Genomic DNA, 57,671 nt, shown 5'->3' with positions numbered 1-57,671 from the left:
TAGTTGGATTCCAAAGGGCGAGTTTCTCTAACGAAGCTGGTGCTGGTTCAGCAGCTATTGCGCACTCTGCAGTGAAAACTAAGGAGCCCATTACCGAAGGTTTAGTTGCTTTATTAGAACCTTTTGTTGATACTGTAGTTATTTGTACCATGACAGCTTTGGTGATTATCTTCACTGGTTTTTATACCAATCCAGATAACCTTCAAGGAACTGAATTAACCTCTCAAGCTTTTGCTAGTGTTTTTACTTGGTTTCCTTATGTTTTAGTGGTAGCGATTTTTCTTTTCGCTTTTTCAACCATGATCAGCTGGTCTTATTATGGCTTAAAAGGTTTCGATTATCTTTTTGGTGGATTAAGCGAAAGATATTTAGGAAGTAGAAAATATTCTGACACCGTTTACCGTTTAATGTTTTTATCGTTCATCGTGATAGGCGCTTCTTCTACCCTTGGGGCAGTGGTCGATTTCTCCGATATGATGATTTTAAGTATGGGCTTTCCTAATATCATAGGTTTACTAATTTTGGCGCCTGAAGTAAAGAAGGATTTAAAAGACTATTTGAGGAGAGTGAAATCTGGAGAAATAAAAGCCTATAAATAGCTATCTGATTGTAAATTAATTAAATATGAATATGAAGTATCCCGTTTTTCTTACACTATTATTGAGTCTTTGCATTAATTTCACTGCTGTTTCTCAGGACTATTCAGCGCAAAAAAGTGAAGAAACCATGTCAGAGGATGGTAAGAAATTTTATATTCACCATGTGGTAAAAGGAAATACCCTCTATAATATTTCAAAAACCTATGGAGTGGCTACCAATGTTATTTTAAAAAATAACCCATTGCTTAATGATGGTTTAAGGATGGGATTGGAGCTAAGAATTCCAGTTCAGGCTAAAACGGCAACCATTGATTTTATTTATCATATTGTGAAAAAGAAGGAAACTCTCTATCATATTTCTAAAATATATAACGTCACCATAGCGGATATCAAGACTTTGAATGAGATCGAGGGAGAAGAAATTAGCCCTGGTCAGTATTTAAAAATTCCTTCTATGTTTGTTCAATCCAACGAAAGCTCTTTGCACACTGAAGCTCAGGAGGCTAAAACAGCAAAAATAGATGATGATAAATATAATATTTATAAAGTTCAACCTAAGGAAACCCTATTTACCATAAGCAAGCGTTTTGGCATTTCTGTGGATGCTTTAATGTATATAAATGACCTGACTGATTCTAATATTCAAGAAGGACAGGATTTGTTGATACCAAAAAAGCTTACTCAGCCTCAAAAGCAATCTGCAATTGACTCCGCACGATTTATTCAGCATAAGGTAAAACCTCAAGAAACTTTATTTGGTTTAGCTCGTCAATATGCTATTCCTGTTGCTGAAATCGAAAAGAATAACGAATTGGGAGATAGGCAAATACAAATTGGACAGAATCTTTTGATTCCTAGAAAGTTAAATGAAACTGGATATATCAAGCATAAAGTGGCTGAAAGAAAAGAGAAATTGACTCAAATTGCTGTGAGTTATGATGTGACAGTGGCCGATTTGAAAATGGCCAATCCGAATGTAAGCTCTAAATTAAAAAGAGGCGAAAGCTTGCTAATACCTCTAGATTTTATTGAAACTGATTTTGAGACTGAAGAGTTGGATGATATAGTGGTGAGTGGGGAAGAAATAGTGGATGATATTCCAGATGTTATTGAGGATTCTTTATGTTCGAAAATTGGGGAGCAAGATAAAAGATATAAAGTGGTTTTAATGCTTCCTCTTTATTTGAATGAAATAGATAGTTTGATGTTTGTGGATACTATGGTTCTGATGGACCGTAGATATGACAAGCCATTTAAGTTTATCGAGTTTTACGAGGGTGCTTTGTTGGCTGCACGAGAATTAAATGAATCCGGTCTGGAATTTGATCTTCATGTAATGGATATTCCAAGAGAAACTGAAGGAACTAGAGCTGCATTAAATTCCACGGATTTAAGCGATGTGGATTTAATAATTAGTTTGCTATATAGCTCAAGTTTTGAAGTGGTGAGTGAGTATTCCAACCGTCATCAAATTCCTTTAGTAAATGTATTGTCAAAGCGTAGAAAGGTAATTTACGACAATCCTAATGTGTTTAAAATAGAGCCTGACGAGGATGCTTTAATAGAGCAGGTTGGAAATTATATAGTAGACAGATATCAGAATCATAATATCATATTGGTAAGAAGTAATCCCTATCAATTAGCCAACGAATATAAAGAATTAAAACAAATTTTAGAAGAGGGTATACCCAATCAAATGGGGATTCCCAATGCCGATATTCTTTATAAAGTAAGCCAATACGAATTAGATTATCCAGAAACAGAAATCGATTACAGTATATTGGCAACTAAGGAAATTAGAAAGGTAATGCCTGGTTTTGACTATGAACTAACCCAGTCTTACCCCAACGATACAACCCTACTTCCCAATTCTTTAAGAACGGTAGTTTATAGTGTCGATAGCCTTTATGGTATTTCGGAGGCCTCCTCATTAATTAGAAATAATTTGGTGGTGGCTTTTGGAACAGAAGAGGTTTTTGCCATTGAGCTATTTACCAAGCTGAATTTTGTGAGAGATAGTTTCGATTATCAGGTAATAGGTTTGCCACACTGGAGCGATTATACAGAAATTGATGTGGCCTATACGCAGCCATTGGGTTTACAAGTAGCTTCTGCAAAGTATATTGATTATTCAAAACCAGAAGTGCAAGATTTTGTTTTAAGTTTTAGAGATGAATTTGGTATTGAGCCTCAGAAAAACCGCCATGCCTTCTTGGGTTATGATGTCACAAAATACTTCCTTACAGCTTTAGCTAATTACGGATTGAATTTTCAGGATTGCTTGGACGATATGGAAGTTGAGCTATTAGAAAATCATCTTGACTTCAAAAAAATCCCAGATGCTGGTTTTGAGAATAAAAACTGGAATATCTTAAGACAACGGAATTTTAATTATCATTTGGTGGACTAGGGTTTAAGGGTTCAAGGTTTAAAGTTTCAAGAGATGTGAACCTGGAGGTTTAGGTTTCTATTTTGAGTTGGAAAGCTGATGAAAGTACGAACTGGCTAAAGTATAGCCTACATGTGTTCTAGAAAATTATAATGGTTTTTAGAAATTGAAATTTGAAACGATGGGTTTTTCCATGTTTTACTTGAAATTTATACCCTTTATTATTCGATTATAAATCATTACCGCGTAGCGGTTTAAGTATTGTATAAGGTTCTAGTCAAGGTTTATTGATTCCCTGTAGGGGATTTGCTTTGCATTCAATTCTTTTATTGAAATGTTTATAACAGATGCTCTACGAGCAAATGAAATCTTTTACCTTTCTTCTGATACAAAAGCTAATGCCCTACGGGCAATTATTTTAAATATATAAACGGAGCTCAAAATCTTCACACATCAAGTCTGCCTCTTCCAGCATTGTCCATCTGTCCCCCAACTTCCATCTTCCAACTCCGGGCTTCCAACTCCAGGCTTTGCTCTTCCAACATCAGTCAGCCGACACCCAACTTCTATTCTTCCACCTACTTCAACATCCCCCTAACTTCTTCCAGATCTCCATCATTAGGAGCAGGAGTCAGGTTCAGAATTTCGCACATCAAAGGATACACATCCACATTCTTAAACATTTCTTGCTGATAATTTTCTTTAAAGGCTGGGCCATAAGCATAGAAAATAGCATTCATGTCTTTATTATGAATATCATAACCGTGAGTACCACCAAAGCCATAACCTTTTCTAGGTTCTCTTTTCAGAAGACTATAGGTACTATCAGCTACGATGGTAAAGTCCAAACAACGTTCATGAGTCCCATAGTTCAGATGGGCAGGCATTTCTTCATTTTTATAGATGCTAAGTCCTTTTAGGTTCTCTAAAGCCAAATAGATAGAATCCTCAAAACCTTCTTGGGCTTTAATATTATAAATGGGGTTTCCACCAACAAGATAGGTATACCATTCTTTCTTCAGATAATCGGTCAGAAGAATTGATTTATCTTTATAAATATTACCCATTCCATGATCAGATAAAACAATCACATTTACTTTATCAGCAAGTGGATGTTTCGATAGTTCCTTCATAAAATAACCCAATAGGGCATCTAAATCTCTAATGGTGGAATCTGCTGTTTCGCTATGAGGCCCGTAGTGATGCCCAACTCCATCCGGCTCGTGAACATACCAACTAATTAAATGAGGTCGTTTAGACTCCTCTAAGCTTAACCAGGCCATTACTGAATCCACACGTTGATAAAAATCAAAATCATGATCATATTCTTTCCAATAGGAGGGATGCATGCCTTGAATATCGGCTTCCGAACCCACCCAAAAGTAGGAGCCAGCTTTCATGCCTTGTTTTTCGGCCGTATTCCAAATGGGTTCCCCTTGGTAGAATTTCCCATTTTGCACCGCTTCTCTATTTCCAATAGAATAAACCTCATCAAATTTAGGAGCATAGAAAGTATTATTTACAATCCCATGATGATCAGGAACCAATCCTGTGACTAAAGTATAATGATTAGGGAAGGTTTTACTGGGGAATGAAACCTGCATAGATTCTGCTTTTACGCCCATTTTTTCCATCCTATCAAAGTTTGGCGTAGCAATAGAATCCGGGTAATCCCATCTAAATCCATCCATAGAGAGGAGGATTAAGTAGGGCTGTTCCTTTTCCATTTCTTTCGTGGAACAAGAGGAAATTAGTAAAGCGAGTAAGAGTAGGTATAATATATTGTTTTTCATAGGGATAATCATTTCATGCAAAGTTAAAATAAATGAATTAGAGGAGGATAAATGATTTGATAATTTTTTGTGGTATTAAGGTAAACATCAAAACAAAAAAAACGCTAGCGCGGAAATGTTTTCCGTGCGTATAACAGACAGTGTCCCAAAAACTGTGTAAACGTAATTTTGTTTAGTTAATATTTAATCTATCGTCAAAAATAATCAAAAACTGATTCAAAATTATGCCCCAGTCTCTAATTGGCATTGTCCATCTTTTGGTGGTCTCATTTACCGCTAAGAACACTGATTTCATAACAGCCTCGACCCGCTAGCGCGGAAATGTTTTCCGTGCGTATAACAACAAGATAGGCAGTCAATTTATTAAATTTTCTATCTTTGTTAGATGTCAGATAAGTATAAAATACACGAATCAGATAAAGCCTATTTTATTACAATGACCACAGTTGGCTGGGTAGATATTTTTACAAGGAAAAATCATAAGATGGCTATGGTTGATTCACTAAAATATTGTATAGAAAACAAAGGCTTGGAAATATACGGATGGGTATTGATGCATAGCCATCTACATTTAATGCCGATGAATTTAGGAGATAATATTATTTGGTTTGAAATGGGTGATTACAATTAAAAATTATCGGCATTTACCATTGTAATAATGAAATTGCATAAAGCATTTTCATTAACAATTGGTAGAATTTGTAGAGCAGCAGAAGGACATAGCTAACAGATATCCTCAGAGATTTAAAAAAAATGTTTCAAAGAAAATTGTAAAGCAAATAGAGGAGGAGCCAGAAAGCAGACGAGAATGGCTATTGCCATTATTGCAAAAATATTGCGAGCACTTAAAAAGAGAGCAAGAATACAAACTTTGGCAAAGAGGTAATTATGCTAAAGTTATATACACAACAAAGTTCTTTTATGAGAAATTGAATTATATTCACCAGAACCCAGTGCAAGATATGATTGTGGAAAAACCTGAGGAATATTTGTTTAGTTCTGCTCGGAATTATGCTGAATTGCCAAGTGTATTGGATGTGATTTTAGAAACACCTGAATTGAGGGTTTGTAATTGATATATACACTCGGATTGCAAATCCGAGCGAGCTGGAGTATAACATAAGTACGAAAAGCTAATTTCCAAAGTTTTCTATCTTTGTTGGATGTCAGATAAATACAACGTTCACGAACCAGATAAAGCCTATTTTACGACCATGTTCTCGCCTGAGATATGAATTGAATAGATACATTTAGAGTTTTCTTATGTTAAAATACATCTGAATTGAATACTTATGGTTGGTATTTGCACTCGGATTGCAAATCCGAGCGAGCTGGATTCTTAATTTTCATATTAAGCTCTAAAAGGATTTATTAGTGTGTATAGTAAATTCTTATTTTATTATCTTTGAATAATAATTCAATATAGTCCGATCTTGTGGGTACTTATGTTTATGAATTAAGAGATTAGTCTTGTAAAGCTCATAGTAACGATGGATAAAGATAAAACAGTTATGAATCAAGAAGCATTAATAGCTAGTAAGATAATAAAAATAAGAGAGGAAAGAGTTTTGCTTGATGTTCATCTTGCTGAGTTTTATGGTATTGAAACAAGAGCTTTAAAACAGGCTGTAAGAAGAAATAGGGAACGTTTTCCTGATGATTTTATGTATGAATTAACCGAAACTGATATTGAGGATGTGGTATCACAAAATGTGATACCTTCTAAAAGACATTTTGGTGGAGCGGTTCCTTTTGCTTTTACAGAGAATGGTGTTGCAATGTTGTCCAGTGTTTTAAATAGTAAAATGGCAATAGATATTAATATAGCAATTATGCGAACATTTACTATGCTTAGGAAAGCATGGTTACAAAATCAAGAAATACTAAAGGAAATATTAGAGATAAAGAAGAAACTTAAGAACCATGATAAAAATATAGAATTGGTGTTTAATTATTTGGATGAACTGTTGGAAGGAAAAGAAAAACAAGAGCCAAGAAGAAAGATAGGTTATAAACTTCCAGAGAAAGGGAAATAGATAGCTATACCAGTTCACTCGGGAATCTTCCTAAATCATAGTGAGCGGAGGGAACGTAACTTATGGTAAGAAAATTGTTTATTATGTCGATATGATAGAATCACCAAGAAATGCTTTAAGACTATTTTTACTAATATGTTTGATATTTGTAGTATCTGTAGTGGTTTATGTTTTTACCACGAGCTAGCAGGGTTTAATTTTTCTTGAAAGATGTAAAAAAAAAATCCCCACGACAAAAGCCATAGGGATTAATAATATTTTAAGCTAAAAGTTTAGATAGTAACTTTAACACCCAAATTGAAGTTAAAAGGAAGACCTAAGTATACTTCAGCAGCTGATCCTGTATGAGGATTTGCGATAACAGTTCTTTTTCTACCTGAATCTTCTGATAACATTCTATCAGTATCAATTCTTTGGAATGAATTATATGCACTATTATCTACTGCATCCTGCACATAAAATGTGTCAAATAAATTGAATGCATGGAAGAAGATATTTACACCTACTTTGCCTTTTAAAGGAAGTTGGTAGTTAGCATGTGCATCAAAAACAGTATATGAAGGAGTTTTCCAGACTTGTTCTGTATCTGTTTCATCATCTCTATTAGCTGGGTTAAAATCAGCATAATGATTAGAGTTATGACGCATGATAAACTGAAGTTTTAATCCTTCTACTGGGAAAATGTCAACCCAAGCAGCAAATTGAGTTTGAGGAGCATCACCAACTTTTAAATCTTTTGTATAAAGATTTAAGTCATAAGTATTATAATCACCATCATCATAAGTTTTAACTTGAGCAGAAACATTATTTAAATATTCCCATTTAGCGAAAGAAGCAATACCACCAATACCTACTAATTTAATAGGACGGTAATTCGCTTCTAATTCAAAACCTTGGTGTAATTGGTCTAAACCTTTAATAAAAGCAATGCCATTTAAATCTTCAGTAACTCTAATACTACGAGTTAAAGTACGGTCCTGCCACTTGGTATAGTAATAGTTAGCTTTAACAGTTAATTTGTCATCTAGTGTGCTATAAATTGCACCACCTTCAAAAGCAGTAAAGTTTTCGTTTTGTGGGTCTTCAGCAACAGTTCCATCACCATCATCAATAACAGCATCAAAAATAGGTACTTTAGATATTATACCTACATTGGCAAATACTGAGAATGTTTCGTTGATATTGTAATTAACACCACCTTTAATTTGATATCCACCAATCCAATCAGTATTGGCTTGTAAATTTCCACTATTTACATCAGGAATCATTATTGGATTGCCGTCATCATCAACGCCATCTTGTATTTCAGATGCGGTTTTGAAATGGTCGAGGAAGTTATACTTGATTACAGAGTAACCAGCAGTTCCGTAGAATGAGAATTTCTCAGTAGAATATTCAGCTTGGACATAACCACCAAACCAATCAACAGTATTGGTATTATTATAAGCGATTTTATCACCTAAACCTAAACCTAACTGAGAACCAAAATCATTTCTTGTATATTTATCATCATAAGATTGAAGACCTAATAAATCTCTAACTTCACGGTAATGGTCAATCTCAGCAGTTCTCCAATCTACACCAAATTGCATTTTGAATTTCTCAGTGAAATCAACTTTAACTTTAGAAATAGCACCTACAGTCCACTGATTGTTAACAGAGTTTCTTAAGATACCTTGATTTCCGTAGTTTTCATCTTCAGGGTTTGAGTTTTGGGAAATAGTAGAATTCCAGTCTGGAGTTCTTGAAGGACCAGCATAATCATACTGAATTTTACCATATGTACCAGTACCACCACCAGTACCACCAGAATAATATAAAGTAGTAAATTGAGATACTTTATCACTCCATTGAGCATACCAGTTTAAGTTAGCCAATGGCTTGTGGAAATAGTTTTCTCTTTCATTAATATAACCAGAATTATATCTGTCACGTGCAGATTTACCATTCCAACTTTGTTGGCCTGTATAGCTTTCGTTTACAGGACCCCAGTTTTCATTATATAATCTTCCTGCATCAGCCTGAGGAAATGCGTCTGTAGCATATTCTGTACCCGATTCGCTATAAACTCCCCAATCTTTTAGTTTTTGAATTTCTTCATCCGTATACTTGCTGTAATCATATGTATAGGAATTATCATCACCGTAAATATCTTTCGCATAATCGGTATCGTAAGCACCAGCATTTTGCTTATAAAGGTTTTGTCCGTGACGCTGAGTAGCACCAACAGCATAAATTTCTAAGCGATGATTTTTATTAATATTATAAGCTGCACCTAGATAATAAGTCCATGCATCGGTCCAAGTTTTGTCAATTACACCTTGTCCTGTTTTCTTACCAACAGCAGCACTAACAGCAAATTTATTATTGATTAAACCAGAGTGACCAGAAAGAGTAGTTTTGAAGAACTGTCCAGAACCAACTTCGAATTTAGCAGAACCACCTAATTTGTGAGCCGCAGGGTCAGTAAGGATATTCATAGTACCACCAACAGAAGGAGTAGCTAAGTTAATAGCAGATAAACCTCTTTGCATTTGGATAGAAGAGGTAGCATCAGCAACACCATCCCAGTTAGACCAATATACCCAACCGTTTTCCATATCATTAATTGGAACACCGTTCACCATAATGGCTACGTTTCTTTGGTTAAATCCACGAACGTTGATACGAGCATCTCCAGCTCCACCACCCTGAGGAGTAGCATATACCGAAGGAGTATTGTTCATAACCATAGGAAGGTCTCTAGAACCCAAGTTCTCTTCTAATTGTTTCTTAGAAACATTAGAAATAGCAACTGGAGTTTCTCTTTCCTTAGCACGGTCAGCGATAATCTCTAAACCAGCCATACCAATAGCTTTACCCTGAAGTAAAACTTTACCTAAATTTTTAGTTTCCCCATTAGCAACGTCAATGTCCATAACAACATCTTCGAAACCAACATAACTAATCACAACTTTTTGCATTCCTGAAGGAAGATCTAGAGTGAAAACTCCGTCCATATCAGTAGTAGCACCAGTAGTTGTACCTTCTAAAACAACAGAAGCACCAATTAATGGTTCGCCAGTCATGTCGTCTTTAATTTTTCCTGTTAGAGTACCTTGAGCGAATAATCCGCCAGTAAATAGCGCCATCACTGCAATCAAAGTAAACTTTTGTAACATTTTTCTCATAAACTTTTGATTTTAGAAATTTGATGTAAAATTATAAATTATTTTTAACATTTTTTAAGTGTTCATAAATATTCATAAGTTTGAATATCTATAAGGTTTTTGGTTTTACTTTAGAGCGGCAAATATGCCGGTTTATCTCATGTTCTATGTTAAATCAAGATTAATTTTCAAAGAAAAAAACCTATCAAAAATTTACATTTAGATAGGCTCTCCTTCTTATTATTTCTTAAATGAAGCAATCATTTCGTTTATCTTGGATATTTTATCGGCTGCATCGGCTCGTTTTTTCTTTTCTATCTCCACCACTTGAGCTGGAGCATTATTTACGAATCGTTCGTTGCCGAGTTTTTTATCAACCGATTTGATAAATCCTTCTTGATATTTCAAATCCTGTTCCAACTTGGCAATCTCAGCTTCCACATCAATATTTTCCGAAAGTGGAATGAAATACTCATCAGAACCTACCATAAAACTCAATGCAGCTCCAGGTTTCTCATCAACTTTTTCAAATGCTTCAATATTCCCCAGTTTATTGATAACAGCCGCAAAAGCATGTTGATTGAGCTCCCCTTGTGTATATTGTAATTGTAAAGCTTCCTTTTGAGGAATATTTTTCTCTTTTCTTACTTTTCTAATATTATTGACTACCTCAGCAGCTTCTTCATAAGCTTTGATAATATCAGTAGCAATATCTGTACTTTTTGGCATATCACTGATAATGATATCGTCACCTTCTTTTCTTTCTGCCAATAAATGCCATATCTCTTCTGTAAGGAAGGGCATAAATGGATGAAGAATCTTCATGAGTTTCTCAAAAATGAGGATGGTTTCATTATAAGTGCTTGCGTCAATGGCTTTTTGATAAGGTGGCTTGATGATTTCGAGGTAATTAGAACAGAAATCGTCCCAAACCAACCTGTATGCTGACATTAGAGCATCAGAAAGTCTGTATTTGCTAAAGTTATCCTCCATGGATTCTAAGCTCTGATTGATACGAGCATGCATCCAATCGATTCCTACTTTTGCAGCTTCGGCTTGTTCTTTCTCTTCCACTTCCCAGCCTTTCACTAATCTGAGGGCATTCCATATCTTATTAGAGAAATTTCTTCCTTGCTCACAAAGCGACTCGTCAAATGGTAAGTCGTTACCCGCTGGAGAGGTGAGTAGCATTCCAACTCTTACACCATCAGCTCCATATTCTTCCATTAATTTAATAGGGTCGGGGCTGTTTCCTAAAGATTTACTCATCTTACGACCCAGCTTATCTCTTACAATACCCGTGAAATATACATTCTTGAATGGAATTTCTTGTTTATACTCCAATCCACTCATGATCATTCTAGCTACCCAGAAGAATAAAATCTCTGGTGCGGTAACCAAATCGTTGGTTGGATAATAATATTGTATGTCTTTATTGTCAGGGTTTCTGATTCCATCAAAAACAGAGATGGGCCATAACCAGCTAGAGAACCAAGTGTCTAAAACATCCTCGTCTTGCTTTACATCATCAATAGTAATATCTGCTAATTCTGGATATTTAGCTTTTGCTTTTTCAAGAGCCTCCTCCGCAGATTTTGCTACGACTTCTTCTTTGTTTGGAAGATAATAAACCGGAATTTGCTGTCCCCACCACAGTTGACGAGAAATATTCCAATCTTTTACATTCTCCATCCAGTGGCGATAAGTATTCTTAACGTTGGCTGGATAAAATTGTACGGTGTCGTTCATCACAATATCAAGAGCAGGCTTGGCCATTTCTTTCATGCTCATAAACCACTGTAATGATAATTTTGGTTCGATAACAGCATTGGTTCTTTCAGAGAATCCTACCTTATTGGTATAATCTTCTTCTTTCACCATGAAGCCTTTTTCTTGGAGCTCTTTGCTGATTTTCTTTCTCACTTCAAAACGATCTTCGCCAATATATAATTCAGCTGCTTCGTTTAAAGTTCCATTATCATTAAATATATTGATGGTATCTAATTTATGCTTGATACCTAAAGTATAATCATTGATGTCGTGTGCAGGAGTAATTTTTAAACAACCGGTTCCAAATTCTCTATCCACATATTCATCTTGAATAACAGGAATAGCTCTATTAATTAAAGGAACAATTACTTTCTTTCCTCTTAAGTGAACAAAACGCTCATCCTCGGGGTGAATACAAACTGCAGTATCTCCTAATATAGTTTCAGGACGAGTAGTCGCAATAGTTACCCATTCATCTTCGCCTTCTACTTGATATTTGATATAATATAGTTTGGATTGAACTTCTTTATGAATCACTTCTTCATCAGAAAGAGCAGTAAGTGCTGATGGATCCCAATTCACCATTCTCACACCTCTGTAGATAAGTCCTTTATCGTAAAGGTCGATAAATACATCGATTACAGATTCATATAAATCCTCATCCATGGTGAATTTAGTTCTTTCCCAATCGCAACTAGCGCCTAGTTTCTTTAATTGTTCAAGAATGATTCCGCCATGTTTTTCTTTCCATTCCCAAGCATGCTCCAAAAACTCATCTCTACTGAGGTCATTTTTCGCGATTCCTTTTTCTTTCAAATGGTTGACCACTTTGGCTTCTGTAGCTATAGATGCATGATCGGTTCCAGGAACCCAACAGGCGTTTTTACCTTGCATTCTGGCTCTTCTAACCAAAACATCTTGAATAGTATTATTGAGCATATGACCCATATGCAATACACCAGTAACATTAGGAGGAGGGATTACTATTGTAAAAGCTTCTCTATCGTCTGGTTCTGAGTGGAAGTAGTTTTGCTCCAGCCACCATTTATACCATTTGTTCTCAACCTCTTGGGGTTGATATCTTGAAGGAATGTCCATATCGTAATATTTAAGGGCGCAAAAATAGTAATTTTTTCGGCTGAAAAATAGGCTTATTTTTGGTCGAAGTGTAGCTTTTTTAAACCCTTTGCGTCTGATAGAAAGATGAATTGATTTTTTAATGAAATATTTGCAAGAAGAGTTTAAAAAAATGAGTGGTGGATGATCATTTTTTTTATTGGGAATTTTTTAAAAAAAGCAACCCTAAATAAATCTTCTTGTTCTTGTTTTTAAACAAACTCTTAAGAAATGAAAATAACCAAACAATATTTAATTCTAGTATTCCTATCATTAACCATGGGATGGAGCCTTCATGCGCAAGAAGTAGATGTATTCAAATCCAAAGACATGGTATTTTATGGTTTAGATTTTACTCAAGCTCGTTTTACTGGTGGTTCTGGACTTACTAGCCCAGCCAGTATGCAAGATAAATATATGCCTGCATTAAATGAGTTAATGATGGATGAACGAAAGCGCTATGATGTGGCAAAAAGCTATAAAAAGAAAAATGTAGAGTATAATTTTTATAGAGCAGATGATCTTAATGCAGCCTTTGATGTTTATGATCATTATGTGAATGGCAAAATAGAAAACTTGAGTGAAGAGCAGATTCAATCGGTTGTCCAAAATTATAAAGATGAGAAGCACAGCGGTCTTGGTTTAGTGTATATTATAGATGAGGTCAGCCACGGAAATAATCTGATAAGCATTCAAATCGTATTTTTCGATATTGATACACAAGAGGTATTATTAGTGAAACGAGCAAGAGGAGGAATGAAAGGTTTCAGCATCAGAAATTATTATGCAGGTGGAATTCGACAAATCATTAAAGAGTCTCAAGAGTTTTATGAGAAATGGGAAAAACAGGCTGAAAACTAAAACTTTTGTTAAGCGATTTTGATTTTGTAAATTTTCTTAAATTTGAGCAAAACTTTATCAAATGAAAAAGATTCTCATCGTATTATTGTTTGCATTCTCTTTATTTAGTTATTCACAATCCGTTTCTGATGTTTTTGAATATAAAGCGGTTACTTTTTATGGTTTAGATTTTACCCATGCTAAATGCGTAGGTCTTGGAGAGTTTCCAGGTGGTGCTGAGATGGTGAATTATTATTATCCAACATGGAATAAAATGTTTTCTGAAGGAAAGAAAAATATTCCCATTGGCGCTCCATACAAAAAAAAGAGGGTGGAATATGATACTGCGGTTTATGAATTGAACCGAATGATCCCATTTGATGAGATAATCCAGGCTGAAAATTTTATTTTCAAGAAGTCCCAAATTGAAGGTTTTATTGAGAAATATTCAAGTTCAGAAAAAGCCGGTTTAGGTTTGGTCTATATGGTAGAATCTTTAAATGCTACTAATGAATATGCATCTATTTGGGTAGTTTTCTTTGATATTGGTACGGGTAAAGTATTGATAAGTGAGCCTACAAGAGCAGAAGGAAAAGGCAGGAAATTTGAAGATTATTGGACATCAGCCATCATCAGAATCTATGATACTAGCCGCGATGATTATAAAACTTGGATGAAATTTTATAATTAATGATAGAATGGTAGTATAGACCCAACCTTAGAAGGTTGTTCAATCGCTTTGACTCCCAGTCCCCAGGTCTCCCAATTTAGACTTTTTCTGGCTTTCTCAATCGCTTTTTATTTTCTATTTTCTTTTTTGGAATTAATTGATTATATTTGGATTAACACTAACAACTATTTAGAATAGAGCAATTTTGATTGTCAAAGAGCTTTATAGAATAGGGTTGGTAAAAACCATTTAATGAACAATTCTGAAAAATAATATTATGAGTATAAATGTACAGCGCCTTGAAACCAAAATTAAGCCAGATCCAAAAAGAGTGATCACTAAATTTTCATTTCCTAAATCAAAAGAGAGAGCAAAAATACTAATCAAGCGTGTATTGGGTTTGAATGAAAATGAAGCTAGTATCACACTTCAGCAAACACTTCGCTTGTTTTCCAATCGGCATATAAATATCTCAAATATTTTTAAAGCTAATTATAATCACATTTTGCCTTTGATAGAGGAGCTGGGGATTTCTAATGATGCTTTACCTGAATCCAAGCAGCTGTTGATTGGAGCTTATTTCACCAAAGAACAGTCTATTGAATCAAAATCTATTTGTAACCCTAGTATGGTGGAAGCTCCTGATCAAACCGACTTACTTAGAGGTCAGAAAAGAGTTGTCATTAGCCTAAGAGGCGTTGGTGAAGATGGTATCAGCAATTTGATATTTAGAGAAGGAATATTAAATAAAGATGGCAGTTTAGAATTGGAGGAAATGGGAAGGGTTGTAGCTTTGCCAGAGAGAATTAGCAGTAAAACCTATGAGAAAAAACACTTCCTAGATTCCGTAAAAAAATCTGAGGCTTTTTCAGACCATGAAAATTATATAGAGGCTATTCTTCCCAAAGAGTTTGATTATAATCACCTGACTCAAATTATTGATGATGCTAAATTAGAATCTAGAGATAGTGACGAGCGTTTGCAGGCTTTGGATTTTCTTTTTTCATTAGCAGAAATAAACTATGAAACCACATTTTCATTAGATACTACTTTGTCCGAAAGAGTTTTGTTTCCCAATACGGCTTCGGAATCACAAGGTATAGAGGATGCTAGATTTGTAAAATACACTAATAATGCTGGAGTTGTCAGTTATATAGCCACTTATAATGCCAATGATGGGGAAGAGGTTTTGCCACATATGATTGAAACCTATGATTTCTACCATTTTACCATGATGCCCTTGCACGGAATCGGTGCCCATCAGAAAGGAATGGCATTATTCCCTAGAAAGATAAAAGGTGATTATGTCATGATTAGTCGCTTAGATGGTATTAATAATTATATCCTTTTCTCCGATGATATCAATAAATGGGAGGAGTCACACTTACTTCACGAGCCTAAATTCGCATGGGAAAGTAATCAGGTAGGAAATGTTGGCTCGCCCATAGAAACAGAAAAAGGATGGTTGTTATTAACATATGGAGTAGGAGTGATGCGTCAATATGTAATTGGTGCTGTGTTATTGGATCTCGAAAACCCACGAAAAGTGATTGCTCGTCTAAAGGAGCCATTATTAAAAGCAAATTCAGTGGAGCGAGAAGGTGGAGTGCCCAATGTTGTTTACAGTTGCGGAGCCATGGTAAACGATGATAAATTGATTATTCCTTATGGAGTTTCAGATACTTCTTCTGCTTTCGCTTATGTTTATCTTCAAGATATTTGGGATTTAATGATTCCTGAACATGGAGTCGATTATGATAGTCAATCGGCACATATTTTATTGGTGGAGGATGATAAGATAAATCAGAAAGTAGTAACTGCTGTTTTAGAAACGAAAAACATTCGGGTGACGGTAGCTTCTGATGGGGTAAACGCTCTGATGGAATTGGCTCAAGGAAACATAGATGTGGTATTGTCTGATATTAATATGCCTAATTTTGATGGCTTCCAGTTATTAAAATACATGACGGAGAAAAAAATAGATGTTCCTGTAATATTCTTGACAGGATTGCAAGATGCTTCTCTTGAACTTAAGAGTTTACAAATGGGTGCAGTAGATTATATTAGAAAACCTGTGGATAGAGAATTATTGCTACTGAAGCTGGAAAAGATTATTGGGTTTTAGTGGATTGATTTTGATTAATCAGCTCTTCATTATGAAGGGCTTTTTTTATCTTAAATTTTTCTGAACTTAAACTCATATTCTATTAATTTTGCCAGATATTTTGTGATTATGGGAAAAAGAGTAAAGGCAATGGACGATATCATGGGGCAAGCATTAATGGAAGAACACCTTCACAAGAATAATGTGCCATTGATAGTGAGAACCAGTGTGAGTGAAGATGAGGAATATGAAACAGCTTATTTTTTTAGGAATTTCGATGAAATGCCTGAGCTGGAGCAAAAAGCCATTCAGTTATCCAAAGGAAAAGTATTAGACGTGGGTGCTGGTACTGGTATTCATGCATTAGCACTACAGAAATTAGGTTTGGAATGTCACGCCATTGATATCAGTGAGTTGAGTGTTCAGATTATGGAGGAAAGAGGAGTGGAGAATGCTATTTGTCAAGACTTTTTTGAACTCAATGACCAAAAATACGATACTATCTTGTTTTTAATGAATGGAATTGGTTTGGTCGAAAACTTCGATGGCTTCGGGAAATTCTTTTCTCAATGCAAAAAACTTCTTAACAAGGACGGGCAAATAATATTTGACTCCTCCGATTTAATCTATCTGTTTGAAGAAGAGGATGGTTCTTTTATGATAGATCTTAACGACCATTATTATGGAGAAGTAGAATTTCAAGTGGAATATCAAGGAATCCCATCCAAGCCTTTTCCGTGGCTTTTTATCGACTTCGATAATTTGCAGAATTTAGCTGAACGCCATGGATTTCAGGCTGAATTATTGCAAAGAGGCGCACACTACGATTATTTGGCTCGTATCACTTTAAATTTAGATTTATGATTCAAAAAATATTTTCAATAGAACAAATCAGGATGGTTGATCAATACACGATTGAACATGAGCCTGTTGCTTCTATTGATTTAATGGAAAGAGCGGCTAAAGAATGTGTGCTCTGGTTAAAGCAAAAAGCACAAATAAATCAAGAGTTTGCCATTTTCTGTGGGCCAGGAAATAATGGAGGAGATGGATTGGTCATTGCCCGGTTATTAGCTGAGGATGGCTACGGAGTAAAAGTTTTTGTGCTGAATTTAAACGATCGTTTTTCTGATGATTTCTCTATTAATTATGAGCGATTAAAGTCTATTGAGTATATTCAGTTATTCGAGTGGAAGGAGATGCCAAATGAGTTTCCTGAGTTTTCTGCTGATACAATTATTATAGATGCTGTTTTCGGAAGTGGTCTTTCAAAACCTTTAAAAGGCTTTTCAGCTCAAGTCATCAAGAAACTCAATGAATGCCATCATATAAAAGTGGCAATAGATATCCCAAGTGGATTGTTTGCCGATAAAGCTATGGAAAGCCTAAAAGACATGGTCTTCTTTGCGGATTATACATTGAGCTTTCAGTTTCCCAAGTTGAGCTTTCTATTACCAGAAAATGAATTATATGTAGGGCAATGGAATCTATTAGATATTGGTTTGTTTCCAGATTATATTTATCAAACTCAAACGCCTTATTATTATCTTAATGCTGAGTTTGTAACTACGCTTCTAAAAGCAAGAGCCAAATTTAGTCATAAAGGCAGTTTTGGACATTTGTTAATGATTGCCGGGGACCATACAAAAATGGGTGCTGCCATTTTAAGCTCAAAAGCGGCTCTGAGATCTGGAGCGGGATTGGTCACATTACATCATCCCAAAGCATCGGGTCTTTCCCAAAATATGATGCCAGAGTTGATGTCTAGTCCCGATGATAGTGCGGAAGCATTTACTAGCCTACCAGATTTGGCAAAGTATTCAAATATTGCTATTGGCCCAGGATTAGGGACTCGTCAACAAACCGCCAAGGCATTAAAGATGCTCTTGCAGCAAGTGCAGAATCCCATGGTTTTTGATGCCGACGCCATCAATATTTTATCTGATAACAAGACTTGGCTTAGCTTTATTCCAGCTCAATCTGTTTTGACTCCTCATATAAAGGAATTCGACCGCTTATTAGGGAATTCCAAGCATAGTTTTGAGCGCATGGAAAAAGCAAAAGCTTTTAGCAAAAAATATAGTGTATACTTGATATTAAAAGGGGCGCACACCATGGTTTTTACACCCACTTCTAATGTTTATTTCAATTCTACTGGAAATCCAGGAATGGCAACTGGTGGTTCTGGAGATGTTTTAACAGGTATGATTGCAGCGCTGATGGCACAGAAATATTCTTCCTTAGAAGCTAGCTTATTAGCTGTATTCCTTCATGGTTTAGCAGGGGATTTGGCTGCTGAGAAATTAGGTTTTGAGAGTTTGATCGCCAGCGATATTATAGAACATTTAGGGCAAGCATTTAAATTATTATACTAATGAATTACAAAGAATGTTTAAAATGGATGTATGCCCAATTGCCTATATTTCAAAGAATGGGAAAGGCAGCATATAAAGCCAACCTCGACAATACCTATGCTATTATGGAGGTGTTGGATAATCCTCAGAATAAATTCAAATCTATTCATATTGCCGGAACCAATGGAAAAGGGTCTACCTCCCATTTAATCGCTTCAGTTTTTCAAGAAGCGGGTTATAAGACTGGATTATATACTTCACCGCATCTTAAAGACTTTAGAGAAAGAATTCGAATCAATGGTGAAATGATTCCAGAAGCTAAAGTGCTAGATTTCATTGAGGGAAGGCAAAAGAAGTTTGAAGAAATTCAGCCTAGCTTTTTCGAAATGACAGTGGGAATGGCTTTTAAATACTTTGCTGATCAAAAAGTAGATATTGCTATTTTGGAAACTGGAATGGGAGGAAGGCTTGATAGTACTAATATTGTAAATCCTGAACTTTCTGTGATTACAAATATTGCGCTAGACCATACTCAGTTTTTAGGAGATACTATTGGGAAAATTGCTGGTGAAAAAGCAGGAATCATCAAAAAAGAAGTTCCACTTATTATTGGAGAGTTTCATCCAGAAACTTTTAATGTATTTCAAGAAAGAGCGAATGAACTTTCTGCTCCAATGATTTTAGCAGATGAGGTTTATCAAATAGAAAAGTCAGCAGATCAATATAGCATCCTCAAAAATAATCAAATGGTATTAGGTAGTTTGAGTATTCCACTTTTTGGTAATTATCAAAAGAAGAATATCATTACGGCTTTTGCAGCATGTCGACAAGCAGGGATGAGTTTAGAACATATTAAATTAGGTTTTGAGAATGTTTTAGTGAATACCAATTTCACTGGTCGTTGGCAGATTATAGGTAAGGAACCCAAAGTAATAGCAGATACAGCTCATAATGAGGCGGGTTTGTCTTTGGTGATGGAGCAATTATCCCTTGAGAAATACAGAAACCTTCATATGGTAATCAGTGTTGTGGATGATAAAAACCTACAGGAAATATTAAAATACTTCCCTAAAACTGCACAGTATTATTTTTGTAAAGCAGATATTCCCCGCGGCTTAGCCGTAGAGTCCTTGCAAAAACAAGCCGAGGAACTAGGTCTTTTGGGTAAATCTTATTATTCTGTAGCAAAAGCCTGTCAAGCTGCTTTAAAGCAGGCTACTGCCGAAGATTTAGTTTTTATTGGCGGCTCAACCTTTACAGTAGCCGAGGTTCTATAATTTGTTCTCAAAGCTTTGAGAGACAGCATAATTTTCATTAGAAATAACTTGCTTATTCCTATTTATTATTGTAAATTTGCAGCCCCATTCGAAAAAGTGTAAATAATTGATTTTTAACCTGATTTCGAATTTTGAAATGAATGGGGCAAAATAGAAATCGCAAATTTTTGTCTTTTGACAATTTAGTTCAATATATGAGCGAAGACATTAAAAATACTGAAGAGCAAGCTGCTCCTGAGGTACAAGAAGTAAAAGCAACTGAGGTAGTTGCTGAAGAAAAAGTGGTGAAGAAAGCTGAAAAGAAAGCCAAGCCTGCACTTGAAGAAGATTTTAATTGGGATGCTATTGGTAAAAAACAAGAGGTTTATTCATCTGATGATCGTAATAAATTGGAAGATTTATATGGTCAAACATTAAAATCAATTACTGAGCATGAGGTTATTGAAGGTTCTGTTGTAGCTATCAATTCTCGCGAAGTTGTTGTGAATATTGGTTATAAATCTGATGGTCTTATCGCTGCTTCTGAAGTAAGATATAACCCAGATATTAAGATTGGTGATAAAATCGACGTTTACGTTGAGAACCAAGAAAACCTTAAAGGTCAATTACAATTATCTCACAAAAAAGCTAGAATTCTTCAGTCTTGGGATCGCGTTAACGCAGCCCACGATAATGATGAAGTTATTACTGGTTTCGTGAAAAGCCGTACAAAAGGTGGTTTAATTGTTGATGTATTTGGTATTGAGTCATTCTTGCCAGGTTCTCAAATTGATGTGAAGCCAATCCGTGATTACGATATTTATGTTGGAAAGAACATGGAATTCAAAGTGGTTAAGATCAACCATGAATTCAAGAATGTTGTAGTTTCTCATAAAGCACTTATCGAAGACGAATTAGAAGCACAAAAAGCTGAAATCATCGCTAGACTTGAAAAAGGTCAAGTTCTTGAAGGTATCGTTAAGAATATTACTTCTTACGGTGTATTCATTGATTTAGGTGGTGTTGATGGTTTAATCCATATTACTGACCTTAGCTGGGGACGTATTTCTCACCCAGAGGAAATCGTTAAGTTGGACGAGAAAATCAATGTGGTTATCCTTGATTTCGACGAAAACAAAAAACGTATTGCCCTTGGTCTTAAACAATTAACTTCTCACCCATGGGATTCTCTCGATGAGAAACTTGCTGTAAATGATAAAGTTAAAGGTAAAGTAGTTGTTATTGCTGATTATGGTGCATTTATCGAAATTCAGCCAGGTGTTGAAGGTTTGATTCACGTATCAGAAATGAGCTGGTCACAGCATCTTAGAACTGCACACGACTTTGTGAAAGTTGGTGATGAAGTAGAAGCTGTAATCTTAACTCTTGACCGTGAAGAGCGTAAAATGTCTCTTGGAATGAAGCAATTGATTCCAGATCCATGGGCAGATATCGCTACTAAATATCCTGTGAGCTCTAAGCATAAAGCTACAGTTAGAAACTTCACTAACTTCGGTATCTTCGTAGAACTAGAAGAAGGAGTTGATGGTTTAATCCATATCTCTGACTTAAGCTGGTCTAAGAAAATCAAGCATCCTGCTGAATTCACTAAGATTGGTGATTCTTTAGATGTTGTAGTATTAGAAGTAGATGAGGAAAACAGAAGATTATCATTAGGTCATAAACAATTAGAAGAAAATCCTTGGGATGTATTCGAAACTGTTTTTGCAATGAATTCTACTCATAAAGGAACTGTTCTTACTGTTAATGATAAAGGTGCTGTTGTATCTTTACCTTATGGTGTTGAAGGATTCGTTCCAAATCGTCACCTAAAGAAAGAAGATAATACTAAAGTTTCTGTTGATGAAGCATTAGATTTCTTAGTTATCGAATTCTCTAAAGAGAATAAGAAAATCATTCTTTCTCACATTAACACTTGGAAAGCTGAAGACAAAAAGACTTCTGCTCCAAGACGTGAAGGTGGTGGAGGACAAAGCAACGCTGTTAAACGTAATAACGATAGCAACGAAGCTACAACACTTGGTGATATCGCAAGTAGCGAATTAGCAAAATTAAAATCTCAAATGGAAGGAAAATAATCCAACCATTGATTTACATATTAAAGCTCGGATGTGAATCCGGGCTTTTTTTATGCCCCATTGTAAATATTTTAAACGTTTTTTCTTTAAAACACCACGTTGGTTAAATCACTGGCAAAGCTTGCTCATTTACTCAGTAGTTTGCTCCATAAGTTCTTAACTTTGGTGTAGATGAAATTTATCAAGGACTATTTTAATTTCAATAAACGACAAGAAAGAGGTGTGCTCGTTTTGAGTATTATATTTCTTGTCAGCCTGAGTATTAATCACTTTGGCCCGAAATATTTAACAAAAGCTCCAGCTCATTTATCTCATAATACTCCTTTTCTCAATCAACTGAATACTGTAAAATTTGAGGCTGAAAAAGAAAAATCAAAATATAATCCCAAAAGTTCAAATTTTAAGAATCCTCCAGAAAAAATAGCACTTGTTAATTTGTCCTTTTTTGATCCCAATCAAGTAAGCTCAGCGCAATTGCTTAAAATGGGTTTATCAGAATATGTAGTGAGAAATGTGATGAAGTATAGAGATAAAGGAGGTTTTTTTAAAAGTAAAAATGATTTATCAAAAATATATGGAATGGAGGAATCTGTTTTTAAACAATTAGAACCTTATATCAGAATTGAACTTCCAGAACCCAAAAAGGAAAAGGAATTAGAGATAAAGAAGTTGGACAAGTTGGTGATCGCCAAACCCCTCATGAAAGCTCCTCTAGTGGATATAAATACTGCTGATTCCATTCAATTGATCGAGGTAACAGGAATTGGCCCATTCTATGCAGGTGCCATAGTGGAATATCGAAATCGTTTAGGTGGTTACCTTAGGATGGAGCAGTTAAAAGAGCTTTATAAAATGGATGATGAGAAGTATGCTAAGATGATTTTGGGGTTAAAATTAGATACGATTATCATTAAACAAATTCCATTAAATACGGCCGAATTTAAAAGCATTCTTAGGCACCCATATATTGATTATGAAACTACAAAGTATATTGTGAATATGAGAAAACAACTGGGTAAGTTCTCGGCTCTATATCAATTGAAAGATTCTAATTGTTTTCCTGATTCTTTATACCTAAAGTTGGAACCGTATTTATATTTAGATTAGTTGATTATCTGTTTTATATCCACTGTAATTTCTTAATTTTGCCAAAAAAATATGATATTATGAAAGCATTTGCAAGCGATAATTGGGCTGGAGTTCATCCTCAAATAATGGAAGCCTTAATCAAAGCCAATACTGGCCATCAGACAGCTTATGGTGATGATGATTTCACCAAAAAGGCAGACTTGAGATTTAAAGAGATTTTTGGGGCTGATACTAGAACATATTTCGTTTATAATGGTACTGCTGCTAATATTATAGCCCTAGATAGTATATGCCATTCCTTTAATAGTGTGATTTGCAGTGAACATGCTCATATTCATGTTGACGAGTGTGGAGCCATAGAAAAACATGCGGGTGTTAAATTAATTGCTATTCCTTCTGCTGATGGAAAACTACATCCAGAGCAGATTAAAGATTACGTGAAAGCCGATAGAATTCCACATCAAAGCATTCCTGCAGTTATCAGCATTACACAATCTACAGAGATGGGAACAGTTTATTCTGTGGAAGAAATTAAAGCTTTAGCACAGTTGGCACATGATAATGATTTATATCTACATGTGGATGGTGCTAGAATTTCTAATGCTGCAGCAAGTCTTGGATTGAGTTTTAAAGAAATGATTACAGATGCTGGTGTAGATGTGCTTTCTTTTGGAGGAACAAAGAATGGTTTAATGTTTGGAGAGGCAGTTGTTTTCTTGAATCCTCAATTGGGAGAACATGTGGAGCTTTACCGAAAGCAAGGCATGCACTTGGCCAGTAAAATGCGTTATGTAGCGGCTCAGTTTTTGGCATTACTTGAGAATGATCTGTGGAAAACCAATGCTGAGCATTCCAATGCTATGGCTCAGATTCTTGCTCAAAAATTAGATGCTTTTCCACAAATAAGAATCACTCAAGAAGTTCAGTCCAATGGTGTCTGGGCTGTGATGCCAGATGACACTGCTAAAAAATTACTAAAGTCGGGTTTTTTCTATCCTTGGGACCTAAGAGCTTCGGAATATAGAATCATGTGTAGCTGGGATACTACAGAAGAAGATATCGATAAAATGGTGTCTAATTTGTAATTGAATACTTATTTTTAAATAAATGAAAAAGCCCGCTAAATTTATTTTAGCGGGCTTTTATATATTTGCATAGCACTTATTTCTTCACAACTTTCATAGTAGAATTTCCTTTTTCTGTTTGAACATTTACAAAGTAAATACCTGAGATGAAGTTCTTCATATCTATCGACTTAGAATAGGAACTAGTTTTAGCCTTGGCGATTTCACGAAAGATCTCTTTCCCATAACTGGTATAAAGCATATAAGTAAATTCTTCACCATAAGATAAACCATCAATATTTAATGTGAAAATATCATTGGTTGGATTAGGGTAGATACTTAAGTTGCTAGTATTACTCCTTTCTTCAACTCCAACAGTGGTAATATTCAAAGTCATTTCATCACTTTTATTGTCAATACAAGGTTCAGTGATGGCAACTTCAACACTTAATGTTACTTGTCCACTTGAGATGTCTTGAGAACCAGGATTGTAGATAGGTGTCATGATGTTGGAATTACTAAAACTCCCATCACCACTCGTTGTCCACTGAACGCTACCTGTCTCTGTTCCAACAGCTTCTAATTGAAAGGCTTCGGAATCAATAATATTAGCATCCTCTCCCGCATTAATATAAGGTACTATATTTAAATATAAATGGTCGGAAACTTCAATACCATCGAAGCCGGTGGCAGTTAGAGTTAGTGTTGCACCTCCTGTGGCAATATCTTCATTTCCTCTAATATAAGTAGTATTAAACTGATTATGTGGCGAGAATACACCATCTCCATCGGTAGTCCACAGTACCGATAATACACTAGTTCCACTAGCATTGGTTTGAAACTGATTATTAGTACATATGTATCCATCTTCACCAGCTTCAACTGTAGCGCTAATAATCGGGCTAAAGTCAAATTCAGCAATCCACGTGCTCCAGCCATTATATTCTGTGGTATACCAAAATGAAGTATCGTTTGCAGGATCTACATTCATACAAGAATAATCGCCCCATCTGTAGTGGTTTTGTCCATAAGTGCCTGATTTTACTTCAATTTCTTCAATGGTCATTTCACCTAAAGGATCGTTAGTTCTTCTTCCTGAATATCTAATGGAAGGATAAATATCTTCTCCATTCACCACAGAATATCCTATAGCTATATCTCCGTTTGCATTCATGGCAATGGAGCCCATCCAGCGATTAATTCCATCATCAGGTGCATAAGTACCTTCTTGGTATAATTCCCAATTCTCGTTAGTCTTTCTGAACTCATACCACCTAATACCACTTCTGTCAAAAGGACCTCCTCCTTCTGGTTGTGCTAGTACAGAATGATTCACAACCATGGTTTCGTAATCAGTAAACTTTCGGTAAGCCAGTCTATTCATGATCATCCTTCCTAGACCGTCAAGTTTTTGCTCGGTATTTGGTTGGCTAATGAAACCATCATCGTTTGCACTTGGTGTTTCAGTAAAACTAGATACTATAATATTGGGTGTTTGTTTTATTAAGGTAGAATTTGAAGGGTTATCCCAATCGGCAAGTAAGTTCCAGATTTCAATTTCCTGTTCATCATTAATATACATGATAGGGCAGGGGGAGCCTTCTTCAGGATAGTTCTCTCCATCAATATCTGCTGGCATGGTTGAATAATAACCTGGAATATATCCATTGCTATATCCAGGTGTGGTGATCATTTGTGCATCGGGATCACCAATAAGCATTTTCTCCCTTTCAACTACGGTAAGCGCTGCTCCAACAAAATAGAAGCTATCATCCTCTCTTTGGAACATATTATAAGTGGCATAATAACCATCATACCAAACACCCATTTTTGGGTAGTCATTAAATATGGTTCCGAATTCAAAGGCATATAAATAATAAGCTCCAGTAGGGTCGCTTGTTTCCGAAACAGCAAATAGTTCATAGTTTTCAGAGTAATTGTTTTTAGGAGCAAATTGAGTGAGTATCCACCTGTCAGCTTCCTCATCATAAAGAACTATTGGGTCGCCAGAATTACCCCAAGGGCCGCCAGGTAATTGTCCCCAAAGGGTTCCCAAATCGAGTGGGCCTAGTAATTTGGTTCCATCTTTAAGGTATACATTATATTTTGAGTTCACCATCTGTACAAAATGTTCATTACTCACATCACCATCAGTGTCTGGTGGAACAAATCCAGTGCCACCTTGGCCATTGAAGCCAGTTATTGGACCTCTGCTTACTTCTGTTCCATTTTTAGTTTGCACTTGGCCTGGTCTTGCAGATTTATCTGTGTTTTCCCATTTTTGAATATTTAGGAAATTTTTGACTTCTTTTTCAGGTTTGATAGATTCTGCTTTGTCGGGGCTTAATAGGGCTGTTAATTCTGATAAGGGCTTGGTTTTAACAAAAGCTATAGCTTTAGAAGTTTTTGTTTTTACATGATTTATTTGAGCATTAGCACTAGCAAATAGTAAAGCAAAAACGATAAGTATGTAGGTCTGTTTCATAGAAGTGTTTTTTAAAAATGGCGATGTATTTATGATAATGAAAAGTTTAAACTATTCATTATTTCTCCTGAAATTTTAGCAATGATACAAAAAATAGCCTATAAAGTTGATAATTGGGAATTTATTAAATAAAAAGCCCGCTAAATTAAATTTAGCGGGCTTTTAGTATATCTAAAATGAAAGATTATTTCTTAACCACTTTCATTGTAGTGTTTCCGTTTTCAGTTTGAACACTTACAAAGTAAATACCTGCAACAAAGTCAGACATATCAATAACTCTTTCATAAGTATCAGCTTTAGCTGTAGCAATCTGACGATATACTTCTTTACCATAGCTGGTGAAAACCATATAGGTGAATTCTTCACCACTAGTTAAACCATCAACGTTTAAAGTAAAGATATCATTAGTCGGGTTAGGGTAGATAGAGAGTTTGTTTGAAGCTTCTAAATCATTAATACCTACGGTTTGGATAGTTAATAGCATACTGTCATCTTTCTCAGCAACGCAAGGTTCAGTAACTGCTGTTGTAAGAGTTAAGGTAGCATAGCCATTAGCTAGATCTGTTTCACCAGGAGTATAGATAGGAGTCATGATACCAGCATCGCTGAAGGTTCCATCACCACTTGTTGTCCATTCGATGGTTCCTATTGTCGTTCCAGAACCTTCACATGTGAAAGATTCAGTATCCCAAATTGTAGCATCAGAACCAGCATTTGCAGTAGGAACAATGCTTAATACCATGTCATCACTTGAAGTTGTAACACCATCAAAACCAGTAGCAGTAAGAGTTAATGTACATCCTCCGTTTGCTACATCTTGGTTTCCTCTAATATAAGTAACTTCAAAACCATTTGCAGGAGAGAAGAAACCATCACCATCAGTAGTCCATTCCATAGTTAAAATACCAGAACCAGACGCACTTGTCATAAATTGGTCATTTGTGCAGATATAAGCGTCTTCGCCAGCATTAACACTTGGCCCAGATATTCCACCTAAATCATAAGAAGAAATCCATGTTCTCCAACCATTATACTCTGTAGTAAACCAGAATGTAGTATCATCAGCAGGGTCAACGTTAAGACAAGAATAATCTCCCCATCTTTCGAAATTACTTTGAGAAGTGGTTCCAGTTTTAAGTTCAACTTCTTGTATAGTCATTTCTCCTAGTGGATCAGCAGCTAAACGACCGGTATATCTAATAGAAGGGTGAACATCAGTATTATTAGCAACAGAATAAGCAATGGAGATATCTCCTCTACCATTAATTGCTGCAGAGCCCATCCAACGATAAACATCACTATCTGGAGCGTAAGTACCTTCTTGGTATAAAGTCCAGTTTCCACCGTCGTCGTCTTTTCTAAATTCATACCATCTTACACCACATTTTCCGTTGGCATGAACAGTATGGTTGGTTACCATGGAAGCATAAGTATCAAATTTTCTATATGCTAAACGATTCATAATCATTCCGGCAAGAGAATTAAGTCCTTGACCATTAGGCTGAGGAATATTTTGATTGTACTCACTAAAATATGTAGGTACTAAAGTAACCATGAGGTTAAGATAAGAGTTAGAGGTATTTTCCCAATCAGTATGAAAACCATATAATTGGATTGTTTTTGCATTAGTAATAAACATAACTGGACAGTCGTCAGTTTCTAAAGGTAGAGCTTCGCCATCGATATCGGCTGGCATAGTTGAATAGAATCCATTTTTATGAAATGAAATCATTTCAGCATCAGGATCTCCTACTAGCATTTTGTCTCTATCAACAACAGTGATTCTAGAACCCGTGTGACTTCCATTCTGGAACATATTATAAGTAGCATAATAACCATCTCTCCAAACTCCAAGTTTTGGATAGTCATTCATGGTAGTTCCAAAAGAGAAAGCATATAAATGATAAGCTCCAAGAGGATCACTAGTTTCTGAAATAGCGAATAATTCATAATTATTTCCTGAATTAGGAACATAAAATTGAGTAATCATCCATCTTCCAGCATCCTCATCCCATAATACAATAGGGTCACCGTGGTTGGCACCTTGCCAAGGGCCAGGTAGACTCTGCCAAAGTGTACTTAAATTTAATGGGCCTAAAACCTTAGTACCATCTTTAGTGTACACGTTATATTTTGAATTTACTACCTGAATGAAATGTTCATCACTCACATCGCCATCGGTATCAGGGGGGTAAGAGCCAGTTGGGCCTTGACCATTAAATCCAACACCAGGACCGCGGCTTATTCTTTGTCCCATTTTTGATTGTACATTCTCAGTTTCTCTAGAGAAATCTGTATCAGGCCATTTAACAACATCAAGCTTATTCTTATTTTCCTTTTCAACAGGAATAGCATCAATTTTATCAGGGCTTAATCTAGCTGCTAATTCAGATAATGGCTCTGATTTAGCATAGCCAACATTTTTGGCAACCTCAAAGGGTTTAGTCTCATCTACTTGTGCAAGAACAAAAAAAGGACTTACCGCAAATAGTAACAGAAATAATAAATTACGATTCATAGTATGTTTAATTAAATTAATTTTATCTATTTGTTATTCATTCTAAAACAGCTTAGGAGACTAGCTCTAAATAACTATTTTTAGGTGGCAATAATACAAAAAAATATGCCCTAAATAAAGGGATTTTATTTTTAAGTAATATGCTGAATACTATTTTCTTTGCTGTTGTGCAATAGGAAAATAATGCTCATATTGATTCATTCAAAATAATTGTGAAATGGGAGATTTACTTTCTAGACCAGCATTTAACTAAAATAGTTGCCTCTGAGCACTGAAAAACATATACCTTTGCATGAAACAAAAACAAGATTATGACTATTTCAGAGTTTATAGAAGAACTAAAGGGTTTAGCATCTGAAAGCTTGAGGAAAGAATATATAAAGAATGGAGGAAGTGAGAAAGTAATAGGTCTTAAATATACTTATTTACAACATTATAAAAAAGAGTTAGGGAAAAATCATAAATATGCCCTTAAACTTTGGGATACTCAAATTCCAGAGGTTCAGATATTGGCTACCATGTTGGCAGAAGAAGAGAAGCTTACAGGTGAATTATTGGAAAAATGGAATACAGATATTGATTTCTACCTTTTAAGCGATGCTTTCATTGGGAATATTCTGGCCCCATTTAAAGGTAGTTTGCAATTGGCTAATAAATGGATTCATAGTAGTGATGAATATACGCTTCGACATGCTTATTCCATCATATTCATGTTAGCTAAAGAAAATGGATTTATGAAGGATGAAGTCTTTAGCAAATATTTAGACAAGATAGGGGAGGATATTGAGAACGCTCCCAATAGAGCCAAAGAAACCATGCTTTATAGTATTTTAAACATTGGAAGAAGGAGTAAGAAGTTAAATGAGTTGGCCATCGCATTGATGATGAAATTAGGAGGAAGTGTTGCTGTTGATCATGGTTCTACAGGAGGAATTACACCAAATGTTCTAGATATTCTAAAGATTGTAAAAAAAACGGAAGGGTTTATCTTTTTTGCTCCAGGAGATATGCTTAAGACTTAAAAATTAAAATTAAAAACTCCTAAAAATTGTTAATCAAAATCTTAACTTTGACTCTAAATTAAACATTCTAAGGGATATAGTTTTTGTAGTTGCTTATTTAGGTATTTCATTTCTTGTTTTCTTAAGTGGGATTCTTTAAATTTGTAAGCAGAATATAATATTTAATAAAAAAATAAACTGATGAAAATTAACAAGTACGAAGACATTTCTCAGATTGAAAGAGAAGCTAAAAAAGATTATATCGATAGACATTCTGCTTTTGTTTATTGTGATGACAAAGCTGTTGTTGGCGAAAAATTTAAAGTAAAGGTTAAAGTTGGTGATGAGTATAAACATCCAGATGATTTTGATCATTATATCCAGTATGTTCAATTATGGAATAAAGAAACTCAGTTAGCTCAGGCCACTTTTACTGCTGGAGCGCAAGGTTCTGCCCCTTCAAATTTAGAGGTGGATTTCTATATTGTTCCTCAAAAAGGAATGAAGTTAATTGCTCATGCTTACTGTACAAAACACGGTTTATGGCAAAGTGATGAAGTAGAAGTTACTGTAGAATAGTTGTTTTATTGAAAAATATATCAGGGTTATCCATTTCGGGTAACCCTTTTTTTTTATGGTTTTTAGTGACTTAGCTCTTGGCCATCATTACTTAAAAAGAATGAGTATAAACTAGTGTTTATAGTAGTTTCACTGTAGTTTAAACCTATTTTCGCCAGCTGAAAAAATGACTAAAAATTATAGTATGAATAATGGAAAATTGGCTAACCCAGCAGTGATTGGTTTAGCAGGCTTTGGTTTAACTACACTTTTGTTACAATTGCATAATATTGGACTATGTGGTCTAGGGCCAGTGGTAGCCATGGGATTTGTTTTTGGTGGTCTAGCTCAAATGATAGCTGGTTTTATGGAACAGAAAATGGGAAACAACTTTGGGTATGTAGCATTTGTTAGTTTCGGTGCTTTCTGGATTGGTTTAGGTTTTATTTGGATGTCAAACCATTTTGGTGTCTATGCTTCATCTACTACTGATGTAGGTTATTATTTGGTAGTTTGGACTTTATTGGTGGCGATTTTATGGGTTGCCTCTTGGTTTGTCCATTTTGCAATGGCCTTTACTTTTACATTGCTCCTCATAGGGTTCGTTCTTTTAGATCTAGGGCACTTTGGCTTGCCAATATTGAATGTTGTAGCGGGTTACGAATTGATACTTTGTGCTCTAGGTGCTTGGTATATGATGGCGGCAATTGTTATTAATGATGTTGCTGGAAAAGAAATTTTAAAAACTGGTAAACCTTGGATTAATCTTAAATAATTCATGTTGTAAAATACAAAAGAGGAGGGTTTCATTTACGAAACCCTCCTCTTTTTGTTTATTGATAGATTTATGTTATTCCACAATAATTTTATCTTGAATGCTTAATTCTTCATTACTAATTTTCATTAAGTAGACACCAGTAGAAACACCTTCGAGCTTGATTCTAAATTCTTCAGCTTTAGTGATGTCTGTTTTGGCAAGGAAGAATACTTGTTGACCTAATTGATCATAAATTTCAATCTGTGCATCTTTCATATTTTGAATAAGATTGATAGAAAATTCACCATTACTTGGGTTAGGGAAAATGCTTAATAAATTCTCATTTATTTGTGTATTGTCAATTCCAGCATAAAAATCTATCATGATATCATCAATATAAAGATAATTACCCCTCATATTATAAGATTCAAAGGCAATTTTCACATTATTCATTCCTCCATACTCGCTAATGTCGATAGAGTAACATTCGCTACCCCAACCTGAACCACACCAATCTGTACTTTCAGCTGGAACAAAGGCATCGGTAGTTAATTCATGAGTGGCGAATGTGCCATTTCCATCTTCTCCTTTTTCAAATATTCTTGTCCAATTTTCACCACAATCTGTAGAAATTAAAACAATAAGTGAGTCGGTATAAGCAGAATAATATTGTGTATAGGCATGTTTGAAAGTAATATCTATAAAGTTTGCTGGTAATGAAAGAGCAGGGGTAATTAATCTATCTCTGGCTCCAAAGTTTACATAATCATGGAAATTGATTCCCATCGCTTTGGAACCTTCTGTTCCTGCTACATTATAATCTTTCCAAGTGATACCGTCATCTTCATTTTCAATAATCCAACCTCTAGATAGAGGGTCTTCTCCTTCGAAATCTTCAAAGAAAGGAATAGCAGAGCCTCCTGACTGAATATAGGCAAGTTCAGTGCTTGTAGAACTCCCATTACTATTAAGTACTTCTAAACTTACATCGTAAGAACCATTAGCTGTAAATTCTAATTTAGGATTTTGAGAATTGGCATCGGTACCTTCTAAGAAATTAACAGATGAAGGATTAAAAGTCCAAGTCCAAGCTGTAGGGCAATATAGTGACTCATCAGTAAATTCCACGATCATATCATCACCTTCGCAAAAACCTTGTTGACTGGCTGAAAAATGAACTTCAGGAGTTAATCCTGCTACTACTGAGATATAGTTTTCCTCGGTAATGCTTTCGCTTCCATTTACATTTGTTACTTCAAGTGTTACATCAAATTCTCCATTGTTTTCATAAGCTACAATAGGATTTTGTTCTGTAGAAGTAGCTGGTGTTCCTCCCTCGAATGTCCAGTTCCAAGAAGTTGGAACTCCAATAGATAAGTCTGAGAATTGAACAGTACAACCAGAAGGAATGTTTGTTTGGTCAGCGCTGAAATTAGCAGTTAAAACGCCTTGGAACATTGGGGTTTCCCAAAGCCCACGGCCATAAGTACTGGCTCTGAGTAGGTCTTGAGAAGGGTTGGCGGCATCATAATAAATTTCTAATTCTGTAATTCTAGAAGATAATGGGAAACCATCATTATAAAGCACCCAATCATCTAGGTTTGAATCCTTGTAATAGATACCAGCATTGGCTCCAACATATAAACCATCACCACTATTCTTGTAAAATACAATACTATTCATAGCTATGCTTGGTAAGCTACCAGAAATATCTGTCCAAGTTTCGCAAAGATTGTTAGAATAATAAATCCCGTTTCCTCTAGCCATATATACATCATCCTCATTATTTGGATTTGTAGCAATAGATCTAATATCACCACTTCCTGGCATATTGGTTACAATGTTCCAAGTAGGGGCTTCATCGTTAGCATTAAGGGTCATATACATGGAGCTTCCTTTTCCTACCCAAAGGATATCAGGATTGGCGTCACTTTGTTCGAGCATACTACAATTAGAACCACTAAAGTCAGTGATTTTTGTCCACTGAACTTGGCTGGTAGAATTTGCTTTTACATTATTAGTTCTCCAAACACCCTTCATACCAACAAACATAGTATTGGCATCGGCATAAGAAATAAGAAATGGTGTTACCCAAGCTCCTTCTTCGCTAATTCCACCTACAATATTACCTTGATTTTGACTATTGTTCTTAATTCTATCAATAGCACCATAATAATACTCACCATAAGAATAAGTTGGATCAACTGGGTCGATGGCACAATCCATACCATCGCCACCCATTACTGTCTTCCAACCATCAGACGTGAAAGTTGCTGTTCCATTATCTTGGTAGCCATTGATCACTAAATCTTTAACAGTAGCACTAGAGCCTATCTTGTAAATTTGAGAAATAGCTAAACCACTACTAATTTGAGGCCAAGAATCACCTTGGTTATCTGTATAATAAAGTCCACCATCATTACCATTATAAAGTCTGTTGTTTAATGGGTTGATTTCATAAACGTGCATGTCGGCATGAACAGAAGGAACACCACATCCACCATACCAATGTGAATTGATAGACCAGTTACTTCCACTATTACTAGAAACCCACGTATTTACTCCACCAACATAAACAAAGTTCTCATCGTTAGGGTCAATAGCAATATCCATATCATACCAACCTTGACCATTACTACCAGAACCATCGCAGCTGTAATCAAAAATATTTGGACTTGTAGATTTTACGGTCCAGCTATCTCCAGCGTCGTCTGATTTACTTGTACTTCCATAAACACTTCCACTAGAAAGCAATACGTAAACTACTTCTGGATTGGCAGGAGTAACAGCAATGGCTCCTCTACTTCCACCAGGAAGTCCACTACTACTATTTGTAAAGCTATCACCATTATCGGTACTTTTATAAAAATTATTTGATGAAATGGTATAAACCACAGAAGAATTGTCTGGTTTAAAAAGGATATCTTTAAAATTACCACTTTGGCTTTGTGTCCAAGTAGCTCCCATATCACTAGATTTATAAACACCACCATCAGTTGCAGCCAAGATAATGTCCGAATCATTAGGATCTTGAATCATTCTTCCAACAGTACGATTACCCATACCATCGTTTGAAACGGTCCAAGTTTCTCCTCCATCAGTAGATTTGAAAACCCCCATGCCATTAGAATCGCCAGCGTCTCTATCACCAGTTCCAATAAGAATAATATCGGCATTGTCATGGTTGATGATAATGCTTGATACACCTAACGTGGGTTGGTCATCGGTTAAAACTTCCCATGTGCTTCCACCATCTGCAGTTTTCCATAAACCTCCTTGAGGAGCGCCTATGAAAACAATATCTGCATCAGTTGGGTGAAAAGCTATAGCATTTACTCGTCCCATTCCATTGGGTTGTCCAGTACCTGTATTTATAGGTAGATTTATTGGGCCGATATTAGTCCAGTTAGCATCGGATTTTACTGTTCTTTGGCTTTTGAAATTATTTACTCTTTTATAAACTTGATCTGCAGGAATTCTATTGCCATTCTCATCAATCTGAAATTGCATCATGTATTCCCAGCGCTTAAAAACTTTCCAACCAGAGCTTTTTGCAGGAGATTTACCTGCCCAATAAGCATTGAATTCTGCTTGAACATCATAAAAATTAGCACTTTCATCACTCATCATCTGAACCCATTTAGGAAATTCATCCTTTTGGTTTTGTGCCGAGATAAACTGGATAGAAAGCAAAATAGCCAAAAGGCTTAGAGTAATTTTTCTCATCTTTAAATAATTAATTATTGATTTTGTAGTATGTAACTTGATAAGTTTGCTAAAATAGTACTTTTTATCATTCTTTATAAATCAGTGATTTACCTGATATTATGATTTGTAGACCAGAAAGTAGAATAAAAATTGTCTATGAAGTCAATTTTTATTTTTAACAATAAAGAATAATGTAATTTTGTATATCAAATAATACGAATGAAAATCGTTTCAATATTAAAAAATCTTGGACCAGGGCTTTTATATGCTGGCGCTGCCGTGGGAGTTTCTCATTTAGTGCAAAGCACAAGAGCAGGTGCTAGTTATGGTTTTGGTTTAATTGGAGTATTATTATTGGCTAATATACTCAAGTATCCGTTTTTCGAATTTGCACCAAGATATGCAGCAAGTACAGGGAAAAGTCTAGTGCATGGCTATAAAAAAATAGGAAAATGGGCTTTGGTTTTATATGCTTTGTTTACCTTATCTACCATGTTTGTCATAACAGTAGCTGTAAGTATGGTGACTGCTGGGTTATTGGGTGGTTTGACTGGTTTATCTGCTGATATTAAGTGGATGACAATGGGGATAATGGTTTTAATTATGGTTTTTCTAATTATCGGAAAATTTCGGATTTTAGAAAAGGGTATGAAATATATTATCCTAGTTTTAACAGTTAGTACCATTTTTGCAATAGCTTTCTCATTTAAATCTGAATTGGCTGGGATCTATCATTTTGATTGGACCAATGCCTTTGATATTGCTTTCTTGATAGCTTTTGTTGGTTGGATGCCAGCACCTATTGATATATCTGTTTGGCACTCAACATGGACAGAGGCAAAATATGAGGAAGGTAATGAAAAACCCAATATGAGAGCTGTCATTAGAGATTTCAATATTGGGTATATAGGAACTGCATTTTTAGCTATTGGTTTCTTAGCATTAGGAGCTTTTGTAATGTATGGGAGTGGTCAAGAGTTTTCTGATAAAGGAGTTGCATTTGCTGGGCAATTGGTGAACATGTATACTGCCAGTTTAGGTCATTGGGCTTATTATGTTATAGGAGTAGCTGCTTTCACCACTATGCTTTCAACTTCAATTACTGTTTTAGATGCTTACCCTCGTGTGCTCGAACCAACTTTTAGCTTACTTTTGCCCTCCAAAAAACTTAATAATACGTCTCAAAATAAAAACTATCTTATTTGGATGGTGGTTTTGGTTTTGGGTTCTTGGGGTCTGATGATTTGGTTTGGCAAGAGTATGAAGTTTATGGTAGACTTGGCCACCACCATTTCTTTTGTGACAGCTCCACTATTAGCCATCCTCAATTATTGGGCTATGATGTCTATTGATAAAGACGACCAAGCTCCCAAGTGGCTTAAAATTTATGCTTGGGTGGGTATGATATTCTTAAGTTTATTTAGTGTGTTTTATATGATTTGGAAATACTTATAGTATGTTAGAAAATATTGAATTTCATAAAATTATCAGCCAAACTATTATGATTACCACCTTTGTGATGGTCATGATGATGGTGATAGAATATATGAATGTAAAAACTAGAGGAGACTGGGCGCATCGCTTGAAGGAATCTCCTTTCCTTCAGATCATCTTTGCGGCGGTGTTAGGAATTGTTCCTGGTTGCTTGGGGGCTTATACCATTGTTTCGCTCTATGCACATGAAGTCATTCGGTTTGCAGCATTGGTGACAGCCATGATAGCTACTTCTGGAGATGAAGCTTTTGTAATGTTTTCATTAATTCCGGAGTATGCGCTTCTAATTAATTTAATTGTGATGGCGATTGCCATTGCTGTTGGAGTTTTATTGATGTATTTTGGAAAGCGATTTGAGTTTTTCTGTGTTCCTCCTGGACACATGGAAGTCCACCAACATGAAGTAGATGCCCATCCTCAGTCAGCTACATCCATTATTCAGAATTTAAAGAATATCACTTTTATCAGGGCTATATTAATTTTCGGAGTAGTTTCCTTTTTGATTGGAATGGCCACTGGCGTTTTTCACCATGAGCATTTTGATATTTCAACTCTTGATGGAGCCCAACCTCAGCATATTCACGACCACGATCACGAGCATGGCCACGAATCTTTTACAATCGACTGGATTATGCTTACTTATGTGATTGTAATGATAACGGCTTTATATATTTTCTTAACTTCCTCCGATCACTTTTTGGAGGATCACCTTTGGGGTCATGTGATCAAAAAACACTTTTTAAAGATTTTAGGCTGGTCTTTTGGTGCCATGATTTTAATTGCCTTTTTAGGACAGTTTTATGAGCTTAACGAGTGGATAACTGATAATATTTGGATGGTATTGCTGCTTGCAGTTCTAATTGGAATTATTCCGGAATCTGGCCCACACTTGGTATTTGTTATTATGTTTTTCCAAGGCTTAATTCCATTTAGTGTATTATTGGCTAGCTCCATTGTTCAAGACGGACATGGTGCCTTACCATTACTAGCAGAATCCAGAAAAAGCTTTTTCACCATGAAGGCAATAAATGTAGCTGTGGGATTATTGGCGGGTGCTATTGGCCTTTGGGCTGGGTTTTAAATATGTATTGGAGTTATAAACTAAAAGTTCAAAGTTTAGATGTTCAAGGTTCAAGGTTCAAGGTTCAAGGTTCAAGGTTCAAGGTTCAAGGTTGTGTGCTACTGAAAGAATTGTTTTTCATATCGAGATGAAGTAAGAACGAGCTGGAGAACTGGTGAAAGTGAGACTTGGAGACTTGAGGAATTGTAAGGAATGGTAAACGATTGAGGAGGAGATCTGGGGTGGTGGCGAACATTCTAATACACGAAATCTTGTCTTATTATAAAATCTAATCAGCGAAAATCCGTCAAATCAGTGTCATCTGCGTTCTATCTTCTTTTGCAAGCTTAGCGATTTTCCTTTGCCTTTTCTTTGTGTGGAATTATATTATTTCAAATATTAGATACTCAAGGTCAGGTGTTTGCTGCTGATTAATTAGTTGTTTCCTTTAGTATCTTCCAGGAAGATGCAGAAATAATGGGTTCAGATTGATATTCTTTTTTATTGATATATTCTACAATATATTGAGCTCTAGCTTTTAATTCTGGGTGGGTATTTAGCCATGAGAAATGCTTTATAAAATCATCATTGTCTTCTATCTTATAAAAGAAATCGGCAAAAGGATTGGGGTCGATATTCGAATTTATTAAGTAATCAACGCCTTTTAAATCAGCTTCCTTTTCAAGTTTTCTGTCGAATGCTGAGGAGGATAAATGTCTAACTGTTTCTGCTAAAACTTCAGATCCTGAATTTCCTCCAGCCAAAGAAACTAATAAACTCACCCCAACTTCTTTAACCAGTTTTTTCATTATATGATCCAGTTCTATATGTGCGATTTCATGACAGATAACTCCAGCTAGTTCTTCTGGCGAGTCTGTGGAACTCATTAATCCAGTATTGATAATTAAATGATTTCCAGGTAATGCAAAAGCATTTACTTCTTTATTATCGATGATGTGGATTTGAATTTTATCAGAATCTATGTGGTTTTGTTCGGTGATTCTAAAGAAAATTGAATCTATGATTATCAGAGTATTCTCATCTTGAATCTCAATATAATCCTGTAAGATAAAATCATAGAACAGTTCTCCAAGCTCTTCTTCTAAATTTTCCGTCTTTTTTTCTACTTGGAAAAAAGTCATCCAGTTGATTTGATTGATCATAAAAAGACTGACAAAGAATATGATAATTATGAGGAGCCCTTCGGTGAATAATTTGTTCATCATTTAATCTTTATAGGAATGGAGAATCTATTTCTTTGACATTGGAATCCTTAGTGAGCCAATCACATAGATTTCCATAAAAATACCAATTCACATGCAGTCCTTTTCGGGTTTGAATAGCGGTATACACCGTTGCAATAAACTCGGCTATATTATAAATAAGCGCATTTATAATATAGGATATATAAAAGTTGGTAATAATTTCGCTTTCGAAGAGAATAGCGATGGTCCACCAAAAAGCAACAGTATTTATGAAGAGGAGGGATAATTGCGAAAAGAGTGCTTGTTTGCAGTGCCATCTTACAAAGCCTGTCCCTTTTCTATTGGCAATATAAAAGAAAAGAGTAGCAAATAAGTTAATAATAGGGAAAGGCAGCCCTCCTACTAAAGCTACTAGGGACATCAGATAACTATTGGAAGCTTTCTCAGCTTCATGCTCGCTAGGCTGGTAATGAAATGGTTTAATTTGAATCATAATCCTTTTAGAATATTCCAAATCCAATTGGCCAATACTAATATTATACTTGGAATATAGATGATGGGTTTTTTTAATTGAATTTCAATGTTTTTATAGGCTTTGAAGAAGGTGGTTTTATTGGATACCCAATCCAAAAGGATCCAAAAAGGAGAAATGAGCGTGATAAAAAGTGAAATATAACCTAAAGGATTCCATTGGAGAGCCTGCGAAAATTCACCTTTACAAATGCTCAAAATAGATCTACTGGTACCACAAGAAGGGCAGGGGATATTTGTGCTTTGTTTGATCAAACAGAGGCCAACTTTATCAGAGGGCAAATAGGTTTGAAGTCCAAGCCAAATATATCCTGCCATGCAAGCGCCTAAAACAATAATATAAAATTTTGTAGGCTTCAATAGATTAGCGCATCACTTGTGCTAATATTTCTATGTTTTTTTCTCTGGTTGCCCCCATAATCAAAAACCAGTCAATAATGGCCCATATACCCAAGCCACCACAAGTCAATAGTTTACCTATGCCTAAGCCTGTATCACCAATAAAGAACCTGTCAATACCTAATGAACCACCCAATAAGGAGATGATTAAGGCAATAGTTGGATCTTTAAACTGAAGCGTTTGAATAAATCCCCATTTTGATTCATCCATTTCAAGCATTTTTTCACGAATTTGAACAACTCTATGACTTTCAAAGAATTTGTTGTTGCTAATGATAAACATGTCTACTTTTTGAGCATCCATAATATTGATTTTGATTGTTGATTTTCCTACTCTTCTGGCTTTTCGGATACTCCCCGTTTAATTATGGTTTCTGGACTCCATAAGATAGTTTGTTTTGATATAAATCATACTGTGAAATCAAAAACAGCTCAAATTTAAGAAAAAATACTATATATCAAAGATGTTATAAGTTTGAGAAACCAGTTTGTAAAGAAGGAAAAACGAAAATTGTATCTAATACCATCCTTAAAAAGATAGAATAGAAGTAATCTCTAAAATAGGTCTGTTTGCGCAGATTTCCTATTCAGGCATCGAAACAGCTTAAAGAAAAGGAAGTCATACCTTATGAAAATCGAAACCCATACAATGAACATTTAATCCAAATTTTTAATCTTCAATGTCTAATTCTGGCATTAAAAAGCTGGTCTAGATTTAATGAGATTGCTTTACTTTATTCGCAATGACCTTATTTCAATTGAATTTATAGCTTTAAAATCTTCTTCGAAGTGAGCTATTCAAGAAACTAGGAAGAATTAAACTCTTAAATAAGATTCATATGCCGAATCAATAGAATAAGCCAATATTTCTAAAATAATGGCTTTGCTTTTCAATCAAAATATCCTCAACATTTAAATTAAGTTAAAAACCACCGAAGGTTTGATAAATAATTAAGTGATACCCCTTTTAGAAGTCCTTTTATTCCCAAAATAATCTGATATTTGCGGGTTAAATAGAAATGATGATACAAACTAGAAATATCAAGAAGTCATACGGAGATCTACAAGTACTGAAAGGTATCGATTTTCAAGTGAATTCCTCCGAAGTCTTAGGGATTACTGGTGCTTCTGGTGCTGGTAAAACCACACTATTACAAATATTGGGGACTTTGGATAAACCTTCTGAAGGGGAGGTTTTGATTGATGGTGTTTCTGTCTTCGATTTGAAGGAGCAAAAGCTAGCGGATTTCAGAAATCAGAATATTGGCTTTGTATTTCAATTTCATCATTTATTACCTGAGTTTAATTGTTTAGAGAATGTTTGTATGCCTGGTTTTATTGGCAAACGAGATTTTCGAGAAGTAGAGAGAGAAGCAAAGAAGCTTCTAGAGTTTTTGAAAATGGATCACCGCTTAACGCATCAACCTTCTGAGTTATCGGGAGGGGAGCAACAAAGAGTGGCCATTGCAAGGGCTTTAATCAATCAGCCGAAAGTGGTTTTTGCCGATGAGCCTTCTGGAAACCTCGATAGAACCAATACCGAAGAACTACATCGCTTGTTTTTCCAACTCCGCGATGAGTTTGGACAAACCTTTATAATGGTGACCCATGATGAACATTTGGCATCGCTTTGCGATCGTACGGTACACCTGGTTGATGGTCAAATACAATAAGCAATAAAGCAAGGGACGAAACGTTATATTTTGATAATCTTTTAAGAATATGTTTAATGATGACAACAGATTGCTCACAATTTTAAGTCTAAGTTTAAACTAGTTCTAAAGCCTGAAAATACTTTTATGAATAGTAAGAATACAAAAAACATCATCAGCCTATTGGCCTTTTTTATCCTTTTCACTGGTTCAATTTGGGCCCAAGAGGTTAAGGATTATGCATCGGTGATAAAATCGGCAGATGAATACTACCAAAACAAGGATTACTATAATGCTAAAGCTACCTACCAATTAGCTGCAAAACTCAATCCGGAGGAGGCTTATCCTAATGAAAAAGTTCAGGAAATCATCAACCTCCTTAAAGCAGAAATGGCCGTAAGAGGTGAATATGATGAATATATAGAAACTGCCGATGAAGCTTTTGATGTAAAAGACTATGAAACGGCCATCGTCAATTATGAAAAAGCTCTTGCGCTTATTGCCTACGAAGCACATCCGAAATCAAGATTAGAGGAGTCTCAAACATTATTAGAGGCGGCTAATTTGAAGAATTCGGTTTACGAACAAGCTATAAAAACCGCCGATGAGCATTTTGTAAAACAGGAATACGAGCAGGCCATTAGTTTCTATCGCGATGCTGCTAATGTTGATGCCGCTCAGAAATATCCCAATGATCAGATTATCAAGATTGCCAATATACTCCAAAACCAAGATTCCAATAGACAGAAATACGAGCAAGCCATCCTCAAGGCTGACCAACAGCTCAATTATCAAAAATTTTCTGAAGCATTAAGCCAGTATGAATTAGCATTGGAAACAAAACCTGGAGATGAATATGCTATAGCTCAAATTGCTAAAATGAAGGTCTTCATTGAGAAAGAAAAAGAATATGACCAAATTACTGCTGTTGCTGATAAATTATATGTGGACAAGGATTTGGCCGCTGCTAAGTCAGAGTATCAAAAAGCTATTGCCCTTCTCCCTGAGAAAACCTATGCCGCCAACATGTTGACAAAGATTAATTCTGGATTAGATAAAGAACAAGCCAAAGCTGATAAGTTGGAAACAGACTATGCCAAAGCTATTGCTGATGGTGATCAGCTTTTTAAAGATAAGAAATATCAATCTGCGTTTTCTAGGTATTCCAAGGCTGTTGAATTGAAACCAGATGAGCAATACCCGAAAGATCAGTTATTAGAAATTGACATCCTTTTAGCAACGGGATATATCGAAATTTCCTGTTTTGTTCATGAAAATGACAATGGATTATTTGATGCTCGAATTCAGCTAATAGAAGGAGGTAGTGTAAAAGAAACTGCCGAAATTGGAACAAATGGAAGACACAAATTCAAATTGAATTTAAACTCCAACTATCAAATTAAGTTCTATAAATCCAATTATGTGCAGAAGATATTTGATGTCAATACTGCCCTGCCTCGCGATGTAAATCACAATACTATCTTTGAATATGATTTAGTGGTGGAATTATTCCCCGATTGTTCTGTAGACCTTTCTATTCTTGATAGGCCATTAACTGAAATTACTTATCATAAGAACAAAGGCAATTTCTATATTGATGAGCAAAGGGCTCAATTGGTGATAGATAGAGTGAATGAGTTAAAGGAAGAATGTAAAGAGGTTAGAGCCCAACAAGCCAATAGAGAAGAATACGATAAAATAATAGCCAAAGCCGATAGAAGTTTTGAGCAGAAGTCTTATGAAAAGGCCATTGAATCCTATACCGAAGCTTCATTATTAATTGCAGATGAACAATATCCAAAAGATAAACTAGCTGAAATCCAGTCTGTTTTAGAAGCTGCAGATAAATACCAAGCCTTAATCATGGCAGGGGATGCCAAGTACCAAGCCAAGGATTATGAGAATGCCCTTTACGATTATTATGCAGCCAAAAACCTGAAGCCAAACGAAGTCTATCCTCAAGAAAAAATTGATGAGATTGATGCTTTAATCAATGCGCAAAAAGAACTGGATGCAAGCTATTTAGCTGCCTTGAAGATAGCTGATGATTTATATGCTGTTGACAGTTTATCTCCTGCGCTATTAGCCTATCAGCAAACCTTAGAGATAAAATCGGAGGAGGTTTATCCAAAATCACGTATCAGTGAAATTGAAAGAAGACTTGGTGCTCAAAAGGAATTGGATAAGAAGTACGAGGATGCCATTGCCAATGCCGATAAGTTATTCGAGCAAGAAAAGCTTAGTGATGCCAAATCAGCATACCTCATTGCTTCTCAAATTAAGTCTGAAGAAATGTATCCTAAATATAAAATTGAGGACATCAATACTATAGAGGAGCAAAGAAGAATCAGAGCCATGGAAGGCAACTATGCCGACCTTATTGCTCAAGCCGATGCTAAATTTGAAGCTCTAGAATATCAAGCCGCGCTTGGAATTTATGCAAGTGCTAGCGAATTAAAGCCTAAAGAAAACTATCCTCCTGCACAAATAGAAATCATCAATGGTTTATTGGTCAAATTAGCTGCAGATGCCGAAAAATATGATGAGCTAATCGCACAGGCAGATGTAGAATTTCAGGCTAAGGAATATGCACCCTCTTTTGATAATTATAAATTAGCCTCTCAGCTGAAAACAGAGGAGGCTTATCCTAAAGATCAAATGGCCATTATTGAGGGAATCATGAAAGATTTCGCCGATTTAGAATTAGCTTACCAAGAAGAAATCAAATTTGGTGACGAACAATTTACAGCAAGTGCTTGGTCTTTAGCCTTAGGCCATTTTCAAAAAGCTTCAGAATTAAAGCCAAGTGAAGAATATCCTAAGACTAAAATAGCAGAAATAAATGCTTTATTACAAGGAATGGCAGATAAAGATGCATCCTATGCTGCTGCCATAGCTGAAGGTGATTCTAAATTTGATAACAGAGATTGGGCTCATGCCTTAACTTCTTATCAAACAGCTTCAGGATTGAAACCAACGGAACAATATCCAAAAGATAGAATTGCAGAAATCAACCAAAAGATAAAAGACCAAGAAGCCAAACAAGCAGAATATGATGCCATCATTGTGGCAGCAGATGGTCATTTTGGAACTCAGACTTATGAAGAGGCCAAAGCCAAATACCAAGAGGCTTTAGCTATTCTTCCAAACGAAACTTATCCTCAGGAAAAGATTGCAGAGATTGACGGAATCTTAGCCAATAAAGAAGCAGCTTATGCAAAAGCCATTGCAGATGGTGATGCTTCCTTTGAAGCCACAGAATGGACCGCTGCTCTAGCTTCTTATCAAACGGCTTTAGGATTAAAACCAGCAGAACAATATCCCCAAGATAGAATTGCAGAAATCAACCAAAAGATAAAAGACCAAGAAGCCAAGCAAGCAGAATATGATGCCATCATTGTGGCCGCAGATGCTTTATTCGGAACTCAAACTTATGAAGATGCCAAAGCCAAATACCAAGAAGCATTGACCATTCTACCTAGCGAAACTTATCCTCAAGAAAAGATTGCAGAGATTGACGGAATCTTAGCCAACAAAGAAGCGGCTTATGCCAAAGCCATTTCCGATGGTGATGCTTCCTTTGATGCTAGCGAGTGGACATCAGCTCTAGCTTCTTATCAAACTGCATTAGGATTAAAACCAGCGGAACAATATCCCCAAGATAGAATTGCAGAAATCAACCAAAAGATAAAAGACCAAGAAGCCAAACAAGCAGAATATGATGCCATCATAGCGGCAGCTGATGCTTTATTCGGAACTCAGACTTATGAAGATGCCAAAGCCAAATACCAAGAAGCATTGACCATTCTACCTAGCGAAACTTATCCTCAAGAAAAGATTGCCGAGATTGATGGAATTCTAGCCAATAAAGAAGCCGCTTATGCCAAAGCTATTGCCGATGGTGATGCTTCCTTTGATGCTACCGAGTGGACATCAGCTTTAGATTCTTATCAAACTGCTTTGGGATTAAAACCCGCAGAACAATATCCACAAGATAGAATTGCTGAAATCAACCAGAAGATAAAAGACCAAGCAGCACAACAAGCGGCTTATGATGCACTAATTGTTGAAGCTGATGCCTTATTTGGAACCCAGACTTATTCAGAGTCTAAAGGTAAATACCAAGAAGCTATAGTGATTTTTGCCAACGAAAGCCATCCTCAGCAGCGTATTGCCGAGATTGATGGTTTATTGCAAGCTATGGCGGATAAAAATGCGGCATATCAAGCTGCCATTACAAAAGCTGATGCTTATTATGACCAAAGTGAATGGGAAATGGCAAGAACCGCTTATGAGGATGCTTTAGAAATCAAAGCTGAGGAGGAATATCCCAAAACTCGTATTGCTGATATTGATGCAAAACTGGAAGCGATAGCTGCTCAGAAGGCTCAATATGATGCCTTAATTGCTAGCGCTGATGAATTGTTTGCAGCCAGTACTTATGTGGATTCTAAAGCCAAGTATCAAGAGGCACTCACTATCTTGTCCAACGAGACTTATCCGACTGAACAAATTGCTAAAATTGATGCCCTCCTCAAGGAAATGGCAGATCAAGATGCACTGTATGCTCAGTTAATTCAATCGGCGGATGCAGCCTTAGCAGAGAAGAGCTATGAAATATCATTAGGGCAATATAAACAAGCTTCTGAAATGAAAACAGAGGAAGCTTATCCTAAAGAGAAGATTGCGGAAATAGAAGCCATCCTATTGCAAATAGCTGAAAATGATAGATTATATTCAGAAGCCATTGCTGCCGCTGACCAAAATAGAGATGCAGAATCTTATAATGCTGCCATCACTAAATATGAGGAAGCATCTGCATTAAAAACAGAGGAGGCTTATCCTAAGGAACAGATTTTAGCCATTCAAAACTTGCTGAAATCACAAGCAGAACAACAAGCGGCTTATGAGGCTGCTATTGCTGCTGCCGATGAAAAATTTGCTATTCAAGAATGGCAAGTGGCTAAAGAAGGATATCAAGAAGCACTTGGAATAAAAGCCAATGAGGTTTATCCTCAAACTCAAATTCAAGAAATTGATAAAAAGTTAGCAGAGTTGGCCGAAATGGAAGCGGCCTATGCCAAAGCCATTGCCGATGCAGATGCTTTCTATCAATCCAATAGCTGGCAAGATGCTTTAACAAATTATACTCTTGCATCTCAAATCAAAACGGAGGAGGCCTATCCAAAGGAAAGAATCTCCGAATTAAATAATCTATTAGGTGAGTTAGCTGCTCAGCAAGCACAGTATGATGCTTTAGTAGCTGAGGCAGACCAGTTGTTGGAGTTAAAAGACTATGCGGCATCTATCGATAAATATGAAGCAGCATTGGTTATTAAAGCCAATGAAGCATATCCTCAAACACAATTGAAACTGATAGATGGGATTTTATTGGAACTAGCTGCCCAGCAAAAGCAGTATGATGCTTTAATCAAAGAAGCCGACAAGCAATTTGTGAAAGAGGAGTGGAGTTTAGCACTTCCTAAATATCAAGAAGCTTTAGACATAAAAACAGAGGAGGTTTATCCTCAAGAGCAAATCAATATCATTAATGAAAAATTACAAGCCATTGCTGATTTGCAAGCCCAATATGATGCCATCATTTTAGAAGCTGATCAATTGTTTACTGCATTAGATTATGAAACGGCTATCACTAAATATGAGGCTGCATCTATACTTAAAGTGGAGGAAGAATATCCTAAGCAAAAGATGAGCGAGATCAGAGATATTTTAGAGGAACTAGCTAGGAAAAACGCAGAATATGATAAAGTGATAGCCAAAGCTGATGATTTATTGCAGCAAGAATCTTTTGCAAAATCCAAAGAACAATACCAAGAAGCTTCATTGATTTTTACGGATAGAACCTATCCTCAAGAACAGATAGTGAAGATAGATGAATTAGTAGCAAAGCATGAGCAATACCAGGTATTAATAAATACTGCAGACGGTGAGTTTAAAGAGCGTCAATTTGAAGCATCTTTAGGCCATTTTCAAGAAGCTTTAGCAATATTACCTACTAAGACTTATCCTGCTGAAAAAATCACCGAGATTCAAACGATTTTAGATGCCATGGCCGCCACTAGAGCCGCTTATGATGCTGCAGTTACTCAGGGTGATGCCCAATTGGCTGCTTCTGAACATGAAGCTGCAAAACAAAGTTATCAGTCAGCCTTAGAGCATTTATCAACGGAAGTTTATCCACGACAAAAAATCATGGAAATAGACCAGATTCTACAAGATATTGCCCGCAAAAGAATGGAATTTGATAAAGCTATTGCTGCCGGTGATGCTGCCTTTAAAGAACAAGGTTACGATATGGCCTTAACAAAATATCTGGCTGCATTAGAGATTTTACCAGAGGAATTATATCCACAGCAGAAGATAGAGGAAATCAATGGGATTTTAGCGTTAATGGCTGATCAACAAGCTCGCTTTGAAAGTCTAGTAGCGCAAGGAGACCAAGCATTTGTAGCTGAAGATTACGAAACCTCTATCAGCCTATTTACACAAGCTCAAGCCATTTATGTTCATGAGACCTATCCTCCACAAAAAATAGAGGAGGCCAGAACCGCATTAGCAAAAATCCAAAGAGAAAAAGATGTGGCCTATCAGAAAGCTATAGATAATGGTGATAAGAGTTTTAGATCTAAGAAATGGGATACTGCTAAATTAGCTTATCAGGAAGCTTCAGAAATAAAAACAGAGGAGCTGTATCCTCAAGAGAAGCTAGCAGAAATCAATGCTATTCTAGAGAAAGAACTCTTAGCACAGCAGAAAGAATATGACCGATATATTGCTGATGGAGAACGCTTCTATGGAACCAAGTATTATCAGGAATCTATTTTGAGTTTTGAGAAGGCTTTGACGGTGTTTCCATTCGAGAAATATCCTTCTGAAATGATTGATAAGATTTTTGAGCTCATTAAGAAAAATTCCATGGTCCATATTCTCGATGGAAAAATGACCATCGCCCAAAACCATGAAGAGAAATTTACTTTTGACCCTATTTCTTTTAAAGACAGAAGTGAGAATTATATCCTTCTGGAAGTGAAATTATCTGACCCCGAACAAGCCGTGAAGCTATTTGTGAATTTCGGTAAAGGTGGAAGTCAAAGCGGAGGTTACTCCATTCCACTAAAGAACTCAGATGGCTACCACAGCTATTTTGTCAGCATTGGTAAACAAGTGAAGTGGGTGAATCAAGATAACGATTATATCAGCCTTCTCCCAGAAGGAGGTTCGGTGGAAGTGAAGTTGATTAAGATATCTCGTAATGGGATTTAATAGCCATTGTTTTTTAAAGCGATTATAATGAAGCTTTAAAATTACTATGCTTAATGCCGATAGAAATATATTAGGCTAAAATCTCATTTAAAACTCCATCAATTTCTCATCGGTATAATAGTATCCCCTAAAATATATTTGAGACCTGGCCTTTGGCTGGGTCTTTTTTTTGATCAATGATAAATAGAACGGTGCGCTGCACCTCTGGTTTTATTTGGGGAATACGGTTTCTATAAACAGGGTCGGTGCTCTTCACCTTAGGCTTCATGTCTGATTTATGCATTTATAAATAGGGTGGTGTTCTGGACCTTGAGTGTGAATATGGTAGAATGATTTATGTCAAATTGAGATTGTTTAATTTTTTCATTAAAACAATGATATTTGAAATTAAAGAAGAATGATTTTTCCGAAGAGAATTTGGTGCAGAACACCAAGCTCTTTATAGAAAACATGTCACATGTTTTCAATTGAGCTACAGCGTAGCGTTCTATTATAATATCTTGAATACCCAATTAACAATAAATTTATATAGGTTTGTAAGGAGCAGATTGTCAGTGTTTAGTGTTGATTGTAATAGCTTGGTTTAAGCAAATCATTTCAAAAAATATTTATTATTTCTTGCACAATCCAAAAAAAATGTAATTTTGCCACAACAATAAAAAAACAAATAATGTATTTAAGTCAATTACATCATCATCATTTTCATATTTGCCCTCAGGCGAACAGGAGATGATATATGTAATCTAAAAATATTTCACAACCCGTCTGAGTAAATCAGATGGGTTTTTTGTTTTTATACCATTCCCTCAAATTTACTCAGGCAAATAAAACTTTAAAATGAGTAAATTAAAAATTGCCATCCAAAAGAGCGGAAGATTAAATGAACAGTCACTACAGTTGCTCAAAAGCTGTGGAATTTCTATTAATAATGGAAACGACCAGCTAAAAGTCACTGTAGCCAATTTCCCCATAGAGATTTTATACCTGCGTAACTCCGATATTCCTCAGTATATTGAGGATGGTGTAGCCGATATTGCTATGATTGGTGAGAATTTATTAGTGGAGAAGCAGTCGAAAGTAGAGGTGGTTAAAAAGCTAGGTTTTTCCAAGTGCAAAGTTTGCCTGGCTGTTCCTAAAGAGGTAGAAGATGATGATATCAGTTATTTTGAGGGAAAGAGAATAGCGACATCCTATCCCAATACTTTAAGAGGGTTTCTTAATAAAAGAGGTATAAATGCTGATATACATACCATTTCTGGCTCCGTTGAAATAGCCCCCAATATTGGTCTTGCTGATGGTATTTGTGATATCGTGAGCTCTGGTTCTACTTTGTTTAAAAATGGATTAAGACAAACTCAAGTGATTTTAAAATCCGAAGCAGTTTTAATCAAATCATTGAAAATGAGTGCTGAGAAAGAAGAGCTATTAGAGAATCTATTATTTCGTATTAAGGCGGTTTTGAGAGCTAAAAACAGCAAGTATATTTTAATGAATGTGCGAGAGGAAAAAATTGAAGCGGTCACTAAAATTCTACCCGTTTTAAAAAGCCCTACCATATTGCCATTGGCTGAGAAAGGTTGGTGTTCTTTACATTCTGTGATTGATGAAAATAAGTTTTGGGAAGTGATTGACGAGTTGAGACTTGCCGGGGCAGAAGATATATTAATTATTCCTATCGATAAAATGGTGATATGATGAATATAATAAAGAACAGCAAAGAAATGGATTGGCCCCTATTGATGCAAAGGCCCCAGATTGAAACGAGAAAGCTTAGCGAATTGGTTTATTCCATTTTTGAGGAGGTCAAAAAAAATGGGGATTCAGCTTTAAAGAATTATGCGCTGCAGTTTGAGAAGGCGGAGCTGAATAGCCTGCAAGTGAGTAATGTTGAGTTTGAACAAGCTGAAGGCTTAGTTCCACAAGCATTAAAAGATGCCATAGATATTGCTAAGGCGAATATTGAGAAATTCCATACTTCACAAAAGGTAACAGAGGAAATAATAGAAACCAGTCTCGGAGTAAAATGCTGGAGAAAAAGCCTAGCCATAGAGAAGGTAGGACTCTATATCCCTGGTGGGACAGCTCCATTGTTTTCGACTATTCTGATGCTAGGGATTCCTGCTCAAATAGCAGCTTGTAAAGAGATTATTATGTGTACGCCTTGTGATGAAAATGGCCTGATAAATCCAGCTGTTTTATATACAGCTCAGTTGATTGGGATTAACAAGGTATACAAAGTTGGAGGAGCTCAAGCAATTGCTGCTATGGCTTTTGGAACGGAAACTATCACACCCGTTTACAAGATTTTTGGCCCAGGAAATCAATATGTGACTAAAGCTAAAGAACTCGTCCAACAAATGGGTATAGCCATTGATATGCCAGCTGGTCCCAGTGAAGTGTTGGTGATTGCTGACGAGACCAGCCTCCCCCAATTTATTGCAGCTGATTTGCTTTCTCAAGCCGAACATGGAAGCGATAGCCAAGTGATTTTGTTAAGCGACCAAGAATCTGTTTTAGAGGAAGCCATGATGGCTATTTCGGAGCAGATCAAAGAATTACCACGAGCTGAGATAGCTAAACAGGCCTTGGAAAATAGCAAATTCATTCTGTTGGAGAATATGAGTGATTGTTTCAGATTTAGTAATCAATATGCACCAGAGCATTTAATTATAGCCTCCGAAAAAGCCAACGATTATGTTGAAAAAGTGATGAATGCTGGTTCCGTCTTTTTAGGGAATTATTCCTGTGAAAGTGCTGGAGATTATGCCAGTGGAACCAATCATACATTACCCACCAATGGTTTTGCTAGAAATTATAGCGGTGTTTCATTAGATAGCTTTATGAAGAAAATCACTTTTCAAGAACTCAGTAAAGCAGGAATATCCAATCTAGGAAAAACAATAGAAGTAATGGCAGAAGCCGAGGGCCTAATGGCACATAAAAATGCAGTATCCATCAGATTAAAAGAAATAGAAAATGTTTAATATCAATCAAATAACTAGAAAAAACATTAAGGAGCTCACTCCATATAGTTCCGCACGAGAGGAGTTTCAAGGTAGTGCTCAAGTTTTTCTTGATGCCAATGAAAATCCTTATGAAACGGCTGTGAATCGTTATCCAGACCCGCAACAAAGAGAATTGAAAATGGTTTTTTCCAAAATAAAAGGACTTGACGAAAATCAGATTTTCATTGGAAATGGCAGTGATGAAATTATCGATTTATTATTCAGGGCTTTCTGCGAACCACAAGAAGACAAGGCTTTCGTATTCCCACCCACTTATGGAATGTATGAAGTTTCAGCTCAAATAAATAATGTTGAAATCATTAAAATTCCATTAAACACAGATTTTCAACTGCCCCCCCTAGAGGAAATAGAGAAGGATATAAAATCGGGAGGTCTGTTATTTATTTGTTCACCAAATAATCCCACGGGGAATGCTTTCCCTTTGGAGGAGGTGAAAAGGATAGCTGACCGGTTTTATGGATTAGTAGTTTTGGATGAAGCTTATATTGATTTCGCCGTAAGCGAAAGTGGAATTAGTATTTTGGAAACCACGCCCAATTTGGTGCTGCTGCAAACCATGAGTAAAGCCTATGGATTGGCTGGTTTACGAGTGGGTATGGCTTTTGCTCATCCTGAAGTTATTGGGGTTCTTAATAAAATAAAACCGCCTTATAATGTTAATTCTTTGAGCCAAACTAAAGTAGTAGACGCACTTATTGAAAAGAGAAAGGTAGCAAAGCAAATATCAGAAATCAAAACTGAAAGACTCCGTTTGATTCGTGTTTTGGAACAAATGAACATGGTTAAAACCGTTTTCCCTTCGGAATCCAACTTTGTTTTAGTTGAATTTGAGCAGGCTGATTTGGTGATGGAAAGCCTGAGAAATCAAGGCATCATTATCAGAGATAAATCCAAAGAAATAAAAGATGCTTTACGTCTGACTATTGGTACACCGGAGCAGAATCAATTATTAATAAAAGCACTAAAAAACATTTAAATGAAAAAGGTATTATTTATTGATAGAGACGGGACTTTGGTCATTGAGCCTCCTCAAGATTTTCAGTTGGATAGCTTGGAGAAATTAGAGTTTTATCCTGGCGTGTTTCAATGGCTTTCTCGTATTGTTATGGAGTTAGACTTTGAATTGGTGATGGTCACCAATCAGGATGGCTTGGGAACAGATTCCTTTCCAGAATCAGACTTTTGGCCTGCACAGAATAAAATCATCCAGGCTTTTGAAAATGAGAATATTCATTTCTCAGCCATCAAAATAGACAACAGCTTTCCGGAAGAGAAATCTCCAAATCGTAAACCTAAAACAGGATTATTGCAAGAATATATCTATGGAGATTATGATTTGGCGCAATCATTTGTGATTGGTGATAGAAAAAGTGACATGGATTTGGCTGTAAATCTAAAAGGCCAAGGGATTTTTATGGGGGAAGGAGATGAACTTGCTGTTTTGAATACCACCAGTTGGAAAGCAATTTATGAGTTTTTAAAAGCAAAACCTAGAATATCTAAACTTCAAAGAAAGACCAAAGAAACAGATATTCTAGTCGAACTCAATTTAGATGGAGGAGGGAAGTCAGAAATATCAACGGGTTTGGGATTTTTTGATCACATGTTGGAGCAGATTGCCAAACATGGAGATTTAGACCTTTCTGTAACAGTAAAAGGAGATTTGGAAGTTGACGAGCATCATAGTATAGAAGATGTAGCCATTGTTCTTGGGGAAGCATTTTTACAAGCTTTAGGCTCCAAAAAAGGAATAGAGCGTTATGGATATCTTTTACCCATGGATGATTGCTTGGCTCAGGTGGCTTTAGATTTTGGGGGTAGACCCTGGTTTGTCTGGGAGGCAGAGTTTAAACGAGAGATGATTGGGGAAATGCCCTCAGAAATGTTTTTCCACTTCTTTAAATCCTTTAGCGATGCTGCCAAATGTAATCTCAATATCAAAGCGGAAGGCCAAAACGAACATCATAAAATTGAAGCCATATTTAAAGCTTTTGCCAAGTCTATCAGAATGGCAATTAATCAGACCAATGGTTTTTCTATCCCAAGCACGAAAGGAAGTCTATGATAGCCATAATAGATTATAATGCAGGAAATGTCAGCTCTGTGAGAAATGCCTTGAGTAATTTGGGTTGTAAAAGCATGGTGACCGATGATTTGGCAATAATAAAACAGGCCGATAAGGTAATATTCCCTGGGGTTGGAGAAGCCAGTTCAGCCATGGTTATATTAAAACAAAAAGGGCTGGATAAAATCATCAAATCCTTAAAGCAACCTGTTATAGGTATTTGTTTGGGAATGCAATTGATGTGTCAGCATAGTGAAGAAGGAAATACAGATTGCCTTGGGATTTTCGATGCAAAAGTCAAAAGGTTTCCAGAAAATGAAATGGTTCCTCACATGGGTTGGAATACATTCAAAAGTAAGGATAATAACATGCTTAGCGGTATTGGAAAAGAAAGTGATGTTTATTTTGTTCATAGCTATTATGCGGAGATTTGTGATTCAACAATAGCCTCCACAGATTATATTTTGCCATTCAGTGCTGCCATGCAAAAAGATAATTTTTATGCTACTCAATTTCACCCTGAAAAATCGGCTGGAATTGGTGCTCAAATCTTGAAAAACTTTTTAGAATTATGAGAATAATACCAGCAATAGATATCATTGATGGCAAATGTGTTCGTTTGTCGAAAGGTGATTATCAGACCAAGAAAATATATAATGAAAATCCCCTCGAGGTAGCCAAGCAATTTCAGGATGCAGGCATACAATATCTTCATGTAGTAGATTTAGATGGAGCCAAAAGCAATCATATTGTGAATCATGCCATGCTTGAAAAGATATGTCGCCATACGAATTTAAAAGTGGATTTTGGAGGAGGGTTAAAATCAAATGATGACCTCCGAATAGCCTTTGAATCTGGAGCAAATCAGATTACAGCAGGAAGTATAGCTATTAAAAATCCTCCGCTATTTTTTGAGTGGTTACAAGAATATGGTTCTAATAAAATCATTTTAGGGGCCGATTGTAATCAAAGAAAGATAGTCACCAATGGATGGTTAGAACATTCTGAAATAGATGTGATAGACTTCATCACAGAAAAAAAGGCCATGGGGATTCAACAAGTGATTTGTACCGATGTGAGCAAGGATGGAATGTTAATAGGTTCATCCATAGATTTATATAAAGAGATTTTAAAAGAATTAGATATCAGTTTAATAGCCAGTGGAGGAGTGACTTCCATAAAGGAGTTAAAGCAATTATCGGAAATAGGTTGTGAAGGCACCATCATAGGAAAAGCCATTTACGAAGGAAATATAAGCCTAAAAGAATTGGAGAAGCTATGCTAAAAAAGAGAATCATTCCTTGCTTAGATATCAGAGATGGTAGAACGGTGAAAGGAATTAATTTCATTGGTATCCGAGATGCAGGTGACCCCATAGAGCTGGCCGAGAGGTATGTGCAAGAAGGTGCTGACGAGTTGGTTTTCCTGGATATTACAGCCACCATTGAGAATCGCAAAACCCTTATTGAATTGGTGAAAAGAATCGCAAAAGTTATTAATATTCCATTTACGGTGGGTGGCGGTATCAATTCTTTAGCGGATGTTAGTCAGCTTATTTATGCAGGAGCCGATAAGGTGAGTATCAATTCATCAGCTGTAAAAAGACCAGAATTGATTTCAGAAATATCGAGAAAGTTTGGGAATCAGTGTTGTGTGGTCGCCATAGATACGAAATTTGAGGAGGGTGAGCATCAGGTATTTGTCCACGGAGGAAGGACTAGAACTTCAGTAAAAACAGTAGAATGGGCAAAACGAGTTAGGGACTTGGGCGCTGGTGAAATATTACTCACTTCCATGAATAGCGACGGTACCAAATCGGGATTCGATTTAGAAATCACGAATCTGGTTTCTCAAGCGGTCAATATTCCAGTTATTGCCTCGGGAGGAGCAGGTAAAGTGCAGCATTTCAAAGAAGTGTTTGAGTCTACACAAGCAACGGGAGGATTAGCTGCAAGTATTTTTCATTATGGTGAGATTCCGATTCCAGTGCTGAAACAGTTTTTAATGACAAAAGGAGTTCCAGTTAGAATAACTTAGAAATTACAATAATCAATAGAAAAAAATAACATGATAAATATTCAGAATATAGATTTTAATAAGAATGATGGATTAGTTCCAGTAATCATTCAAAATGATAAAACATTACAAGTCTTGATGTTAGCTTATATGAATCAAGAGGCTTTTGAAAAAACACAAAAGGAAAACAAAGTCACTTTTTTCAGCAGGTCTAAAAATCGTTTATGGACAAAAGGAGAGGAATCTGGGAATTGCCTTTATGTAACAGATATCAAATTAGATTGTGATCAAGATACACTTCTTATCAAAGCCAATCCTATAGGCCCAACTTGTCATACGGGTAGTACATCTTGTTTTAAAGATGAAACGGCTAAAGGATTCATTTATCAGTTGGAAAGTGTTATTAACCAAAGAATAGAGGAGGATGACCAACAATCATATACCAATAAGTTATATAAAAGAGGTATTAATAAAGTAGCCCAGAAAGTAGGAGAGGAGGCTGTAGAATTAGTGATTGAGTCTAAAGATGACAATGACGATTTATTCTTGAATGAAGCAGCGGATTTATTATATCATTATCTCATTCTATTAAAAGCAAAAGGTTTTAAATATGAAGAGGTTGAGGCTGTGTTAAAAACTCGGATGAAGTAAATATAAGGCTAACAAACATAATTTTTAAATCAATACTGTCCAAAAGAAGAGTTCCATATTAAAAAAGATTCTTCACTTCATTTCATTACGTTCAGAATGACAGGGTGTTAGAGTTTGACAGGAAGGAAGAAGGGCTTTGCTTTTGGCATTGAAAAAAGCAAAGCCCTTCTTCCTAAGAGTTGTCAAAACACCTGTCATTCCGATGCGTAGCGAGGAATCTTTAATAATTATTAGGACGCTATTGTTTTTAAATTGAGGTGTTCAATTACTTAATAGCTTAATAGTGTCTGATTCAGTATGCTATAAGTTTTTTTTTACTAAACTGTAGAGCTAATTGTTTTGGAGCATACTTTTTTCGCTCCCCTTGGGGTTGGGGAAAATGTAAAAAGACTGAATATCATTGTATTATGTGTTTTTATTCTAGATTTGAATAAGTACTTATCTAAACACTTCAATCTTTAAAAAAAGAGATCCACTAATTACACTGATTTCAACGGATTAATTAAAATCGATGCTTTGTAAAGCTAATCATCAATTTAAAATAGTCTTATTTAGTGATAATAAGTGGACAAAGAAAAATGGAATAATTCCTTTTATTAAAGTAATGAGTCTTTCTGGATTAATAAATTATCACCAATTTGCTGAGATAATCCTAATATTTATTAGTTTTGAAAATAATCAAATTCAAAATTATGAAATCAATTCTAAGAAATATTTTAGCTGTTTTAATAGGGATAGTGGTAGGCGGATTTGTCAATATAACTATTATTACATACAGTGGCTCTATCATTCCTCCCCCTGAAGGGCATTAGCGTTAACTTAAGCTGTCTATTTTTTTAAGTTACAGATATACATATGATTACAAGACTATTTCTTTCTGACTTCTTTGTTTTTTACTCTTTTTAATACAAAGGTGTTTTTATCTTCAAGCAC

39 protein-coding genes (1 of these 39 running past the window's edge) are annotated in these 57,671 nt (G+C 35.9%); 29 read left to right on the top strand and 10 right to left on the bottom strand.

Going from position 1 to position 57,671, the window contains the following annotated elements; all coding sequences use genetic code 11:
- Both HNS40_RS09425 and HNS40_RS09420 read left to right on the top strand, forming a co-directional pair.
- A protein-coding gene (locus HNS40_RS09425; RefSeq protein ID WP_216663673.1) for a sodium:alanine symporter family protein crosses the window boundary here: on the top strand, positions 1 to 599 show its 3' end. Its footprint begins 1,033 nt before the window's first position; the window shows 599 of its 1,632 coding nt (coding positions 1,034-1,632); the start codon falls outside the window, past its left edge; its stop codon occupies positions 597 to 599.
- A gap of 25 nt (positions 600 to 624) precedes the next feature.
- A complete protein-coding gene (locus HNS40_RS09420; protein WP_172280080.1) occupies positions 625 to 3,009 on the top strand; it encodes a LysM peptidoglycan-binding domain-containing protein in 2,385 nt (794 codons plus the stop codon).
- A gap of 557 nt (positions 3,010 to 3,566) precedes the next feature.
- Here HNS40_RS09420 and HNS40_RS09415 read toward each other — a convergent pair.
- Positions 3,567 to 4,781, bottom strand: a complete 1,215-nt coding sequence (locus tag HNS40_RS09415) for an ectonucleotide pyrophosphatase/phosphodiesterase (protein ID WP_172280077.1) — start codon at positions 4,779 to 4,781, stop codon at positions 3,567 to 3,569.
- A 385-nt stretch (positions 4,782 to 5,166) separates the two neighbouring features.
- On the opposite strand from HNS40_RS09415, the gene HNS40_RS09410 reads away from it, so the two are divergent.
- The 3 genes from HNS40_RS09410 to HNS40_RS09400 all read left to right on the top strand — a co-directional run bounded on the left by HNS40_RS09410 (position 5,167) and on the right by HNS40_RS09400 (position 6,817).
- Positions 5,167 to 5,412: a hypothetical protein gene (locus HNS40_RS09410; RefSeq protein ID WP_172280075.1), complete on the top strand. Its 246-nt coding sequence runs from the start codon at positions 5,167 to 5,169 to the stop codon at positions 5,410 to 5,412.
- A gap of 58 nt (positions 5,413 to 5,470) precedes the next feature.
- Positions 5,471 to 5,857, top strand: a complete 387-nt coding sequence (locus HNS40_RS09405; RefSeq protein ID WP_172280073.1) for a hypothetical protein — start codon at positions 5,471 to 5,473, stop codon at positions 5,855 to 5,857.
- Between the two features lie 414 nt (positions 5,858 to 6,271).
- Positions 6,272 to 6,817 (top strand): ORF6N domain-containing protein, encoded by a 546-nt coding sequence (locus HNS40_RS09400; RefSeq protein ID WP_253916301.1) that lies wholly within the window; start codon positions 6,272 to 6,274, stop codon positions 6,815 to 6,817.
- Positions 6,818 to 7,089: 272 nt separating this feature from the next.
- On the opposite strand, the gene HNS40_RS09395 is transcribed toward HNS40_RS09400, so the two are convergent.
- Complete coding sequence (locus HNS40_RS09395; RefSeq protein WP_216663672.1) at positions 7,090 to 9,987, bottom strand: TonB-dependent receptor; 2,898 nt, start codon at positions 9,985 to 9,987, stop codon at positions 7,090 to 7,092.
- Between the two features lie 219 nt (positions 9,988 to 10,206).
- Positions 10,207 to 12,834 carry a valine--tRNA ligase gene (locus HNS40_RS09390; protein WP_172280070.1) on the bottom strand — a complete coding sequence of 876 codons (2,628 nt, stop codon included), beginning with the start codon at positions 12,832 to 12,834 and terminating at the stop codon, positions 10,207 to 10,209.
- 249 nt (positions 12,835 to 13,083) lie between these two features.
- On the opposite strand from HNS40_RS09390, the gene HNS40_RS09385 reads away from it, so the two are divergent.
- The 9 genes from HNS40_RS09385 to HNS40_RS09345 all read left to right on the top strand — a co-directional run bounded on the left by HNS40_RS09385 (position 13,084) and on the right by HNS40_RS09345 (position 24,349).
- A complete protein-coding gene (locus tag HNS40_RS09385) occupies positions 13,084 to 13,713 on the top strand; it encodes a hypothetical protein (RefSeq protein WP_172280063.1) in 630 nt (209 codons plus the stop codon).
- A 61-nt stretch (positions 13,714 to 13,774) separates the two neighbouring features.
- Positions 13,775 to 14,383: a hypothetical protein gene (locus tag HNS40_RS09380; RefSeq protein ID WP_172280062.1), complete on the top strand. Its 609-nt coding sequence runs from the start codon at positions 13,775 to 13,777 to the stop codon at positions 14,381 to 14,383.
- 256 nt (positions 14,384 to 14,639) lie between these two features.
- A complete protein-coding gene (locus tag HNS40_RS09375) occupies positions 14,640 to 16,487 on the top strand; it encodes a response regulator (RefSeq protein ID WP_172280060.1) in 1,848 nt (615 codons plus the stop codon).
- Positions 16,488 to 16,595: 108 nt separating this feature from the next.
- Positions 16,596 to 17,330 (top strand): bifunctional 2-polyprenyl-6-hydroxyphenol methylase/3-demethylubiquinol 3-O-methyltransferase UbiG, encoded by a 735-nt coding sequence (locus HNS40_RS09370; protein WP_172280059.1) that lies wholly within the window; start codon positions 16,596 to 16,598, stop codon positions 17,328 to 17,330.
- Positions 17,327 to 18,841, top strand: coding sequence for an NAD(P)H-hydrate dehydratase (locus HNS40_RS09365; RefSeq protein ID WP_172280056.1), 1,515 nt, complete (start codon positions 17,327 to 17,329; stop codon positions 18,839 to 18,841). The genes HNS40_RS09370 and HNS40_RS09365 overlap by 4 nt, the downstream gene beginning before the upstream one ends.
- Complete coding sequence (locus HNS40_RS09360) at positions 18,841 to 20,097, top strand: folylpolyglutamate synthase/dihydrofolate synthase family protein (RefSeq protein ID WP_172280054.1); 1,257 nt, start codon at positions 18,841 to 18,843, stop codon at positions 20,095 to 20,097. Before HNS40_RS09365 ends, HNS40_RS09360 begins: the two co-directional genes overlap by 1 nt.
- Before the next feature lie 194 nt (positions 20,098 to 20,291).
- Entirely contained in the window at positions 20,292 to 22,175 is a 1,884-nt protein-coding gene (rpsA, locus tag HNS40_RS09355) for a 30S ribosomal protein S1 (RefSeq protein ID WP_172280052.1), read from the top strand.
- 171 nt (positions 22,176 to 22,346) lie between these two features.
- Entirely contained in the window at positions 22,347 to 23,282 is a 936-nt protein-coding gene (locus tag HNS40_RS09350; RefSeq protein WP_172280050.1) for a helix-hairpin-helix domain-containing protein, read from the top strand.
- Positions 23,283 to 23,341: 59 nt separating this feature from the next.
- Positions 23,342 to 24,349 carry a low specificity L-threonine aldolase gene (locus HNS40_RS09345; RefSeq protein ID WP_172280048.1) on the top strand — a complete coding sequence of 336 codons (1,008 nt, stop codon included), beginning with the start codon at positions 23,342 to 23,344 and terminating at the stop codon, positions 24,347 to 24,349.
- Between the two features lie 76 nt (positions 24,350 to 24,425).
- Here the strand turns inward: HNS40_RS09345 and HNS40_RS09340 are convergent, their stop codons facing one another.
- Positions 24,426 to 26,813 carry a T9SS type A sorting domain-containing protein gene (locus HNS40_RS09340; RefSeq protein WP_172280046.1) on the bottom strand — a complete coding sequence of 796 codons (2,388 nt, stop codon included), beginning with the start codon at positions 26,811 to 26,813 and terminating at the stop codon, positions 24,426 to 24,428.
- A 184-nt stretch (positions 26,814 to 26,997) separates the two neighbouring features.
- Complete coding sequence (locus HNS40_RS09335) at positions 26,998 to 29,331, bottom strand: T9SS type A sorting domain-containing protein (protein ID WP_172280044.1); 2,334 nt, start codon at positions 29,329 to 29,331, stop codon at positions 26,998 to 27,000.
- A 311-nt stretch (positions 29,332 to 29,642) separates the two neighbouring features.
- On the opposite strand from HNS40_RS09335, the gene HNS40_RS09330 reads away from it, so the two are divergent.
- The 3 genes from HNS40_RS09330 to HNS40_RS09320 all read left to right on the top strand — a co-directional run bounded on the left by HNS40_RS09330 (position 29,643) and on the right by HNS40_RS09320 (position 31,665).
- Positions 29,643 to 30,353 carry a DNA alkylation repair protein gene (locus HNS40_RS09330; protein WP_172280042.1) on the top strand — a complete coding sequence of 237 codons (711 nt, stop codon included), beginning with the start codon at positions 29,643 to 29,645 and terminating at the stop codon, positions 30,351 to 30,353.
- 180 nt (positions 30,354 to 30,533) lie between these two features.
- Entirely contained in the window at positions 30,534 to 30,911 is a 378-nt protein-coding gene (locus HNS40_RS09325) for a desulfoferrodoxin family protein (RefSeq protein WP_216663671.1), read from the top strand.
- A gap of 184 nt (positions 30,912 to 31,095) precedes the next feature.
- Entirely contained in the window at positions 31,096 to 31,665 is a 570-nt protein-coding gene (locus HNS40_RS09320) for an acetate uptake transporter (protein WP_172280040.1), read from the top strand.
- Between the two features lie 75 nt (positions 31,666 to 31,740).
- Here the strand turns inward: HNS40_RS09320 and HNS40_RS09315 are convergent, their stop codons facing one another.
- Entirely contained in the window at positions 31,741 to 35,373 is a 3,633-nt protein-coding gene (locus HNS40_RS09315; protein WP_172280038.1) for a PKD domain-containing protein, read from the bottom strand.
- A 201-nt stretch (positions 35,374 to 35,574) separates the two neighbouring features.
- Here HNS40_RS09315 and HNS40_RS09310 point away from each other — a divergent pair, with 201 nt between their 5' ends.
- Positions 35,575 to 36,810 carry an Nramp family divalent metal transporter gene (locus HNS40_RS09310; RefSeq protein ID WP_172280036.1) on the top strand — a complete coding sequence of 412 codons (1,236 nt, stop codon included), beginning with the start codon at positions 35,575 to 35,577 and terminating at the stop codon, positions 36,808 to 36,810.
- Between the two features lies 1 nt (position 36,811).
- Entirely contained in the window at positions 36,812 to 37,930 is a 1,119-nt protein-coding gene (locus HNS40_RS09305) for a putative manganese transporter (protein ID WP_172280034.1), read from the top strand.
- A gap of 410 nt (positions 37,931 to 38,340) precedes the next feature.
- Here HNS40_RS09305 and HNS40_RS09300 read toward each other — a convergent pair whose 3' ends face one another.
- Genes HNS40_RS09300 through HNS40_RS09285 form a run of 4 tightly spaced genes read right to left on the bottom strand, consistent with a single transcriptional unit; the run spans position 38,341 to position 40,348 of the window.
- Complete coding sequence (locus HNS40_RS09300) at positions 38,341 to 39,135, bottom strand: M48 family metallopeptidase (protein WP_172280032.1); 795 nt, start codon at positions 39,133 to 39,135, stop codon at positions 38,341 to 38,343.
- A gap of 7 nt (positions 39,136 to 39,142) precedes the next feature.
- Complete coding sequence (locus tag HNS40_RS09295; RefSeq protein WP_172280030.1) at positions 39,143 to 39,607, bottom strand: DUF4870 domain-containing protein; 465 nt, start codon at positions 39,605 to 39,607, stop codon at positions 39,143 to 39,145.
- Positions 39,604 to 39,963: a DUF2752 domain-containing protein gene (locus HNS40_RS09290; RefSeq protein WP_172280028.1), complete on the bottom strand. Its 360-nt coding sequence runs from the start codon at positions 39,961 to 39,963 to the stop codon at positions 39,604 to 39,606. The genes HNS40_RS09295 and HNS40_RS09290 overlap by 4 nt, the downstream gene beginning before the upstream one ends.
- A gap of 46 nt (positions 39,964 to 40,009) precedes the next feature.
- Entirely contained in the window at positions 40,010 to 40,348 is a 339-nt protein-coding gene (locus HNS40_RS09285) for a TM2 domain-containing protein (protein WP_172280026.1), read from the bottom strand.
- A 718-nt stretch (positions 40,349 to 41,066) separates the two neighbouring features.
- Between HNS40_RS09285 and HNS40_RS09280 the strand changes: the two genes are divergently transcribed.
- The 10 genes from HNS40_RS09280 to hisIE all read left to right on the top strand — a co-directional run bounded on the left by HNS40_RS09280 (position 41,067) and on the right by hisIE (position 56,738).
- Entirely contained in the window at positions 41,067 to 41,717 is a 651-nt protein-coding gene (locus HNS40_RS09280; protein WP_172280024.1) for an ABC transporter ATP-binding protein, read from the top strand.
- A 126-nt stretch (positions 41,718 to 41,843) separates the two neighbouring features.
- The gene (locus HNS40_RS09275) at positions 41,844 to 48,980 is read left to right on the top strand and encodes a hypothetical protein (RefSeq protein ID WP_172280007.1); all 7,137 of its coding nucleotides are present in this window, start codon (positions 41,844 to 41,846) and stop codon (positions 48,978 to 48,980) included.
- An 837-nt stretch (positions 48,981 to 49,817) separates the two neighbouring features.
- Complete coding sequence (gene hisG, locus HNS40_RS09270; protein ID WP_172280005.1) at positions 49,818 to 50,675, top strand: ATP phosphoribosyltransferase; 858 nt, start codon at positions 49,818 to 49,820, stop codon at positions 50,673 to 50,675.
- Positions 50,675 to 51,964 (top strand): histidinol dehydrogenase, encoded by a 1,290-nt coding sequence (gene hisD / locus HNS40_RS09265; protein ID WP_216663793.1) that lies wholly within the window; start codon positions 50,675 to 50,677, stop codon positions 51,962 to 51,964. Before hisG ends, hisD begins: the two co-directional genes overlap by 1 nt.
- Positions 51,957 to 52,982 carry a histidinol-phosphate transaminase gene (gene hisC, locus HNS40_RS09260; protein ID WP_172280001.1) on the top strand — a complete coding sequence of 342 codons (1,026 nt, stop codon included), beginning with the start codon at positions 51,957 to 51,959 and terminating at the stop codon, positions 52,980 to 52,982. The genes hisD and hisC overlap by 8 nt, the downstream gene beginning before the upstream one ends.
- Positions 52,983 to 54,071: a bifunctional histidinol-phosphatase/imidazoleglycerol-phosphate dehydratase HisB gene (gene hisB / locus HNS40_RS09255; RefSeq protein ID WP_172279998.1), complete on the top strand. Its 1,089-nt coding sequence runs from the start codon at positions 52,983 to 52,985 to the stop codon at positions 54,069 to 54,071.
- Positions 54,068 to 54,646: an imidazole glycerol phosphate synthase subunit HisH gene (gene hisH, locus HNS40_RS09250; protein ID WP_172279996.1), complete on the top strand. Its 579-nt coding sequence runs from the start codon at positions 54,068 to 54,070 to the stop codon at positions 54,644 to 54,646. Before hisB ends, hisH begins: the two co-directional genes overlap by 4 nt.
- Positions 54,640 to 55,356 carry a 1-(5-phosphoribosyl)-5-[(5-phosphoribosylamino)methylideneamino]imidazole-4-carboxamide isomerase gene (gene hisA, locus HNS40_RS09245; protein ID WP_371742932.1) on the top strand — a complete coding sequence of 239 codons (717 nt, stop codon included), beginning with the start codon at positions 54,640 to 54,642 and terminating at the stop codon, positions 55,354 to 55,356. The genes hisH and hisA overlap by 7 nt, the downstream gene beginning before the upstream one ends.
- Entirely contained in the window at positions 55,350 to 56,108 is a 759-nt protein-coding gene (hisF, locus tag HNS40_RS09240; protein WP_172279992.1) for an imidazole glycerol phosphate synthase subunit HisF, read from the top strand. The genes hisA and hisF overlap by 7 nt, the downstream gene beginning before the upstream one ends.
- A 30-nt stretch (positions 56,109 to 56,138) precedes the next feature.
- A complete protein-coding gene (gene hisIE, locus HNS40_RS09235) occupies positions 56,139 to 56,738 on the top strand; it encodes a bifunctional phosphoribosyl-AMP cyclohydrolase/phosphoribosyl-ATP diphosphatase HisIE (RefSeq protein WP_172279990.1) in 600 nt (199 codons plus the stop codon).
- Positions 56,739 to 57,671 lie beyond the last annotated feature (933 nt).

This window comes from Lentimicrobium sp. S6, assembly GCF_013166635.1.
Taxonomy (GTDB): Bacteria; Bacteroidota; Bacteroidia; order Bacteroidales; family UBA12170; genus UBA12170.
Note: the sequence above shows the minus strand (reverse complement) of the source record. Positions and strands in the feature narration are given on the sequence as shown.

Excerpts from the sequence above, each read along its gene's own strand:
- HNS40_RS09420 (WP_172280080.1), top strand. The coding sequence starts at position 625 with ATGAATATGAAGTATCCCGTTTTTCTTACACTATTATTGAGTCTTTGC.
- HNS40_RS09415 (WP_172280077.1), bottom strand. The coding sequence starts at position 4,781 with ATGAAAAACAATATATTATACCTACTCTTACTCGCTTTACTAATTTCC.
- HNS40_RS09410 (WP_172280075.1), top strand. The coding sequence starts at position 5,167 with ATGTCAGATAAGTATAAAATACACGAATCAGATAAAGCCTATTTTATT.
- HNS40_RS09400 (WP_253916301.1), top strand. The coding sequence starts at position 6,272 with ATGGATAAAGATAAAACAGTTATGAATCAAGAAGCATTAATAGCTAGT.
- HNS40_RS09395 (WP_216663672.1), bottom strand. The coding sequence starts at position 9,987 with ATGAGAAAAATGTTACAAAAGTTTACTTTGATTGCAGTGATGGCGCTA.
- HNS40_RS09390 (WP_172280070.1), bottom strand. The coding sequence starts at position 12,834 with ATGGACATTCCTTCAAGATATCAACCCCAAGAGGTTGAGAACAAATGG.
- HNS40_RS09385 (WP_172280063.1), top strand. The coding sequence starts at position 13,084 with ATGAAAATAACCAAACAATATTTAATTCTAGTATTCCTATCATTAACC.
- HNS40_RS09380 (WP_172280062.1), top strand. The coding sequence starts at position 13,775 with ATGAAAAAGATTCTCATCGTATTATTGTTTGCATTCTCTTTATTTAGT.
- HNS40_RS09375 (WP_172280060.1), top strand. The coding sequence starts at position 14,640 with ATGAGTATAAATGTACAGCGCCTTGAAACCAAAATTAAGCCAGATCCA.
- HNS40_RS09370 (WP_172280059.1), top strand. The coding sequence starts at position 16,596 with ATGGGAAAAAGAGTAAAGGCAATGGACGATATCATGGGGCAAGCATTA.
- HNS40_RS09365 (WP_172280056.1), top strand. The coding sequence starts at position 17,327 with ATGATTCAAAAAATATTTTCAATAGAACAAATCAGGATGGTTGATCAA.
- HNS40_RS09360 (WP_172280054.1), top strand. The coding sequence starts at position 18,841 with ATGAATTACAAAGAATGTTTAAAATGGATGTATGCCCAATTGCCTATA.
- rpsA (WP_172280052.1), top strand. The coding sequence starts at position 20,292 with ATGAGCGAAGACATTAAAAATACTGAAGAGCAAGCTGCTCCTGAGGTA.
- HNS40_RS09350 (WP_172280050.1), top strand. The coding sequence starts at position 22,347 with ATGAAATTTATCAAGGACTATTTTAATTTCAATAAACGACAAGAAAGA.
- HNS40_RS09345 (WP_172280048.1), top strand. The coding sequence starts at position 23,342 with ATGAAAGCATTTGCAAGCGATAATTGGGCTGGAGTTCATCCTCAAATA.
- HNS40_RS09340 (WP_172280046.1), bottom strand. The coding sequence starts at position 26,813 with ATGAAACAGACCTACATACTTATCGTTTTTGCTTTACTATTTGCTAGT.
- HNS40_RS09335 (WP_172280044.1), bottom strand. The coding sequence starts at position 29,331 with ATGAATCGTAATTTATTATTTCTGTTACTATTTGCGGTAAGTCCTTTT.
- HNS40_RS09330 (WP_172280042.1), top strand. The coding sequence starts at position 29,643 with ATGACTATTTCAGAGTTTATAGAAGAACTAAAGGGTTTAGCATCTGAA.
- HNS40_RS09325 (WP_216663671.1), top strand. The coding sequence starts at position 30,534 with ATGAAAATTAACAAGTACGAAGACATTTCTCAGATTGAAAGAGAAGCT.
- HNS40_RS09320 (WP_172280040.1), top strand. The coding sequence starts at position 31,096 with ATGAATAATGGAAAATTGGCTAACCCAGCAGTGATTGGTTTAGCAGGC.
- HNS40_RS09315 (WP_172280038.1), bottom strand. The coding sequence starts at position 35,373 with ATGAGAAAAATTACTCTAAGCCTTTTGGCTATTTTGCTTTCTATCCAG.
- HNS40_RS09310 (WP_172280036.1), top strand. The coding sequence starts at position 35,575 with ATGAAAATCGTTTCAATATTAAAAAATCTTGGACCAGGGCTTTTATAT.
- HNS40_RS09305 (WP_172280034.1), top strand. The coding sequence starts at position 36,812 with ATGTTAGAAAATATTGAATTTCATAAAATTATCAGCCAAACTATTATG.
- HNS40_RS09300 (WP_172280032.1), bottom strand. The coding sequence starts at position 39,135 with ATGATGAACAAATTATTCACCGAAGGGCTCCTCATAATTATCATATTC.
- HNS40_RS09295 (WP_172280030.1), bottom strand. The coding sequence starts at position 39,607 with ATGATTCAAATTAAACCATTTCATTACCAGCCTAGCGAGCATGAAGCT.
- HNS40_RS09290 (WP_172280028.1), bottom strand. The coding sequence starts at position 39,963 with ATGGCAGGATATATTTGGCTTGGACTTCAAACCTATTTGCCCTCTGAT.
- HNS40_RS09285 (WP_172280026.1), bottom strand. The coding sequence starts at position 40,348 with ATGGATGCTCAAAAAGTAGACATGTTTATCATTAGCAACAACAAATTC.
- HNS40_RS09280 (WP_172280024.1), top strand. The coding sequence starts at position 41,067 with ATGATACAAACTAGAAATATCAAGAAGTCATACGGAGATCTACAAGTA.
- HNS40_RS09275 (WP_172280007.1), top strand. The coding sequence starts at position 41,844 with ATGAATAGTAAGAATACAAAAAACATCATCAGCCTATTGGCCTTTTTT.
- hisG (WP_172280005.1), top strand. The coding sequence starts at position 49,818 with ATGAGTAAATTAAAAATTGCCATCCAAAAGAGCGGAAGATTAAATGAA.
- hisD (WP_216663793.1), top strand. The coding sequence starts at position 50,675 with ATGAATATAATAAAGAACAGCAAAGAAATGGATTGGCCCCTATTGATG.
- hisC (WP_172280001.1), top strand. The coding sequence starts at position 51,957 with ATGTTTAATATCAATCAAATAACTAGAAAAAACATTAAGGAGCTCACT.
- hisB (WP_172279998.1), top strand. The coding sequence starts at position 52,983 with ATGAAAAAGGTATTATTTATTGATAGAGACGGGACTTTGGTCATTGAG.
- hisH (WP_172279996.1), top strand. The coding sequence starts at position 54,068 with ATGATAGCCATAATAGATTATAATGCAGGAAATGTCAGCTCTGTGAGA.
- hisF (WP_172279992.1), top strand. The coding sequence starts at position 55,350 with ATGCTAAAAAAGAGAATCATTCCTTGCTTAGATATCAGAGATGGTAGA.
- hisIE (WP_172279990.1), top strand. The coding sequence starts at position 56,139 with ATGATAAATATTCAGAATATAGATTTTAATAAGAATGATGGATTAGTT.